The organism is Nitrospira calida (assembly GCF_976986435.1).
This window is the reverse complement of the sequence record NZ_OZ335950.1, coordinates 281,724-338,762: the sequence shown is the minus strand read 5'-3', so window position 1 is coordinate 338,762 and position 57,039 is coordinate 281,724. Positions and strand designations below refer to the sequence as shown.

56 protein-coding genes, 2 tRNA genes and 1 pseudogene (2 of these 59 running past the window's edge) are annotated in these 57,039 nt (G+C 59.4%); 15 read left to right on the top strand and 44 right to left on the bottom strand.

Features of this window, described 5'->3' with window-relative positions:
• From ruvA to ACWHTU_RS01695, 13 genes are all read right to left on the bottom strand, one after another.
• On the bottom strand, nt 1-602 hold the 5' portion of the coding sequence (ruvA, locus tag ACWHTU_RS01755; RefSeq protein ID WP_447861201.1) for a Holliday junction branch migration protein RuvA. 7 nt of this gene lie to the left of the window's left edge; the window shows 602 of its 609 coding nt (coding positions 1-602); the start codon lies at nt 600-602; its stop codon lies beyond the left edge, outside the window.
• 104 nt (nt 603-706) lie between these two features.
• Entirely contained in the window at nt 707-1,459 is a 753-nt protein-coding gene (locus ACWHTU_RS01750; protein WP_447861200.1) for a YebC/PmpR family DNA-binding transcriptional regulator, read from the bottom strand.
• Between the two features lie 135 nt (nt 1,460-1,594).
• On the bottom strand, nt 1,595-1,903 hold the full coding sequence (locus tag ACWHTU_RS01745) for a DUF5683 domain-containing protein (protein ID WP_447861199.1): 309 nt from the start codon (nt 1,901-1,903) through the stop codon (nt 1,595-1,597).
• 30 nt (nt 1,904-1,933) lie between these two features.
• The gene (locus ACWHTU_RS01740) at nt 1,934-2,740 is read right to left on the bottom strand and encodes a hypothetical protein (RefSeq protein ID WP_447861198.1); all 807 of its coding nucleotides are present in this window, start codon (nt 2,738-2,740) and stop codon (nt 1,934-1,936) included.
• Between the two features lie 11 nt (nt 2,741-2,751).
• Nucleotides 2,752-3,471, bottom strand: a complete 720-nt coding sequence (locus ACWHTU_RS01735) for a PCP reductase family protein (RefSeq protein ID WP_447861197.1) — start codon at nt 3,469-3,471, stop codon at nt 2,752-2,754.
• Between the two features lie 136 nt (nt 3,472-3,607).
• Nucleotides 3,608-4,534 carry an Mrp/NBP35 family ATP-binding protein gene (locus tag ACWHTU_RS01730; protein WP_447861196.1) on the bottom strand — a complete coding sequence of 309 codons (927 nt, stop codon included), beginning with the start codon at nt 4,532-4,534 and terminating at the stop codon, nt 3,608-3,610.
• 186 nt (nt 4,535-4,720) lie between these two features.
• Nucleotides 4,721-6,580: a GTP-binding protein gene (locus ACWHTU_RS01725; protein ID WP_447861195.1), complete on the bottom strand. Its 1,860-nt coding sequence runs from the start codon at nt 6,578-6,580 to the stop codon at nt 4,721-4,723.
• A gap of 122 nt (nt 6,581-6,702) precedes the next feature.
• A complete protein-coding gene (gene cysD, locus ACWHTU_RS01720; RefSeq protein WP_447861194.1) occupies nt 6,703-7,500 on the bottom strand; it encodes a sulfate adenylyltransferase subunit CysD in 798 nt (265 codons plus the stop codon).
• Between the two features lie 20 nt (nt 7,501-7,520).
• A complete protein-coding gene (trpD, locus tag ACWHTU_RS01715) occupies nt 7,521-8,561 on the bottom strand; it encodes an anthranilate phosphoribosyltransferase (protein WP_447861193.1) in 1,041 nt (346 codons plus the stop codon).
• 30 nt (nt 8,562-8,591) lie between these two features.
• The gene (locus ACWHTU_RS01710; protein WP_447861192.1) at nt 8,592-9,014 is read right to left on the bottom strand and encodes a DsrE family protein; all 423 of its coding nucleotides are present in this window, start codon (nt 9,012-9,014) and stop codon (nt 8,592-8,594) included.
• Nucleotides 9,015-9,129: 115 nt separating this feature from the next.
• Nucleotides 9,130-9,852, bottom strand: coding sequence for a phosphoadenylyl-sulfate reductase (locus ACWHTU_RS01705; RefSeq protein WP_447861191.1), 723 nt, complete (start codon nt 9,850-9,852; stop codon nt 9,130-9,132).
• A 35-nt stretch (nt 9,853-9,887) separates the two neighbouring features.
• Entirely contained in the window at nt 9,888-12,389 is a 2,502-nt protein-coding gene (locus ACWHTU_RS01700) for a sulfurtransferase TusA family protein (protein WP_447861190.1), read from the bottom strand.
• Between the two features lie 76 nt (nt 12,390-12,465).
• Nucleotides 12,466-12,915: an RrF2 family transcriptional regulator gene (locus ACWHTU_RS01695; RefSeq protein ID WP_447861189.1), complete on the bottom strand. Its 450-nt coding sequence runs from the start codon at nt 12,913-12,915 to the stop codon at nt 12,466-12,468.
• Between the two features lie 1,005 nt (nt 12,916-13,920).
• Here ACWHTU_RS01695 and ACWHTU_RS01690 point away from each other — a divergent pair.
• The 7 genes and pseudogenes from ACWHTU_RS01690 to rplT all read left to right on the top strand — a co-directional run.
• A pseudogene (locus ACWHTU_RS01690) lies at nt 13,921-14,085 on the top strand (helix-turn-helix domain-containing protein); the annotation flags it as partial.
• 99 nt (nt 14,086-14,184) lie between these two features.
• The gene (locus ACWHTU_RS01685; protein ID WP_447861188.1) at nt 14,185-14,457 is read left to right on the top strand and encodes an HU family DNA-binding protein; all 273 of its coding nucleotides are present in this window, start codon (nt 14,185-14,187) and stop codon (nt 14,455-14,457) included.
• 134 nt (nt 14,458-14,591) lie between these two features.
• A tRNA-Val gene (locus tag ACWHTU_RS01680) sits at nt 14,592-14,666 on the top strand.
• Between the two features lie 65 nt (nt 14,667-14,731).
• A complete protein-coding gene (gene thrS / locus ACWHTU_RS01675; RefSeq protein ID WP_447861187.1) occupies nt 14,732-16,672 on the top strand; it encodes a threonine--tRNA ligase in 1,941 nt (646 codons plus the stop codon).
• Nucleotides 16,620-17,198 (top strand): translation initiation factor IF-3, encoded by a 579-nt coding sequence (gene infC / locus ACWHTU_RS01670; RefSeq protein WP_447863294.1) that lies wholly within the window; start codon nt 16,620-16,622, stop codon nt 17,196-17,198. Before thrS ends, infC begins: the two co-directional genes overlap by 53 nt.
• A gap of 121 nt (nt 17,199-17,319) precedes the next feature.
• The gene (rpmI, locus tag ACWHTU_RS01665; protein WP_447861186.1) at nt 17,320-17,523 is read left to right on the top strand and encodes a 50S ribosomal protein L35; all 204 of its coding nucleotides are present in this window, start codon (nt 17,320-17,322) and stop codon (nt 17,521-17,523) included.
• Between the two features lie 50 nt (nt 17,524-17,573).
• The gene (gene rplT, locus ACWHTU_RS01660) at nt 17,574-17,942 is read left to right on the top strand and encodes a 50S ribosomal protein L20 (protein ID WP_447861185.1); all 369 of its coding nucleotides are present in this window, start codon (nt 17,574-17,576) and stop codon (nt 17,940-17,942) included.
• Nucleotides 17,943-18,017: 75 nt separating this feature from the next.
• On the opposite strand, the gene pheT is transcribed toward rplT, so the two are convergent.
• From pheT to ACWHTU_RS01625, 7 genes are all read right to left on the bottom strand, one after another.
• The gene (gene pheT / locus ACWHTU_RS01655; protein WP_447861184.1) at nt 18,018-19,739 is read right to left on the bottom strand and encodes a phenylalanine--tRNA ligase subunit beta; all 1,722 of its coding nucleotides are present in this window, start codon (nt 19,737-19,739) and stop codon (nt 18,018-18,020) included.
• 80 nt (nt 19,740-19,819) lie between these two features.
• Nucleotides 19,820-21,385, bottom strand: a complete 1,566-nt coding sequence (gene pheS, locus ACWHTU_RS01650; protein WP_447861183.1) for a phenylalanine--tRNA ligase subunit alpha — start codon at nt 21,383-21,385, stop codon at nt 19,820-19,822.
• A 10-nt stretch (nt 21,386-21,395) separates the two neighbouring features.
• Nucleotides 21,396-22,106: a ribulose-phosphate 3-epimerase gene (gene rpe, locus ACWHTU_RS01645; RefSeq protein WP_447861182.1), complete on the bottom strand. Its 711-nt coding sequence runs from the start codon at nt 22,104-22,106 to the stop codon at nt 21,396-21,398.
• On the bottom strand, nt 22,106-23,557 hold the full coding sequence (gene rsmB, locus ACWHTU_RS01640) for a 16S rRNA (cytosine(967)-C(5))-methyltransferase RsmB (protein ID WP_447863293.1): 1,452 nt from the start codon (nt 23,555-23,557) through the stop codon (nt 22,106-22,108). Before rsmB ends, rpe begins: the two co-directional genes overlap by 1 nt.
• A gap of 21 nt (nt 23,558-23,578) precedes the next feature.
• Nucleotides 23,579-24,532: a methionyl-tRNA formyltransferase gene (fmt, locus tag ACWHTU_RS01635; protein WP_447861181.1), complete on the bottom strand. Its 954-nt coding sequence runs from the start codon at nt 24,530-24,532 to the stop codon at nt 23,579-23,581.
• 213 nt (nt 24,533-24,745) lie between these two features.
• Entirely contained in the window at nt 24,746-25,381 is a 636-nt protein-coding gene (locus ACWHTU_RS01630) for a hypothetical protein (protein ID WP_447861180.1), read from the bottom strand.
• Between the two features lie 94 nt (nt 25,382-25,475).
• Nucleotides 25,476-26,003 carry a helix-turn-helix domain-containing protein gene (locus ACWHTU_RS01625; RefSeq protein ID WP_447861179.1) on the bottom strand — a complete coding sequence of 176 codons (528 nt, stop codon included), beginning with the start codon at nt 26,001-26,003 and terminating at the stop codon, nt 25,476-25,478.
• Between the two features lie 156 nt (nt 26,004-26,159).
• Here ACWHTU_RS01625 and ACWHTU_RS01620 point away from each other — a divergent pair.
• The 3 genes from ACWHTU_RS01620 (at nt 26,160) to ACWHTU_RS01610 (ending at nt 28,546) form a co-directional block, all read left to right on the top strand.
• Nucleotides 26,160-26,236, top strand: a tRNA-Met gene (locus ACWHTU_RS01620).
• 534 nt (nt 26,237-26,770) lie between these two features.
• Nucleotides 26,771-27,148 carry a hypothetical protein gene (locus tag ACWHTU_RS01615; RefSeq protein ID WP_447861178.1) on the top strand — a complete coding sequence of 126 codons (378 nt, stop codon included), beginning with the start codon at nt 26,771-26,773 and terminating at the stop codon, nt 27,146-27,148.
• A 468-nt stretch (nt 27,149-27,616) separates the two neighbouring features.
• Nucleotides 27,617-28,546: a diguanylate cyclase domain-containing protein gene (locus tag ACWHTU_RS01610; protein ID WP_447861177.1), complete on the top strand. Its 930-nt coding sequence runs from the start codon at nt 27,617-27,619 to the stop codon at nt 28,544-28,546.
• Nucleotides 28,547-28,590: 44 nt separating this feature from the next.
• Here ACWHTU_RS01610 and ACWHTU_RS01605 read toward each other — a convergent pair whose 3' ends face one another.
• Nucleotides 28,591-29,175: a right-handed parallel beta-helix repeat-containing protein gene (locus ACWHTU_RS01605; RefSeq protein ID WP_447861176.1), complete on the bottom strand. Its 585-nt coding sequence runs from the start codon at nt 29,173-29,175 to the stop codon at nt 28,591-28,593.
• Nucleotides 29,176-29,797: 622 nt separating this feature from the next.
• Between ACWHTU_RS01605 and ybgF the strand changes: the two genes are divergently transcribed.
• On the top strand, nt 29,798-30,298 hold the full coding sequence (ybgF, locus tag ACWHTU_RS01600) for a tol-pal system protein YbgF (RefSeq protein ID WP_447861175.1): 501 nt from the start codon (nt 29,798-29,800) through the stop codon (nt 30,296-30,298).
• A gap of 28 nt (nt 30,299-30,326) precedes the next feature.
• Here ybgF and ACWHTU_RS01595 read toward each other — a convergent pair whose 3' ends face one another.
• Nucleotides 30,327-30,875, bottom strand: coding sequence for a DUF2726 domain-containing protein (locus ACWHTU_RS01595; RefSeq protein ID WP_447861174.1), 549 nt, complete (start codon nt 30,873-30,875; stop codon nt 30,327-30,329).
• A complete protein-coding gene (locus ACWHTU_RS01590) occupies nt 30,842-32,041 on the bottom strand; it encodes an anhydro-N-acetylmuramic acid kinase (RefSeq protein ID WP_447861173.1) in 1,200 nt (399 codons plus the stop codon). Before ACWHTU_RS01590 ends, ACWHTU_RS01595 begins: the two co-directional genes overlap by 34 nt.
• 185 nt (nt 32,042-32,226) lie before the next feature.
• Between ACWHTU_RS01590 and ACWHTU_RS01585 the strand changes: the two genes are divergently transcribed.
• From ACWHTU_RS01585 to ACWHTU_RS01570, 4 genes are all read left to right on the top strand, one after another.
• Nucleotides 32,227-33,207, top strand: coding sequence for a metal ABC transporter substrate-binding protein (locus ACWHTU_RS01585; protein WP_447861172.1), 981 nt, complete (start codon nt 32,227-32,229; stop codon nt 33,205-33,207).
• Nucleotides 33,208-33,295: 88 nt separating this feature from the next.
• Nucleotides 33,296-34,081, top strand: coding sequence for a metal ABC transporter ATP-binding protein (locus ACWHTU_RS01580; RefSeq protein ID WP_447861171.1), 786 nt, complete (start codon nt 33,296-33,298; stop codon nt 34,079-34,081).
• A gap of 66 nt (nt 34,082-34,147) precedes the next feature.
• Nucleotides 34,148-34,984 carry a metal ABC transporter permease gene (locus tag ACWHTU_RS01575; protein WP_447861170.1) on the top strand — a complete coding sequence of 279 codons (837 nt, stop codon included), beginning with the start codon at nt 34,148-34,150 and terminating at the stop codon, nt 34,982-34,984.
• Between the two features lie 104 nt (nt 34,985-35,088).
• Nucleotides 35,089-35,733 (top strand): outer membrane beta-barrel protein, encoded by a 645-nt coding sequence (locus ACWHTU_RS01570; protein ID WP_447861169.1) that lies wholly within the window; start codon nt 35,089-35,091, stop codon nt 35,731-35,733.
• Between the two features lie 59 nt (nt 35,734-35,792).
• Here the strand turns inward: ACWHTU_RS01570 and ACWHTU_RS01565 are convergent, their stop codons facing one another.
• The 21 genes from ACWHTU_RS01565 to yidD form a co-directional block, all read right to left on the bottom strand.
• A complete protein-coding gene (locus tag ACWHTU_RS01565; RefSeq protein WP_447861168.1) occupies nt 35,793-36,218 on the bottom strand; it encodes a GNAT family N-acetyltransferase in 426 nt (141 codons plus the stop codon).
• A gap of 338 nt (nt 36,219-36,556) precedes the next feature.
• The gene (locus ACWHTU_RS01560; RefSeq protein WP_447861167.1) at nt 36,557-36,979 is read right to left on the bottom strand and encodes a hypothetical protein; all 423 of its coding nucleotides are present in this window, start codon (nt 36,977-36,979) and stop codon (nt 36,557-36,559) included.
• Nucleotides 36,980-37,030: 51 nt separating this feature from the next.
• Complete coding sequence (locus ACWHTU_RS01555; RefSeq protein ID WP_447861166.1) at nt 37,031-38,032, bottom strand: RluA family pseudouridine synthase; 1,002 nt, start codon at nt 38,030-38,032, stop codon at nt 37,031-37,033.
• Nucleotides 38,033-38,293: 261 nt separating this feature from the next.
• Nucleotides 38,294-38,905, bottom strand: coding sequence for a J domain-containing protein (locus tag ACWHTU_RS01550; RefSeq protein ID WP_447861165.1), 612 nt, complete (start codon nt 38,903-38,905; stop codon nt 38,294-38,296).
• A gap of 56 nt (nt 38,906-38,961) precedes the next feature.
• The gene (locus tag ACWHTU_RS01545) at nt 38,962-39,423 is read right to left on the bottom strand and encodes an Hsp20/alpha crystallin family protein (RefSeq protein WP_447861164.1); all 462 of its coding nucleotides are present in this window, start codon (nt 39,421-39,423) and stop codon (nt 38,962-38,964) included.
• 214 nt (nt 39,424-39,637) lie between these two features.
• On the bottom strand, nt 39,638-41,545 hold the full coding sequence (locus ACWHTU_RS01540) for an acyl-CoA dehydrogenase family protein (protein WP_447861163.1): 1,908 nt from the start codon (nt 41,543-41,545) through the stop codon (nt 39,638-39,640).
• Nucleotides 41,546-41,717: 172 nt separating this feature from the next.
• Nucleotides 41,718-42,143 (bottom strand): F0F1 ATP synthase subunit epsilon, encoded by a 426-nt coding sequence (locus ACWHTU_RS01535; protein WP_447861162.1) that lies wholly within the window; start codon nt 42,141-42,143, stop codon nt 41,718-41,720.
• 51 nt (nt 42,144-42,194) lie between these two features.
• Nucleotides 42,195-43,646: a F0F1 ATP synthase subunit beta gene (atpD, locus tag ACWHTU_RS01530; RefSeq protein WP_447861161.1), complete on the bottom strand. Its 1,452-nt coding sequence runs from the start codon at nt 43,644-43,646 to the stop codon at nt 42,195-42,197.
• Between the two features lie 24 nt (nt 43,647-43,670).
• The gene (gene atpG, locus ACWHTU_RS01525; RefSeq protein ID WP_447861160.1) at nt 43,671-44,561 is read right to left on the bottom strand and encodes an ATP synthase F1 subunit gamma; all 891 of its coding nucleotides are present in this window, start codon (nt 44,559-44,561) and stop codon (nt 43,671-43,673) included.
• Nucleotides 44,562-44,650: 89 nt separating this feature from the next.
• Nucleotides 44,651-46,177, bottom strand: coding sequence for a F0F1 ATP synthase subunit alpha (gene atpA, locus ACWHTU_RS01520; RefSeq protein WP_447861159.1), 1,527 nt, complete (start codon nt 46,175-46,177; stop codon nt 44,651-44,653).
• Between the two features lie 2 nt (nt 46,178-46,179).
• Nucleotides 46,180-46,719 carry an ATP synthase F1 subunit delta gene (gene atpH, locus ACWHTU_RS01515; RefSeq protein WP_447861158.1) on the bottom strand — a complete coding sequence of 180 codons (540 nt, stop codon included), beginning with the start codon at nt 46,717-46,719 and terminating at the stop codon, nt 46,180-46,182.
• Nucleotides 46,720-46,843: 124 nt separating this feature from the next.
• The gene (mnmA, locus tag ACWHTU_RS01510; RefSeq protein ID WP_447861157.1) at nt 46,844-47,935 is read right to left on the bottom strand and encodes a tRNA 2-thiouridine(34) synthase MnmA; all 1,092 of its coding nucleotides are present in this window, start codon (nt 47,933-47,935) and stop codon (nt 46,844-46,846) included.
• 26 nt (nt 47,936-47,961) lie between these two features.
• Nucleotides 47,962-48,420: a bactofilin family protein gene (locus ACWHTU_RS01505; RefSeq protein ID WP_447861156.1), complete on the bottom strand. Its 459-nt coding sequence runs from the start codon at nt 48,418-48,420 to the stop codon at nt 47,962-47,964.
• 159 nt (nt 48,421-48,579) lie between these two features.
• Nucleotides 48,580-49,077 (bottom strand): bactofilin family protein, encoded by a 498-nt coding sequence (locus tag ACWHTU_RS01500; protein ID WP_447861155.1) that lies wholly within the window; start codon nt 49,075-49,077, stop codon nt 48,580-48,582.
• 162 nt (nt 49,078-49,239) lie between these two features.
• Nucleotides 49,240-50,091, bottom strand: a complete 852-nt coding sequence (locus ACWHTU_RS01495; protein ID WP_447861154.1) for a ParB/RepB/Spo0J family partition protein — start codon at nt 50,089-50,091, stop codon at nt 49,240-49,242.
• Nucleotides 50,069-50,845, bottom strand: coding sequence for a ParA family protein (locus ACWHTU_RS01490; protein ID WP_447861153.1), 777 nt, complete (start codon nt 50,843-50,845; stop codon nt 50,069-50,071). The genes ACWHTU_RS01495 and ACWHTU_RS01490 overlap by 23 nt, the downstream gene beginning before the upstream one ends.
• Before the next feature lie 16 nt (nt 50,846-50,861).
• On the bottom strand, nt 50,862-51,557 hold the full coding sequence (gene rsmG, locus ACWHTU_RS01485) for a 16S rRNA (guanine(527)-N(7))-methyltransferase RsmG (protein WP_447861152.1): 696 nt from the start codon (nt 51,555-51,557) through the stop codon (nt 50,862-50,864).
• 90 nt (nt 51,558-51,647) lie between these two features.
• On the bottom strand, nt 51,648-53,528 hold the full coding sequence (gene mnmG, locus ACWHTU_RS01480; protein WP_447861151.1) for a tRNA uridine-5-carboxymethylaminomethyl(34) synthesis enzyme MnmG: 1,881 nt from the start codon (nt 53,526-53,528) through the stop codon (nt 51,648-51,650).
• A 16-nt stretch (nt 53,529-53,544) separates the two neighbouring features.
• Complete coding sequence (gene mnmE / locus ACWHTU_RS01475) at nt 53,545-54,999, bottom strand: tRNA uridine-5-carboxymethylaminomethyl(34) synthesis GTPase MnmE (RefSeq protein ID WP_447861150.1); 1,455 nt, start codon at nt 54,997-54,999, stop codon at nt 53,545-53,547.
• Nucleotides 55,000-55,021: 22 nt separating this feature from the next.
• Complete coding sequence (gene yidC / locus ACWHTU_RS01470; protein ID WP_447861149.1) at nt 55,022-56,785, bottom strand: membrane protein insertase YidC; 1,764 nt, start codon at nt 56,783-56,785, stop codon at nt 55,022-55,024.
• A 134-nt stretch (nt 56,786-56,919) separates the two neighbouring features.
• Nucleotides 56,920-57,039, bottom strand: the 3' portion of a protein-coding gene (gene yidD / locus ACWHTU_RS01465; protein WP_447861148.1) for a membrane protein insertion efficiency factor YidD. The gene runs 90 nt beyond the window's last position; the window shows 120 of its 210 coding nt (coding positions 91-210); the start codon falls outside the window, past its right edge; its stop codon occupies nt 56,920-56,922.

Here is a 57,039-nt window from a genome sequence, read left to right as displayed (position 1 = left end):
CTTGCCAATTCTCTGAGGGTTTCTCGGATCAAGTCCGTCAGCGGGAGACTGTCGCCGCGGCGACTCCGGACCCGCTTAAGGACCTCCTTCACGTCAGCGGTTCGATACCCCAGGTTGACCAAGGCGGACAAGGCGTCCTCCTGGACCGGATCGACACGACCCGCGATCACATGGACGACCTTGCCCGAGACAGAAGGGAGGCGCTCCACTTTGTCTTTGAGTTCCAACGCGATCCGACCGGCCGACTTTTTCCCGATGCCAGGTACCGTAGCCAGTTTTTCCACATCGCCAGCCTGTACGGCGGAGACGAGATCGGAGACCGTCAATGCGGAAAGAACGCCGAGCGCCAGCTTGGGACCGATTCCGGAAACACCGGTCAGGAGCACGAACGCCTCCTTTTCGACGGCCGTCAGGAATCCAAAAAGCTGAATGGCATCCTCGCGAAGATGCGTATGGATGTGAAGCGAGGTGACGTCATCCAAATTGGGCAGCGCATAATAGGTGCTGAGTGGAACGAACACTTCGTAGCCGACGCCCTGGACATCGAGCGTCACGTGGGTGGGTGCCTTGGACACCAGTCGGCCCGTGAGTGAGGCGATCATCGGATCCTGTGATGTGTCAACGTCGCGGATAACGCGGGAGGCACCAGCCTCGGGTGCCAGACACCAGCCAAAGGAGCTGCGGGGACCCGCAGTCACCTGCGTCCTTAGCCTGCTGCGGCCACTTTCTCCATGACTTCTTCCGATATATCGAAGTTGGCATGAACCTTCTGAACGTCGTCGTGCTCGTCCAGGATTTCCATGAGCTTCAGCATCTGCTCGGCGGACTTCTCCTCAAGCTTGATGTAATTTTGCGGCACGAAGGTGACCTCAGCCAGGGAGGTTTCGATCTTGGCGTCGGCCAAGGCTTTCTTGACTGCCTCGAACTCCTGCGGACCGGTGATGACCTCGAAAGTCTTCTCGCCGACTTTCACATCTTCGGCACCGGCGTCGAGCGCGACGGAGAGCAGCCGGTCCTCGTCCACTTTGTTCTTCTCCACAACCAGAATGCCTTTTTTTTGGAACTGCCAGGCTACCGAGCCGGCTTCGGCCATGGTACCGTGGTTCTTCGTCAATAGGCTGCGGATCTCCGCAACCGTCCGGTTCCGGTTGTCGGAGGTGATCTCGAGCAACAAGGCGGTGCCGCCCGGGCCGTATCCCTCGAGAGTAAACTCTTCGTAGGTCACGCCAGGCAACTCTCCGGTACCCCGTTGGATGGCCTTTTTTATCGTGTCGCCCGGCATGTTCGCATCTTTGGCTTTGGCAATGGCCAGCCGGAGCCGAGGGTTGCCTTCTGGATCCCCCCCCTGCCGCGCGGCGATGGTCAGCTCACGGATCAGTCTAGTGAAAATCTTGCCGCGCTTTGCATCCTGCGCGGCCTTATGCCGTTTGATGGTCGCCCAGTGACTATGGCCGCCCATAAGACCCTCCTCTGGACCGAGAACCCCGACGCGGTCCAGGTACTACATGATTTCCCGTGTGCTTGGAACGAGGTAGAGCTAACACAGACGCAACGAGGGTGTCAACGCTGGAGCCGTGCTTGCCGAATCAATCGGTCAGCGTGTTCGCCTGGCCATCCGCATGGCATCCACAATGCTCCAGAGCGCCAACAACAGCAGAAAAGCGGCCAGGGTCAGGAGCAGGCCGAGGTTTGAGGGAACTTCATCGGCCAGCAGCGACTGTTCGAAGCGCTCCACGTCGATCGCGCTGAGCAGTGCGCCAATGATCAGCAACGCAACGAAGAAAAACGCCGCACCCTTGGCCCATTGACCATTGTACAACTGGCCTAACCCGGGGAACAACGCCGAGAGGAAGGCGGCAATCGCGGGGTTGACGTTCGGCTTCGGCGAACGTTCTGCTTGCATCGCTCGAGCGCGCTCCGCCAGGGGAAAGGATCACTCCGCGTAGAGCAACAACTGCAGTCCGATCAGCAAGACCAAACCGGCCCAGGCCAGTTCCCAGGACAACCGGCCTCCCGTCCGGAGGATATTCCCGCCACGTTGTTGTCCCTGCCAACCGGAGACGAGCTTAGAAGAGCCGGCTGTGATCGCCAGTATTCCCATGACAGTGTGATGAACGGCGATCTTCTGGGCGAATGGATGCGCGCCGTGCTCGTGCCCGAACAGCAACAACCCGCCGATGATCGCCAACGCGGGCAGCGGCACCATCCAGGCCTCATGCGCAAGCCGGCCGAACCGCCGGAGCAGTTCGATCACCCCGACGCCCAACAGCAGCAGACCGTAGGTCTTGTGCTGAACGATTTCCTTGTCATCGCCGAAAAAAGTTTGGGCGAAGCCGAGCGGCCCAACCGGCCAGGCCTCATGGTCGCTCCAGATCAAAAGAAAGCCTCCCGCCGCGGACATCGCCACCGGGAGGAGAAATCTGCTCCAGGTGAACCTGGAGCAGGCCAACGCTTCCCGTAGTTCGCTGAGCCCGATCAGAATCACGAAGACCCCGGCCACGTGGTGATTGAACTCAGAGTAGGCCTTTCCCTCCGGCGAGCCTTCCCATTCCAGCGCGCGTGGTGCCGATGTTCCGCTATGGACATGCTCGTGGCTGTTCTGTTCGACGCGAACACTGCCATGCGACGAATCGCCGTGCCAGGCGGAGGCCAGAGCGGTGAAGACATTGCACCATGAGATGACCAAGAAAAAGGCCCATCCGTACGACCGGATGAGCCCTTTGTCGCACCCCCGTACCACGCGCCTGAGCCTTACATGAACTTCATGAACTTCTCTTTCGCTTCGTCCATGACTTGCGCCGTGATCGTCGAGAGGCCACGCTCTTTCGCCAACCGTTCGATCTCCCGCTTGGCCATCGGGCGAATGAAATCCGGAATGTTCTCCAGTCGCTTTTCGGCTTCCGGAGTCCAGGCAACGCTGCCGGAATCGTTCTTGGAGTCGTCCATCACCTGGAGCGTGATGGTCTTGTATCCGTGCTTTCGCGCATAGGCCTCGACGCTGCTCTGGACCAGCGGACGCACGAACGCCGGGAGCCGCTCTAATTTGCCCTTGGCATCGGGGGACCATGTGAACTCGGAGGTCGCCGAACCGGGTTTTGCCTGACTTCCCGACGATGCGAGCCCCATTTGGGCCACCATCGCCGAAAACGGACACCCGCTTGACTTGGTTTCCGGCTTGCTTTGTCCGGCGGGGTTTGTTGCTGCCCCGACCTGCTGCCCGCCCCGAATCTTCTCGTTAAGATAGGCCGCCATCTGTCCGGCCCCGGCCAGGGCCTCTTCTTTTAGTGTGCTCCGAGTCATCTCAAACGGCTCCGCTGGCGTCGTCCTGCCGCCCAACTTCACACCTAGCGAGCTCACCATCTGCGTTTCGCCGGGATTGGTCACCATGGAAAACTTGGCCCCGCAGGAGGGACATCCGAAGAACACGCCCAGCGAACCCTCCGCTGGCTGTTCCACCTTCTCGAAGGTCATGTAAGTTTCGCAGTTCAAGCAAACGAATTTCATTTTCCACCCCCGAGCGAGGGGCAGGGGACTCGGGGCAAGGGTGACGAAGAAGATCTCTGCTCTTCGTCCTTCTTCCCTACCCGCCTCGCGCCTCTTGCCTCTGTTAGAGCCTTTCCGCCAACACCCTCTTGTACTCAATAAGGGTCACGACGCGTTCCGCAATCTCGCGGTATCGCTGAATCGTTGGATAGTTCTCGTCCAACAACGGCGTCCCCTTATCGAAGGTCGTGGCCAGCGTGCGGTCAAACGGGATCCGGCCGAGAAGCGGGACATCCAGCACCTCGCACATCGCCTCTGTGTCGCCTTCGAAGAGCTCATGTTCGGCTCCGCAGGAGGGACAGCGGTACCGGCCCATGTTTTCCACCATCCCGAGCACTCGGATCCCCATATCGCGTGCGTAGGTGACCGACTTCTGGACGACATCGGACGCGACTTCGGAAGGCGTCGTGACGACGATCGCGCCGGCGAGGTCAGGAATAAACCCGGCCATCACGGGCGGCTTGTCGGCGGCGGCTCCCGGAGGCAGATCGGTCAGGAGATAATCCAATTCACCCCACACGACGTCCGCAAGGAACTCCCGGATGACGTTCATTTCCATCACGCCCAGCCAGACCGGACTCAGATCCATCGGGCCCTTCCACCGGACCGGCGACGCCTCGCCGAGGAAGAAATCCATCGACGCCACCTTGACCCCCAACGGTCCGACGGGAGGGACCGCGCCCTCAGGCGTAAGCGTCAGCGATTGTCCATGCAAGCCGAGCATCCGCGGCACGCACGGACCGTTGAGATCCACATCTAACAGCCCGACCCGGTACCCCAGGCGCGCTAGCGCCAGGGCCAGGTTCACCGTCGTCATGCTCTTGCCAACCCCGCCCTTGCCGCTCATCACGACGATTTTGTGTTTGATGCCGGCCATGCGGGCTCGCACCTGCTCCATCTGTTCGGTGATTTGTTGGACCACCCTTGCATCGTCGGTGTACCGGAGTTTACTCAGGATGGATTTGAGGTCTTTTTCGTGTGCCGCAGGCATAGGTTTATTTCACCGGAACAATGCGACAGAAGACTAACGGTAACACAAGGGTTTTTAGAGAGTCAAACGTCCCACCGCCAGCAAGTCGCTGTAGCGGATAGCAGGAGTAGCCGATGAACAACGAAGCCGATTATCCATCGTGAGTTATTCGCTGCTCGCTATCGGTTGGTCGCTTGGTTTGAGTTCTTAGATCGAATACTGGAACGTCGGCTTGCTGCCGATCGCGTGTGCCAGCACACCCCGGCGCTTGAGTTCTTCGATGATGCGGCGGGCGGCCTCGTCGAAATCCTGGGGGCCGCTGAAGTGCAGGTCGGTGTTCGGCGGGGGCTCTTCCTCCGTCTTGCTCATGTGCACGGCGATCACGGGAGCCGGATGCACCAGGGTCCGAATAGCCTGCACCGCGTCCCGATAGGCAGCCCCAAAGGGATTCGTCGTGGAGACGACGATCAGGCCGGTGTCGATCAGCAACCGCGCGACTTCGCCGTAGCGCCGGGCCATTTCTGTGGTAACGGCTTTGTCCGATTCCACCAGATCAGCGTCCAGACCTCGCCGGAGATTCTCGCCGTCCAGCAGATACGCATGCCGTCCTTCCGCGACCAGGAGCGCCTCCAGTTTGCGAGCGAGAAAGGATTTCCCTGTATGGCGTCCACCGGTCAACAGAACGATAGCCGCGCGATGCCCGTACCGCTGGGCCCGCTCCTCTGCACTTACTTCGCCTTTCACCCAGGCGAAATCGCGCCGGCGGGCTTCTTCCCGCAGAAATTCCTGTTCGTCGTGGACCAACTCGGTGATAATGCCGCCGCCGGAGATGTCGTAGTGATCGACGATCACAAAGCGGCCGGTGGCCTCGAACGATGCAGACAGGTCGAAGGCGATGGGCCACTTGGTCCGCAGGGTCAACTCGGCGACCTGGTTCTTCTCGACGGCGTGGCCGCCCTGCCGTTGATCGAGGTCCTGCGTGTCGATGAGGCGATGGATAGCCACCACCTCGCAGTCCACTTCCCGCGTGGCCAGCCGAAGCTGATACTTCCGCCCGCGTTCGAGCGGCCGCCGTCCCACCCAAAACACGTTGGCTCGAAAGGCGGTGGAGACCAACGGGATATCGTCCTGATGAGACGCGATTTCGCCGCGCTCGATGAAAATCTGCTCGTCCAGCGTGATCCCGATAGACTGCCCGGCCCGCGCTTCGGTCGGCGGCGGCTCGATGTTGAAGGCCTCGATGGTCTTGACGTTGGCGGTCTTGTTGGAGGGGGAAAAAACCAATCGGTCTCCCACCTTCAGCCGGCCGGCGGTGATGCGGCCGGCGATGATCCGGCGGGCGTCGAACTTATAGACGTCCTGCACCGGGAACCGGAGCGGTTGCTCGGCCCGCGCGGTTTCCTTCCTGAAGATGCCCAACGTGTCGAGCACGGTGGGTCCTTGATACCAAGGCATGCGTCCGCTGCGCGCGACGATATTGTCGCCCAGCTTCGCACTCACGGGAATAACCTGCTGCGGGACGACTTTGAACTGTCCAAGATAGTCCAGGTACTCCTTCTCGATCCCGTCGAAGACATCGCGGCGATAGCCGACCAGGTCCATTTTATTGACGACCACAGCAACCTGCCGGACGCCCAACAGTGAAAGCAGGTAACCGTGTTTCTTGGACTGCTCTTTCACTCCTTCGAGGGCGTCGATCAACAGCAAGGCGGCTTCGGCCCGGGCGGCGCCCGTGATCATGTTTTTGAGGAATTCCTTATGGCCCGGGGCATCGAGGATGATGTACTGCCGACCGTTCCAGTTGAAAAACGTGCGGGCTGTGTCGATCGTGATGCCTTGCTCCTGCTCTTCCAGAAATGCGTCGAACAGGAAGGCGTATTCGAATTCCTTGCCCTGCTGACGGCAGATAGCCTGGACTTTTTCCAACTTGCCCTCCGGCAGCGAGCCTGTATCGGCGTAGAGCCGGCCCAGCAAAGTGGACTTGCCGTGGTCCACGTGGCCGACGATGACGATCTGCATGGTCTCGCGGGGCTTGGCGCCGGTCGTCGCTTGCGTCTTGGGTGTCATGGCCTTATGGAAATCCTACTCGCGCCGCCAGCGGGACTCGCCGTTCCCGTTTTCCGCGCTGGCCCCCATTGCTCTTGGATGCAACGGGTGCCCAGCGCGGTCTCGCGCAGCGCCGGTTCGCTTCACATATACCCTTCCTTGCGCAGCAGCTCCATCCCGCGTCCCTCGTCCTGCGCGCGGCCGGCGCGCTCAGCAACCGTTGTGTGCCGCAACTCCTCAATAATGTCGTCGACGGACTTGGCGGTGGATTTGATCGGGAACGTACAGGGTGCGCAGCCCAGACTGCGATACCGGGTTCCGTCACCTCGGTCAAGATAGAGATCGATGAAGGGAATGTTCTCCAGCTTGATGTATTCCCAGATGTTGATCTCGGTCCAATCCAGCAACGGGTGGATGCGGACGTGTGTGCCCGGCGGGAACGAGGTCTTGAACTGGTCCCACAGCTCGGGCGGCTGGTCCCGGAAATCCCAATCGCCGTGCTTGTCGCGCGGTGAGAAATACCGCTCTTTGGCCCGCGTGCTTTCCTCATCGGCGCGCACGCCCAGGATGATGCCGGTATAGCCCTTTTCTTCGATGAGCTGCTTGAGGGCGGTAGTTTTGAGCGCCGTGCAGCACGTGACCCGGCCCATCGTGTGGTTCATGCCGGCGGCCAGGGCTTCTTTGTTTTGGCCGACCACCAGGTTCAGCCGCCATTCGCGGGCCAACCGGTCGCGATACTCGATCATGGCCGGAATTTTGTAGCTGGTGTCTACGTGAATGAGCGGAAACGGCACGTGGCCGAAGAAGGCCTTGCGCACGAGCCATAGCAGTACGGTGGAATCTTTGCCGATGGACCAGAGCATGGCCAGGTTGTCGAAGTGCTTATAGGCCTCACGTAGGATGTACACGCTCTGAGCTTCCAATTGACGGAGATGGTTCACAAGCAGGGTCTCCTTTTTCCTTAGGCATGAATCGGTTCATTCGCCCTGGTCAGATCGGCCAACTTCCGCGCCGCCGCTCCCGAGTCGATGGCCCGCTGGGCCATGGGCAGGCAAAAGGAAATCGACGGGCCCTTGCCGGCCGCGTACAACAACATGGCGGCGTTAAGCGCCACCCAATCGCGCGGTCCACCGCGCACTTCGTTCCGCACGATCCGCGCGAGCAACTCCGCCTCCTTCTCACGCTGCTCGGCCGGGAAACCCGCCATCTCGCGAAAGGAGGCCGGCGGCAGTCCGATGTCCTGCGGCTGCAACGACAAGGGCATGATGCGTTCGTCCCGCAATTCCAACACCCTGGTCGCCGAGGCCAGAGAAAGCTCCGGGTCGCCTTCCACGCCGCGGATCACCAGCGCGCGCCGGGTCCCCAACATGCGGAGCGCTTCGGCCGTCTTTTCGAAGTACGGCGGGTGGGTCAGACCGATGACCTGAGAGGAAGCGCGGGCCGGATTCAGCATGCGGGCGATGGGGTGAAAAAAGTTCCGCAATCCCAATTCCGTCCTGAGTTCGAGGAATCGCGCGACAGGCGGGTGGTAGAGCGCGATATCCAGATAGGCGAACCCTTTCGTGACGAGCTCGTCCGTCGCCTGTGTCGGCGTGAGCTCGGTCGGGACCCCCAGCCCCTTCAAGACCGCGGCTGTCCCGGGCCGTTGCGGAATCCCTTCATGACCGTGCATGAGCACCGCCGCACCTGCGGCGGCCGCCACCACCGCCGCTCCAATGGATGCGTGAAACGTGTCTTGCTTGCCGGCATAGGTCGGGAGATCAACGAGCGCCAAGCCCTCGGGCACAGGCAACGGCGCAACATACTGGCGAGCTGCCGTAACGAAGGAGGCCAGTTCGGTCACGGACTCCGCCTTCATGCGCATGGCGACCAGAAAGGCTCCGACCTGGAGCGGCGTGGCCTGTCCCTCGATCAGGCACTTCATCGCCTGCTTGGCTTCTTCCCAGGTCAAGTCCTTGGAGGTCTTCGGCCCTTTGGCGATCTTGGCGATGAACTGCTGCATACGACCTATGACGTGTCACGCATGATGTGTCTAGAAGGTGAGCACCTGGTCGGCCGTAGCCACTTCTTCTTTCCAAAAGGCATCCGCCGCCTGGACTTCGTCCAGTTCGGGGATCAACTTTTCGACCGTAATTTCGAGCAACTCCAAGGAATCGCGGCACACCGAAAACTTCGCGTCGCCTTTTTCTTTGATCTCGCGCAAAATCGCGGGCAAGTCGTGCTTGCCGCGGGCACGCAGGATTTCCCGCATATGGGCATCGCGGCCTTTGTAGGCTTCAGAGAACACCATGTCTTTGACTTTATCCTGCGTTAGCCGCAAGGCCGCCTCGTCTCGGAAGAACACGCTCACCTGCGTGCCGGCGACGGTGGCGATGCGGGCGAGTTCGCAGGCCTGAAGCAGATTGTTATAGGAACCACGGGTCACAATCACGGCCAGCTTCTTCACGGCGGTCACCCCTCCACCTCATCTCAGATGTCAGCGGGTGTCACTGAGCAAAACAAGGAGGCTAAAGGCGACGAGTTCGCGCGACCTGGTCCAAGCCGCCTCTAGCCTCGTATTCACGACCTGTTTACTTGTGCAAGCCGCACTCGGTCTTGGCGAAATTCCTCCATCGCCCGGCGCGCGGATCTTCCCCCGGTTGGACCGGCGCCGTGCAATGCGTACAGCCGATGCTGGGATAGTTCCGGTCATGAAGCCGGTTGTACGGCACCTCATACAGCTTGATGTATGTCCATATGTCCTCAGCCGTCCATTTCGCCAACGGGTTGATTTTAACGAGCTGGAATTTGCGGTCCCATTCGATCAGCCCGGCGTTCGCCCTGGTCGGCGCCTGGTCGCGTCTGATCCCCGTAATCCAAGCGTCGAAACCTTTCAAAACCCGCCTCAGCGGTTCGACCTTCCGCAGCTCGCAGCAGCGGTCCGGCTGCCGCGCCCAGAGGGCGTCCCCGTACTGCGCCGCTTGTTCAGCCGGCGTAAGGAGCGAGGTGATCCGCAGGACCTGTTCGGGGCGCAAGCTGTATTTCTCGACGATGCGATCCCTGACTTCGTAGGTTTCGGCGAACAAGAATTCGGTGTCGAGATAAAACAGCGGAACCCGCGGATTGATCCGCTGGATCATGTCCACCAGCACGACGTCTTCGGCGCCGAAGCTGCACGCAAGCACGATCTTGGGCATATAGCGCTCGATCGCATAGGCCAGCAGATCCTGCGGCTGCTGCGTCTCGAAGGAATCGTTCAGCCGTTTCAGCTCTTCTTCCAGCGACGCACCGACGGTCTGCACCTCTCGAGGCACCCGGATTTCCCTTTCAATCACGACGCCAGAGCCCCTTACCCCTCGACTTTCTCGACAACGACCCGATAATGAGCAGCGTTCGGCTCCAACGGCTCCTGAGTCAGGATTTTATGGCCGTCGTTCCGGAGGCTCACCGGCACATTCTTGATCGGCTCTCCGGCGTCGAGCCAGACCTCAAGACGCTCGCCAGCCTCCATCATCTCGAGCTTAAGCTTTGTCTTGACATAATTGAGCGGACAGGCCACGCCACGCAAATCGAAGACCGGTACACCGGTTGCCGAACTGTTCACTTGTGCAGGGGCCGGTTCCGCCGGAGTCGCCGGCGACGCGGCGGACTTCGGCGGCTCGACGCCGTCGCCCTTCTCCGCGCCGGCCAATTTCAGGTCCTTGCCCATGTGCTCGGTCGCGGCTCGACAGGCATCGACAAACTCTTTGGCGAACGCGATTTTGGCAAGCGCGAATTCCGCCGTGTTGGCCTTCGTCCCCAAATCGCCGATCCGGGAGGCGAGAGCCCCGTACTCAGGCAGGATGCCCTTACAGACCAACCGTTGCTCAAATTCCGCAAATGTCTCGGCATCGGTCGCCGGATCAACGCCTTCAGTAACCAGCAAGGCTTTGACCGCCGCCAAAACCGCACGATAGGCCTTGTTGACGGAGACCGCGTACTGATGCTTCTCGGCCAACAGCCTGGCCTGATACAGCTCTTGTTCGGCCTCCAACATGCGGTTGTCGATCAACTCAAGGGCTCCCCCGGCGCATTCGCCCGGCCCCAGATCCTCCAACACGAACTCTTCCTCGCTTTCCCAGTCGAAGTAATAGCTCGGATCCTCCTCGAACGAAGGCACGATCGTATAAGGAATTAATTCATCTTTGAGCTTGGCCTTGCCAACACGCGCGATAAAGGCAGGCAGCGTCTCCCCTGGTTCGCGATCGCGTCGATATACGGCGATGAGATGGGAGACGGCCGCCGGGACATTCTTCGCCGGCAGTTTGACGGTCATCTGGCCGATCTTGGCCGCGCCGTTCACTTGCCCGCCGAGGTGGAGCTCGTAGTGGGGGGCTACGTGCTCGCCGATGCGCTTGCCGACTCCATGCAACCCGATCGTGGCAATGTGATGCTGCGCGCAGGAATTGTGGCATCCGCTGATTTTGACGCTGACGCCTTGCAAGTCGTCGGGGATTCGCCCGGGCGGAAAGATTTCCGCCATCGCCCTGGCCAGCCCTTTCGAAGAAGTGATGCCCAGGCCGCAGGTATCTGTCCCGGGACAGGCGACGATGTCTTCCACCGACTCCGCGCCCGGATCGGCCAGCCCATGAGAGGCGAGGTCATCGTAGAACTCGCGCAGCCTCGCCTCGGGCACCCATCGAATAATTACGTTCTGATTGATAGTGGTTCGGATGTTGCCGTTCGAGTAGATCTCGGCCAGGTCAGCCAGGGCGTACATCTGCGCGGTGGTAAGATCTCCCATCGGAAGCTTGATCAACACGGCCACATAGCCCGATTGCTTCTGTTTGACCACATTGGTCCGTCTCCACACCGCGAAAGCGGACCCCTCGTCACTTCCGTTGTCGGAAACGGCGCCGTTGCCGGAACCATTGGCACGGGTCGGCATAATGAGCGGGACCGGGTCGTCCTGGTGCGCCAACAGCATGATCGGTTTGTGGGCGGGACGGCTGTGGCCCATCGCCGTATAGGCTGCTTCCCACCGTCGCTTGAACTCTTCGATGCCCAACTTGTCGATGACAAATTTCAACCTGGCCTTGTGGCGGTTCTTGCGGTTGCCAAGCATGTCGAAGACCTTGATGACCGCCTCAATTGAGGGAATGAGTTCGTCCATAGGGACGAACTCCCGCAACACGTGAGCCAAGCGCGGCGTGGAGCCCAATCCGCCGCCCACCGACATGCGGAAACCAATGCCGCCGTCCTCTTTCTTTACGGCCAGCAGGCCGATGTCGTGGATCGGTGTCAGCGCGCAATCGTGCGGACAGCCGGAAAACGCGATCTTAAATTTGCGCGGCAAGCTCTGGTTCAGCGGATTCCGCAGAAGATGCAGCGCGACGGTTTTGGCGTACGGCGTCACGTCGAAAAGTTCGCCCGGACACACGCCGGCCAAATGGCAGGCGGTGACGTTCCGCACGGTGTTGGCGCAAGCCTCGCGGGTGGTAAGCCCCACTTCCGCGATTTTTCGCATCATAGTCGGCACATCTTCAAGCGAGACAAAATGGAGCTGAATATCCTGCCGGGTCGTGACATGACCGACGCCTGTGGCATACTGGTCGGCGATCTCTCCGATTCGTCTAAGCTGGTTCGCGGTGAGGCCGCCGAACGGAATCTTGATCCGGAACATGTGCACCCCGGGCTGACGTTGGCCGTAAATGCCGTGCTGCAGACGAAACGGCTTGAACAGGTCGCCGGACAGCTCGCCGGCAAGGACTCGGTTGGCTTCGACTTCAAACGCTTCGATCTCTTCCAGAATCTCGGGAGGAATCGATACAGTTTTGACCTCTGGCGACGAAGTCGCTCGGGTTGCATACATGGGGGACCTCTTTTCTTTTTCTCTCCCGGGCTCGGCTGCGAACAGCGAAGCCACGGCAGCCTATCCGTTCATCAACTCAGATGTGGTACATCAGCGCATGCTGCTGTTCGAGCTCACGTTGTCGATCGACCAACTCCTTCACCGTGATGCTGGCCAGCACGCTCAATTCCGCCTGCTTGACGCGGTCCCAGACGGAGGCCAACAACGAGACTTGCCGATGGTCCCGCCGGGAGAGACGGTGGGACGCCTGGCCGCGATGCGGGCCGATCGGGCCGTCCAACGCCTCCAGGATTTCAGCCAACGAAAGCTCCGAGGGCTTCTTGCTCAACATGTATCCGCCCTGGGCTCCCCGGAGACTCGTCACCAGGCCGGCCTTTTTCATCGCGTTCAACACCTGCTCCAGAAAGCGGGCGGGGATGCTTTGCCTCTTGGCGATGGACTTGGCCTGCACCGGCGAATCTCCATTATGCATCGCCAGGTCCAACGCAGCCAGAATGGCATAGGTGGCCTTGAGCGAAACCTGCATTTTTCAGTATTCCGATAGGAATTACTCGATCTGTTTTTATTTTTTACAACTGATACAAAGATGGTGTCAAGTCGGTATCGCTATCCATCCCAAATCTCCGTACCCGAAACCCGTCAATTCGAATGTCCGCACGGCTGTAAGACAGAGGTGTCGCTTGAATACCTCACATGCCGGATACCATCCCTTTGGCTCCAACAATCCACGCCTGAAGCAACTCGATCGCGGGTAGGCGTTGCGCCTCGTCTATCCTTCTTCCTTCTCCTTCTTCCTTCGCATTCCTTTTCTGAGAACCGGGTGCGCGACTCGCAGTCTATCTAACGGTTGTTCGTTGAGTTCAGGCTCCAATTATTGGTGCTCAGAATACGGTCCCGCGGGCTTACCGATCGGGCCGATGAGCGGGGTAACAACAAAGAACATAAGCTACTGAACCCAGCGAACGTGTTTTGCCCATCCCCGCGAAACGTTTAGCAGAGCGGCTATTCGGCCATCATGGCGCATTTTCCCGATTGACATCGTCCCGACTCTGGAGTAATAATCCCGCTCTCTTCTTCTCATCTTCTTTTCTTCGCCGGTGCCTTCATGTCGCTTCGATCGTCGGCCTTGAGCATCCTTCTTCTCAGTGCCGATCACGATATCCACGCCCGGTTCAGGCAAGCCTTCCAGGAGGCGGCGATCACGGCGGCAAAGGACGTGGCCGCGCTGACCAAGGAGGTTGGCAAGCGCCCCTTCGACATCGTGGTGCTGGAAGCCAAGCGAGGCACCTGGGGTGAGCTGACTGAATTGCAACAGGCGATCGATCCGGCCAGGACTCTGGTGGTGGCGGGGTCGCGGCATGCGCTCAAGCGGGCCTCCAAACTGATTCAGACCATGGTCAACGGTTACCCCTCCCCGGATGGTGCCGGTCAAGAGTTGTCGCTTGAGAGCTACATCGAATCGAAAATGGTCGATTTCGTCAGGAGCATGCGGAACGGGTCAGGTCGGAACCTGCACCCCATGCTCATGACGGCGGTGGAACGTCCGTTGATCGCGCTGGCGCTGAAGGAAACGAAAGGCAATCAGATTCAGGCAGCGGAACTCTTGGGCTTGAATCGAAACACCCTGCGCAAGAAGATCATTGACCTCCGCATCCCGGTGAGACGTGGACGGAGGCAACGAGCCCATTCCGTTTAAGCGAGCCGGACCGGTGTGTTTCGTCGCGGTGAAGGGTCCTGGGCAGGGAAGGATCGAGACGCGGTTCCTCATCCCATCTATCAAGCAAGGAGGAATGCGATGACCAAAGAAGAATTGATTGCCAAAATGGCAGCGTCAGCCGGGATCACCAAGGTTGCCGCAGGCAATGCGTTGGCGGCATTCACCGGGGCCGTCACCTCGTCGCTGAAAAAAGGGCAGCGAGTCAGCCTAGTGAACTTCGGAACCTTTACAGTGGCGAAACGCAAAGCGCGCGTGGGACGCAATCCGCGGACAGGGGAAACGCTTAAGATCCCGGCGGCTCGCGTCCCGAAATTTTCGGCGGGCAAGACGCTGCGGGCTGCGGTCAAGTAAGTTTTCGGGCATTGCACAACATCGGTTCGAGTCGACGCAGAAAAGGCGGCCATCGGACTCCGATGGCCGCCTTTTCTGCGTTGGCTTCCTTGACACTCCAGGCCGGGCTATATTAGCATGCCCACTCGGACGTTAGGCGCGTAGCTCAGGGGGAGAGCGCTACCTTGACACGGTAGAGGTCGACGGTTCAAGACCGTCCGCGCCTACCATCCGACGGATGGCATCCGGCCACAAGGTGCGGTCGGGGTGCCTTTCTTGTTTCTGGGGACAGGCCATGACCTCGCGCACGATCTGCGTCACTCTCCAGGACGGTACCAAAAAAGAAGTGCCGGCCGGCTGCACCGTCGGCGAAGCCCTGGTTCGCGCCGGTGTGACCCTAGGATCGGCTATTCTAGCGGCTAAGGTCAATGGCCAGCCAGTCGATTTGGATCGAGTTCTCGTCGAGGATGCGACCATCGAACCCCTCACCTTTGATTCGCCCGAGGGGAGAGAGGTCTATCGTCACAGCAGTACCCATATTATGGCCCAGGCGGTGAAAGAAGTGTTTCCGAGCGCGCAACTGGCGATCGGTCCGGCTATCGAAGACGGCTTCTACTATGACTTCGCGTTCGAGCGCCCGTTCACGCCACAGGACTTGGAAAAGATCGAAGCCCGAGCGCTGGAGATCATCAAGGCCGACCGGCCCTTCAGGCGGATGGAGCTGCCAAAGCAGCAGGCCATTCAGTTCTTCCGCGAACGGGGCGAGCCGTATAAAGCCGAAATGATCGAAGGATTCGAGGACCAAACCGTCTCGCTATACAGCCAAGGCGAGTTCATCGATCTGTGTCGGGGACCGCACCTGCCTTCGACCGGCCGGGTTGGTGCGCTGAAGATCCTCTCCAGCGCTGGAGCCTACTGGCGCGGGGACGAGCGGAATCCGATGCTGCAGCGGATTTACGGTACATCCTTTCCCACGCAAGCGGAGCTCGATGCGTATCTCGCTCGGCTCGAAGAAATCAAACGCCGGGATCACCGCAAGCTGGGGAAGGAGCTTGGCCTGATTACCATCCAGGACGAAATCGGGCCGGGCCTCGTGCTGTGGCACCCCAAGGGCGCGCTGATTCGCCTGTTGATCGAGAACTTCTGGCGTGAACAGCACCTGCGGAACGGATACGAGTTGGTCTATTCACCGCATATCGCGCGGTTGGATCTTTGGCGGACCAGCGGACACGTCGACTACTATCGCGACAACATGTTTGCGCCGATGAAGGTCGAAGGCAGCGAGTATCAGCTCAAACCGATGAACTGTCCGTTCCATATTATGATCTACAAATCCCACCTGCGCAGCTACCGAGACCTTCCGATCCGGTACGGAGAATTGGGCACGGTGTATCGGTACGAGCGAACCGGCGTGCTGCATGGGCTGCTGCGCGTGCGGGGGTTTACGCAGGACGACGCGCACCTGTTCTGTCGTCCAGACCAGATCGAGACGGAGGTCAGCCGAGTCCTGGATTTTACGTTTTTCATCTTGCGGACCTTCGGGTTTTCGGAGTTTGAGGTCTATCTTTCAACCAGACCGGAGAAAGCCGTGGGCTCCGAGGAAAAATGGGCGCAGGCCACCGCCGCGCTGGAAGCAGCGCTCAAAGGACGGGGAGTGGCGTACCGTGTCGATCCGGGAGAAGGGGTGTTTTACGGCCCCAAGATCGATATCAAGATCAAGGACGCTCTCGGCCGATCTTGGCAGTGCTCCACAGTCCAGGTGGACTTCAACAACCCCGAGCGGTTCCAGTTGACCTACACAGGGGAGGACGGCAGGTCTCACCAGCCGATTATGATTCACCGGGCGTTGATGGGCTCCATTGAACGCTTTTTCGGCATTCTAATTGAACACTACGCCGGCGCGTTTCCGGTCTGGCTGGCTCCTGTCCAGGCGATCGTCCTGTCGATTACTGACAAACACCGCGAGTATGCCGTCGGCGTACTCAACCAGGTGAAAGCCGCCGGTTACCGGGCGGAAGCGGATTTGCGAAACGAAAAGGTGGGGTTCAAGATCCGGGAAGCGGAGAAGGCAAAGATTCCGTACATGCTGGTCGTAGGAGATCGGGAAACGCAGAGCGGCACGGTGTCGGTCCGCGGCCGAGCCGGGTCGAACCTCGGGAGCATGAGTGTCGCCGCTGTGCTGGATCTGCTCCGAACCGAGGCAGCTCAGCCCGTGCCGCTCACTACAACAACCTGATAGAGAGAGGTGGCTTATCGTACCTAAGCTTCGCGTCAATAGAGAGATCAGGGTCCGAGAAGTTCGGGTGATCGGACCGGACGGCGAACAATTGGGCATCATGCCCACGCCGGACGCCTTCAGACAGGCTCAAGAAATGGGATACGATCTGGTGGAGGTGGCGCCGACTTCCCAGCCGCCGGTCTGCCGGATCATGGACTACGGCAAGTATAAGTATGAGCTGAGCAAGAAGGAACATCAGAGCCGCCGTCACCAGAAGTCCACCCAGGTCAAAGAGATCAAGCTCAGACCGCGGACCGACAAGCACGACTTAGAGATCAAGATTCGCCAGATCAAGGGCTTCTTGGCCGAAGGCAATAAGACCAAAGTCACCTTGATGTTTCGGGGCCGCGAAATGGCGAACCAAGAGATGGGACGGGCTGTGATGAACACGGTGATCGAACAGTTGGCTGATTCGGGAACCATCGAGTACGCCCCGCGCATGGAAGGTCGCAGTCTTATCATGATCATCGCGCCGAAATCATAGGGACCATGAGGGTGATAGGTGACGCGTTAAGAAGCAGCAGCCATCTGTCTACGCACGGCGCCTCATACACCGCGAACGACTGAGAAAGACGGAGAGGGTGGAGAAAGAGAAAGGACGAATCATGGCCAGACAGAAACTGAAGACGCATTCGGGAGCCAGCAAGCGCTTCAGCCGCAGCGGAACCGGCAAGGTAATGAGGAGAAGATCTGGGCGACGCCATCTGCTCACCGGCAAGGCGCGTGACCGAAAGCGCCGTTTGAAAAGCGTGACGACCCTCGAGGATGCCGCAGCACGCACAGCCAACCGGCTCCTTCCCTATAACTGACGGAAAATTTCACGGAATTCACCTGAGATCGACTGAAAGGAGCACAGACGATGCCGCGCGCGAAAGGCGGACCCAAGACCAGGCAGCGACGAAAAAAGAGACTGAAGTTGGCAAAAGGGCAATACGGTGCCAAAAGCCGCCTTTTCCGCACAGCGACGGAATCGGTGGACAAGGGGCAAGCGTACGCCTATGTCGGCCGAAGAAAACGCAAGCGGGACTTCCGCCGGCTCTGGATCGCACGGATCAGCGCCGCAGCGCGGTTGCAAGGATTGACCTATAGTCGCTTCATGAACGGACTTCGCAAAGCCAACATCCTGCTGGACCGGAAAGTCCTCTCGGACATGGCGATCAAGGATCCTTCCGGATTCGAAAGATTGATCGGGCTGGCCAAGCAGCAGGTGGCAGTGGCAAGCGCCTGAGCGTCGATCCCTGTGTTCGCGTGGGTCGGCGCCAGTCGTAAAGCCGGGCCGAGGCCGACCGACGGCGAGGTGACGTTATTCTTCACTTCCTGCTAGTCGATCCACTTCGAGCTCGAACGCCACCACAGGGACGCCGATCTGCCAACGCTCCAGTACTTCGGGATGGAGTTCCCCGATCAATCCCAATGCCTGCCCTCCCGACATGATCCGACCGGCTCGGCCTTCCAGGAACGACGGATGGGTTACAGACTCCAAGGTATAGGGCCGATCGAGATAGAATAACAGCAGGTCCAGGCAAGAGTGGATTTCGGAGAAGTTCGCTCCGGCGTGGGCAATCAGAGCCCCGAGCACCACCAGCGTGCGTGAACCCGTATCTTCATGTGGATCGGGCACCGCAGTTTCTCCAACTTCGAACAACCGATGTGGGTAGAAGGCACGGCTAGAAGCAGCTTCGACACGGAGGAGCGAGGGCGTGAGCCACTGCCGCAGACAGGAAAAGCTTTGGGACATCACATTTTCCACCTCGACGACCTTGTCCCATTCAGTACCGGCCAGGCGCATGTGCGTGCACAGTTCCTGGCGTGAAGCCATGATGTTCGAGATGATTTCTTGAAACCCCATTCCAATCATGAGGTCCCGCACCTTGTCGGCCCACTGCTCCAATCGGGACAGGCTTCCCACCGTAAACTGTGAAGGCATCACCGGCACAAACGCGTCATAGCCCAGGCTGATCGCGACGTCTTCGACCGCGTCGACAGCATGCATGAGATCGTTCCGATAGGGAGGCAGCTTCACCGAGACCTTGTCGCGCGTGGTTGTGATCGTATAGCCGTACGCGCGCAGGGCCCTGCCGATCCTCTGCGCGCCCAGCGGCTGCCCGAGCGCTGCCTCGATCGCTTCCACGCGAATCGTTTGAACTCTCCCGAGATCTTTGGGTGTCGTGACGGTCTTGCCCAGGGGCGTCTTGTACGGATACGTCACCTCGATTGGGCTGATCGCGGCACCGCGATCGGCCAAATTGACGGCGAGAATATTCAGCGTCAACACCACCATCGGCAGATCGGTTCCCGTCACCTCCACGAACAGCTCGCGGTCGCCGACCTGAACTTCGCCGATCTCCCGGCTGTTGATGATCGGCGGGAAAGACAATACTTGCCCTGCGGCGTCCCGGAGCAACGGGACCCGATCGTGGCCAGCCAGAATCGACCCGTATTCCAATCCCTTGGGATGGACGACCAGGATCTCTCCGAGGGTCATCTTGGAGTCCAGCCCCAACGGAGTGAAGCTTGCGTCCTCCGGTTTCACAAGTTCATACGTGACGGGAAAGACAATGCGAGGAAGCCGATAGAGACCGATCGAGACCGTCCGCCGCTTGCGCCCGAAAATCTCGGCGAGTTTTTCCTGGGTTTGGATCAATTGCGCCAGGCCTTCGCCGGTGACCTCATAGCCGCTGGCCGTGCAGGCCGCGACATAGGGACGAACCGACTCCAGACCAGGCGAGACGACGAGGCGACGCTTAGGCTGCCGGGTCGGAGAGAAGCACGGATAAGCCGGTGCACGACCCTGGAGCTTGATTCTGATCTGACGGGCAATTCCTTCGCAACACCACAGATCTGGCCTGTTGCTGTCCTGGAGTTCGATCCGCAGCTCGCCCGTCTCGATGTTCTGGCCCTTCAACTCGCCCTTGACCAACGGAAGCCAGGCTTCCAGCTGTTCCGTCGTGATGCAGCGGCGGGATCGAGCCGGCCCGGCGATCAACTGCTCGAGGTCTTGGCGGTTGACGGAAATGGTGGGCATGCTCTTGTACGATGGTTTGTTTGGCGGTTTTGGTTTGTTTGGGAATCAGAATGAACCAAACAAACCGGACGAACCGTTCTTTAAAACTTTCCGCGCGTCATCCTAATCAGTTCCAAATCCGCGGTGAACAGATCGCGGATGTCGTGGATGCCCAGCGCGACCATGGCCATGCGGTCGAGACCCAGACCCCAGGCGATCACCGGCACCGTGACACCCAAGGGCAGGGTGACTTCCGGCCGAAAGAGGCCGGCACCGCCCAGTTCCATCCACCCCAAACGCGGGTGCCGGACATGCAGTTCGACCGACGGCTCGGTGAAAGGGAAGTAGGCCGGAAGAAATTTGCTTTCCTTCGCCTGGGCCACTTCCCGCGCAAAGAGATCGAGCAGGCCGAGCAAGGTCCGGAAATTGATGTCTTCGCCTAACACAATCCCCTCGATCTGGAAAAAGTCAGTGGCGTGGGTCGCATCGACCGCATCGTACCGAAAACAGCGGGCGATCGAAAAATATTTGCCTGGTATGGAGGGATCGGATGCCAGCGTTCTGGCGGAAACGGCGGTTCCCTGGCTCCGGAGAACCAGCCGCAACGTGCGCCGCGTGTCGAACCGATACCCCCATCCAGTCGATCCGGTCTTGCCGCCGGCTTCGTGGATCGCCGCCACCCGAGCTCGAAGCTTCAGCTCCCGCGGATCGTCCGAACGGGCATGGGTTGGTTCTTTGACAAAATAGACGTCGTGGATATCCCGAGCCGGATGGAACTGTGGCATGAACAGGGCGTCCATGTTCCAAAATTCGGTCTCGACCAAAGGGCCGCGCATCTCCCGAAACCCCATGCTGACGAGTTTGTGTTTGACCAGATCGAGGAATTCCCGGTATGGGTGCCGTTTGCCGGCGGCAATCCGAGGAGGCCGCAGGGTAATGGTATATTTTCTAAACCGCTTGGTGCGCCAAGTCCCATCTTTCAGCAGCTCGGGTGTCAATTGCGAAACCTCCTCCATCGCGCCCTGCTGTATGGTCAGTCCGGCGGCTTGCTCACCCGTTGGAGTCAAACGATAGGATCGGGTCACGCGCTCGTCGATCCGGAATGGCTCGCGGGCATTGCCGCGCCTCACGGCATGCTGTCGGATGACCTGGCGCAGGGCTTCCGGAAATGTATCGAGTTCACGGGAGGTCCCGCGGAGTTGTTGGAGTAATGCCCGCAACGCTTCCGCCGTCGGGCTGGCCCGACCGGTGGCCTCGATGCACCCGCCCTGGACGATCAACACGGCGCCCTCCTTTTTCAGGCAGCCGATCGCGCCGCTGATCTCGCTCGGCTCCAACCCCTCCCGGGATTGAATATCCTGAATCGTCAGCCGCCTGCCGGTCGCAGCGGCTTCGCGGGCAGCCGACAGGATGCGCTCGATTGGGGCATTGTGCTCCAGGTAGTGCTCACCGATTTTGGTGAGTGACACCACCGGCGTGACCGTTTCCGCCTCGACGGCGATCAGGCCCTTGGTTAGCAGCCATTCGACGGCCATACTTAACTGTGACGTGTCAAGTCCGGTCGCCTGAGCGATCTGTTCGATCCGCAGGACCGACCCCTGCCCGAACGCCATAAGAACCTTGATTTCAAGTGGATGCAGGCTGTCGATGAGAGAAGAGATATTCACCCGGCCTCGCTTACCGATGCACTGACATAGTCTGCGGATTTCGAGGGAGAGACGCGGATTGCCCAGCAGCGCGCAACGCGGCGATGACCGCTCCGTAGTCGTCGGCGGAGAAGATGGCCGACCCGGACACGAGAATATCCGCACCAGCCTGAATGATCGGCCCCGCATTGTCCGGTTTCACCCCGCCGTCGACTTCCAGCACCGCCGGGCTTTTCATGCGCTCGATAAGCCGCCGGGCTTGTGTGATCTTTTGCAGCGACGAAGGGATGAACCGCTGCCCGCCAAATCCGGGATTCACCGACATGATCAGCACCAGATCGGTGTCGCGCACGATCTCTTCCACAAAGCTGATCGGGGTCGCCGGATTCAAGGAAACGCCGGCTTTAACGCCGCGTTCCTTGATTGATTCAACGGTGCGATGCAGATGCGGACAGGTTTCAACATGGACGGTCAAGTAGTCGGCGCCCGCGGCGGCGAATTCCGCAATGAACGCATCCGGATTGGTCATCATCAAATGGACATCCAGCGGGAGTTTGGTCACTTTCCGCAGCGCTTCCACAATAGGAGGCCCCACCGTCAAATTGGGGACGAAGTGTCCGTCCATTACGTCGATGTGAAGCAGATCAGCGCCCCCTTGCTCGACACGCGCAATTTCATCGGCCAGCCGGGCGAAGTCTGCGGAAAGAATGGACGGGGCGATGCGGATCGGTGGACGATTCATCAGGCGACTCTCCGCAGACGGGCGGCAAAGAAGACATCCATGGCTTGCTCGTTGAGCATTGTGAAGAGATCTCCTCGGCTGGTCAACAACGGGAGACCGGTTGGGGGCAGCCACGGTCCCACGCTTTCACGTCGAAACTCGGCGTGGGCTTGGCAGAAGGACTCGATGACCTGTTCGTTTTCCTCCGTCTCGGTCGAACACGTACTATAGACTAACACCCCGCCGGGCCGCAAGAGAGCGCTGACCGCTTCCAGAAGTTCGCGCTGCAACCTTTGGTGTCGTTCCAGCCTTGCGGCCTGTTTCCGCCATTTCGCTTCCGGATGGCGCCGCAGGACACCGAGCCCGCTGCACGGGACATCCAGCAAGATCCGGTCAAACGGCGCGTTGAACGGTAGCGTCCGGATGTTTCTTCCGCGTTCCCGCCTTTCAGCCATCATGGCGAGTTGTCTGGCATCTGCCACGACCGATCGGACAATTGAGACACCCAAACGCCGGCAATTGTCTTCTACTTTTCGGATCCGCTGCGGACTCCGGTCCACGGCGATGATTTCGCCTCGATTCTGCATCAGGGCGGCCAGATGGGTGGTTTTTCCTCCAGGCGCGGCGCAGGCATCGAGCACACGCTCACCTGGTTGCGGGTCGAGCAACAACGGAATCAATTGGCCAGCCTCATCCTCGACATAAAACGCTCCGGTACGGAATCCCGGCAGCTCCGTGACCGAGCCACACTTGTCGAGCACGATTCCTACGGGACTGACGGCGGTCGCACGGGCGTCAATCCCGGCGCGAGCGAACCACTCGATCAGGGCCTCCCGACTTATGCGCAGGGTATTGACGCGGATGGTGAGCGGGGGGATCTCACTCACGGTGCGGCACAGCCGTTCGGCTTGGCTCGGGCCGAACCGCTCCAGCCAGCGCCGTACCAACCACTCCGGACAGGAATACCGGACGGCTAGCGCGGCGACCGGGTGGGTCGCCGCGTCGGGCCAGGCGGGCTGCGCGGTGCGGAGCAGGGTTCGCAGGACGGCGTTGACGAATCCACTCCAATCGCGGCCGAGCCGGGCGCGGAACAGCTTGACGATCTGTACGGATTCGTGGACCGCCGCGGAATCGGGGATGGTATCCAGATAGAGCAGTTGATAGGCGCCGAGGCGCAGCGCCGTCTTCACGACGGCGGGGAGTCGCTCGATCGGACGATCCATGACCTGAGTCAGACGCCAATCGATCATGCCTCGTCGGCGGAGCACGCCATACGTGAGCTCGGTGGCCAATGCCCGTTCGCGGGAGTCCTGACGGATATGTCGAAGCGCAGCGCCCAGCGCTTCGTCCGCTGGAATCTGCTTCAGCTCCGTCTCGATGAGCGCACGGAGTGCAGTTGATCTGGCGTCCAACCGGGAGCCAGAATAGGCGAGCAGCGACGAGCGGTGGCCGAGGTCGGGGTTCGCCTTCATGTTCACTGTATCACAGTCCTCTCAACGTCCGACTTTCGGACCCGCTCCCAGCACCTGTCCTGGCGAAAGACGGTGGCCGGCGAGGAATTCGGCTGCGGTCATGCGCCGGCTATTGGCCGGTTGAATTTCCGTAATAGAAAGGAGTCCATTTCCCGTCGCTACCAGAATGGCGTCCTTGGCGAGTCCTATGACCGTACCGGGAAGGGCCTTATCGATCGGTCCATCCGTAGGGGCGGCTTTCCAAATCTTCCACAGAGTGTCGCCGGCAAAGGTATAGGCCCCTGGCCAGGGAGCCAGGCCGCGGACGCGATTGGCAATCTCGACGGCGGGGCGGGACCAGTCAATTAATCCGTCTTCTTTTTTCAGCGGCGGCGCCATCGTGGCTTGAGCATGATCCTGCGGGCTGGGCACCAAGGTTCCGGCTTTCAATCGACACAACGTGTCAACCAAAAGCCTGGCGCCGACTTGGGCCAGCTTGGCGGAGAGAGTGCCGGCTGTGTCGTCGGGTTCAATGGGCACGGTTTCTTGCAAGAGGATCGCGCCGGTATCCATACCTTCGTCCATCAACATCGTCGTGATACCAGTCTCTCGCTCGCCGTTGATAATGGCCCAGTGGATCGGTCCGGCACCTCGATATTTCGGCAACAATGACGCGTGGACGTTGATGCAGCCCTTCGGGGGGAGACTGAGAATCGCCGACGGTAGGATCCTGCCGAAAGCGGCCACAACGATCACATCCGGTTGCCATTCCTTCAGCGCCTGAAGGAATGCCGGATCTTTCATTTTGAGCGGTTGGAGGACCGGCAGGCCTTCACGCTGGCACACCAGTTTGACGGGCGACGGCGCGAGCGCCTGGCCCCGGCCCTTAGGACGATCGGGTTGAGTCACGACGCCGACAACGGTCTCCTCGGACTTGAGCAGCGCCTCCAGCGATGGAACGGCGAAATCCGGCGTGCCCATGAACACGATGCGCATGGCGACGCTTTAACACGGCGGTCGGGTGAAATCAACCCGGCTTGGCCGTGCACGGGCCTTGCTGTCCGTAGCAAGTCAAGATGTCCGGTTTTTGTAGCAAGTGACATGTCCGGTTTTGCTTCTGACTCGGCCGCCTCTCTCGGCCAAGTCTTCCCGGGATCTGCCCGGTGCCGGGGAGGGGGAACTGGCGGGGGAGTCCCCCCGAGCTCCGGGTCACCCCCTCCTGTGGATATCGCGTCCTCGAGCCACTGTGTGCGTCGCCTCTACGTCGTGCCACGTGGGCATGTCTTCAGGCGGCCTGGCTCCCGGCGGGGACGACGCCGGTGAGCAGGCGCCCGACGGCATCGTAGCGCCCCAAGATGTGCGGGCCATAGCCGAGGCTGAGTGTGCCATCCAGATGCTCGTAGACCGTGACCGGCATTTGGCGAAGCTGTAGCGCCAGGTGGTCTTTGGGATTTGCAGGTGTCGCTTGTCGAACTGCACACAGTTATCGTTCCCCACCACGCGCTCATGCTGCAGCGCGCAGATGCGGTCGAGGTGGCCTCCGGTATAGGGGACAAAGGCCGTGCCCTCGCCGGCGATGGGCACCGTCCAGGTCCGGTTGTGGAACGGCAGCCAGGTGTCGCGCAGGAACCGATTGGCGGCCTCCACCGTGGTGATCCCGGCCAGGCGCAGCTCCTGCGGCAGCCGACCTTGCCAGGGTTCCCACAGCCGTTCCATGCGGCCCCGGGCCTGCGGCGAATGCGCGGGGATCAGCTCGATACCGAGCTGCGCGAGGGCCCGTCCGATCTGGGTGGGCGCCGTGACCTGCTGGGGCCGATGGGGGCTCTGGCCCGTCCGCGTCGTCACGAAGTGGCTGGCCTGGTCCACGTAGAGGGCGCAGAAGATGCCCAGCTGTTCGAGGACCGCCTTTGAGGGCGGTCAGCATGGTGGCTGTGCTTTCCTAGGAGACGAAGTGCGCATAGTAGACCGAGCTCGTCGCATCATCCAGCACCGCAATCAGATCCTGCGTCCCGTCCCGCCCCGGAATCCAGGCATGGGTACTGGCATCCGTGCGCAGCAGCATCCCGGGCAGGTGCCGCCGCGGCCGGGCCTTGGGCACGAGCCCCGCGGTCTGCAAGGCCGTTTTCACCCATGTATAGGAGAGGTCATGCCCGTGCTCGGTCTGCAACTTCTCATGGAAATGGCGGACGTGGCAGTCAAAATACCGTTCCCGATACAGCGTCAGCACCTGCCGCACGGTCTCCACCGGCACCCGCTGGGGCGAGGGCCGCTGGCGGCGCCGATCAAACAACCCGTCATACCCATTGCGTTCATAGCGCTGCTTCCAGCACCGCATCTGCCGGTCCGAGATCCCCAGAATCTCCGCCGCCTCGTACCACTTGAGTCGTCCGTCCATCGCCCACAAGATCACTTCCTGCACCTTCATCGCCCGCTCTCCCGCAGCAGCCGGGTACATCCCGTCGGTCATCCGTCTGGCTCCTCCTCCGTTGAGAAAAAGCCGCAGGATACCCGGTCTACTGCTCAAGCGGACATATCACTTGCTACGAGAGGCGGACATTTCAGATGCTACCGACATGCACGGGCCTTGCCTTGACTTCACAAGGACCGCTTGTTAGTATCCGCGCGCGGGGTGGAGCAGTCTGGTAGCTCGTTGGGCTCATAACCCAAAGGTCGAAGGTTCAAATCCTTCCCCCGCAACCAAACCTCATTCCAAATTTCTTCGCCCTGCCGGCGCTGCCGACAGGGCTTTTTGTTGTTGTTCCACACAGGCACACAACTGCGAAAGCATGCAACATCCGCTGAACGGCCCTTCCCTGGTGATGATCCGAGTTCGCAGGCAGGATCTCCCGTCCAAATGGATGCCGGACACGCGAGTCAGTTCCGAGTCTGTTTAAAAAATGGGAGAGTCCACAGGATACAGGGATCGCCGCGGCGTCTCGGGAAAGAAAATTAGAAACCATACAAAGACCTGTTGACTTCACTGTTCTAGGCACGATATCTAGTGGGTAGTCGGCAATCCCACGCGTCTGATGCAGTCCATGTCGAGAACTGCTCTTCAGTCTCCATTCCCAATTTTCAAGAAAGGAGGTGGCAGTGCGGGTGGTCAAGAAGGGGGTGCGTTCACATCCGGCGCCATGGGAGGCCGACTATGTGGATTTCAGACGGCCGGTGTTCAGGGCGAAGGCGTAACGAATTCTATCGCGGCTCACTAACTTTGGGGGAGAGGTGACAACCATGGAAGACCTGGTCATTGAGGAAGAAGGCACGTCATCCGCACTCAAAATTACGCTTGGAGACTTTCTGATTTTCATCAACTGGATGAACCAGACGGAAAAGGCGTTGGAGCGCGGAGAGACACTCCCGCCGATGCCGGAACTGGATTCTGGAAAAGTAAAAGGCTGGATTCAACTGGTGCAACGTCTCGAGGACCGGTTCCGGCGGAGCGAAGAGAAAAAACTGGCGCTGGAGGCCAACGTCATCGCGCAAGAAGCGCAACTCGGGCAGTTGCTCGCGCACTTGCATGCCAACATCGCCTCGCTGTACGAAAACCTTGGACAAGCGGAAAAGGCCCAAGAAGTCCGGAGGAGAGCGGAGGCGCTGCACTGCAGTTAAGCCCGGGGCCAACGCACTTCGTGCGTCTCCCGGCAGCCGGGATCTGCCTGGCGCGCCTTTATCGCCCGGTCAGGTTTCTGCCGGGAGTGCGCACGCGTTGTTTTAGTGAGATTGAGCGCTCCGGGGGAATCGCCAGAGTGGGGCGCTTCGTTCCATCATCTGATCTCGAAGGTGTAGAGAGAGGGCCTGGGGCGCTCTCGTACTTTCCTTGCTTTCTTCTCTCTCCGGCTGCTGCGTCACTCCTCAGCAAGTGCGCTTTCCAGTCAGCCGCCCCGATCACCTCTTCGCGCAGTCGGGCGGCGGAATCAATTTGCCAATTTGTTTGGTAGCAGAGAGGCTCGCAGTATACTGATTGCCGTATCGATAACGAATGATGTATAACCGCTAGCCACCGCAGTGAAGGCTCCGGCGACCGTCGCGGAAGACGGGGTATCTCACGGCAGGTCAGTGCTTCCGAGAGGGTGAGGTATGGTCAGGGTGCTCCTGATCGAAGACAACCCGGTCGACACCCAACTCACTCAGGATATTCTTGCAGAATGGGCCACCAAACAATTTGAACTGACGTGCGTCGAGACCCTCGGCGAGGGACTGGCGCGTTTGGCGCGCGACCGATTCGACGCGGTCCTGCTCGATCTCTCCCTTCCGGATGCGCAGGGGCTCAACACCGTGACTCAGGTGCTGGCGACCAGCCCCGGCATTCCGATCGTTGTGCTCACCGGCTATGACGATCAGGAACTCGCGCTTCAAGCCGTCCAGCAAGGTGCTCAGGATTACCTTGTCAAGGGTCAGGCGCAGGCCGATTTGCTGTCGCGGGCGATCCGTTATGCCATCGAGCGGAAACGAACAGAGGACCGGCTGACCTATCTCGCGCAATATGATCAGTTGACCGGCTTGGTCAATCGCACGCTCTTCCGAGACCGGCTTCTCCTGGCTCTGGCCCGGAGCAAGCGTAAACAGCAACCGTTGGGGTTGATGTTGTTGGACCTGGATCGATTCAAGGCCGTGAACGACACGTGTGGCCATGACGTGGGCGACCAATTGCTGAAAGCCGTCGCCGATCGGTTCAGGAGTTGCGTGCGCCAGGTGGACACGGTTGCCCGGATGGGCGGAGACGAATTCGCCATGATTCTGGAAGGGGTCTCCGGCCGGCAGGATATTGTGACGGTCGCCCAGCGCATTGTGGAGGCTATCCGCAAGCCGTTTTTCATCGACGGATGGCCTCAGTCCGTCGGCGTCAGTATTGGAATCACTGTCTATCCTCAGGATGACCAGAGCGTTGACGAACTGCTCAAGCACGCGGACGCCGCCATGTACCGCGCGAAGCAACGGGGCGGTAATGCCTTCCAGTTTCACCCGATCGACGAGAACCGTCCCTTTACCCTCTCCTCTTCTTCCTAAAAACCGGCGACTGAAAGCCTGATGACGCGGGCGTTGAAACCGGTCTACCGACCGATCTCGGCCAGGGGCATATCGGTCACGAAGAACGCACCGCGCGGGTTGGGCTCCAGCACATTGGAAGCGAGCAGGTGATCACCAGCCGGGGTCGGCCGGCACCCCGGCGTCATTACCAATCCCCAATGCTGATTGTCCCAACAGGTATTGTCCAGAACGAGGGCTGCAGCATAATGGAACAACAGCACGCCGCTCAGCATGTTATCCCGGCAGAGGTTGCGGACAAAGTCGGGACGGGTGCCTGGATCCCGCACCGCTAGACCGAAATGATGATTATCGAAACACCGATTATCTGCCACGCGAGGGCAGGCTCCGGCGAACACGAACACTCCGGATTCGCGGTTCCGGCAGACTTCATTGTCGAGAAAGGCCGGCTGGCAGCTGGGGCCGTAGATGACCACGCCCGAAAGGATACCCTCCGTCGCCCGGTAATGGGTGATCGTGCAGGACGAGTCGAGAATGTTCATCGCCGCATGCTGATCACTGCCAACATAACGGAACGTGATTCCGCTGATCCGGCCCCATGGGACGCACTGGAGATACAGCGGTCCCCCGCGCCGGCTGAAGATGAACACCAGGTCGCGCCCTGCGCCGATCAGCCATACGGGGCGGTCGGCAATGAAGAGCTTGTCCTCTTAGATGCCTGGACGGACGAAGACTTGATCCTGGGTGCGGCCGCCTTGAGAGCCTCAACTAGGTCTCTTATAAGCATGGGGATCCCGTGCATCGATGATGAGCGTTCTGCCGCCGGCAGAATTCGGAGGAGGTTCGTGCAGCACAAGCCCTTCCGTGTCCGATGAAGGCTGCCCGTGCTCCTGGCAGTTCGGCTGCGTCGGTTCCAAGGCTTCATCCTGCCCAAAGATCCCAAAATCTTCTTTTCCGCCGGCTCGACTACCGACGGGATGATCAGACATTATTTCGGCCACTTCTGATGAAGCTAAGCGCGGGCGTATACCGGCGTGAGTCGCCGACGGATTCAGGAGACACAGCCGTACAATTCTGTCGAGCGGCGTCAGAAAAGGCCGGATCCTTTTTTCCTGTGGCCTTCCATACCAATGGCTGCCGCCGCCTTTTTACCCTGTTTTGGGCCCGCTTGACATCGGCGACGCTAGATTTCGGTCAACCCCGATGGGCACGCGGCTTGCCTCCGTGAAACGGTGCCCGAGGGACCGGCCAACTGTCGGTGGGGTAGCAGTCATGATGACGAAAACATCGGTCCGCTGGATGATGCTGATGGCAATATTGGCGGCGGGGACGCCGATCGATCACCCACTGCAGGCCGCCCTGGCACAAACGCAGGATGCGTCTCGTCGCTTCTATGATCGCGTAATGGAAGAATTCCGCCGCAAAGACTATGAAGCAGCGCTAGCGGGATTCCAGTTGTTTCTGGAACTGCATGGGCAATCGGCTTTGGCAGCCAATGCCTATTTTTGGATCGGGGAGTGTCAATTTCGGTTGGGTCGATACAAGGAGGCCCTCGCGTCTTTTTACCACGTGATGTCGTGCTACCCGCTGAGTTCGAAGCTGGCGTCGGCTGCCTGGCGAATCGGCCAGGCCTATGCCAAGCTTGGTGACCACGAGAAGGCGAGGATGATGTACGAGCGCGTGGTGAACGATTACCCCGATAGCGTTGAAGCGGAACCAGCGCGCAAAGCCCTCGAGACACTTGCGGCCAAGGACGGTGTCTTGCAGGAATGATTCCTCAGGCCGTGGCTCGCCGCCCGCCTCAGCTTTCTGGCGGGTCCAGCCCCAGCAGATTCGACAAGGCGGGCACGGTATAGGCTCCCTGCGTTTTGAGCCGGATGAACGCGATGCCGGCGGCTTGCAGTACCTGCTCAACCAATCGATCCCGGTCCCGCCGCTGCGGCGACGACAACGGCTCATCAAGCTTGACGACTTTTACTGCCATCCTCGTCCCCGGGTGAACCAACACAAAATCCAGCCGCTTAAGCGCGAGCTTGCCCAATATCGCGGAGCGGGTTTTTCGATCCTCGCTCGCGATCTCGACCAAAGACCACAGCGGCACTTGAGCGAAGACCAGAAACCGATCCTGGACCGCCAAGCGGATCAGGTTGTACAGGAATGCTTCCGCCTCGGTGAGGAGCGGCTGCGCTGTGAACGACACGCCCGGCGGAATGGTGAAGGCGGCGACCTGGACACGGCCGGTCCGACGGACAACCCAGACCAAAGCGAGCGCGATCACAGCGCCCACACCGATGAGAATAGCCTCCACGCGCGGGATCATCGTCGCGGAAATTTGCCCCAGCGTCGACACACGTCGATCATCCAGTGTGGGTTGGCTGGAACGATCGTGCCGAGCAGCACCGGATGGGTCGCGCCGGTGACGGCCGGAAGGTTGGCGCACTCGCCAGCCATCGTCTGATAGGCCAAAAGGGCGAAGGCGACCGCCTCAAACGCCCTGCTATCCCAACCCAGATCGTGAAACGTCTTCACCGGAATCGGATCGAACACCGACGTCAAATACCTCATCAGCGTTCGATTGCGCACGCCTCCGCCGCCAACGACGACCTCATCCACCGCCCCGCGCAGCCACCGCCGCGCGTCGCCGACAGCTTGCGCGGTCCACATCGCGCAGGTGGCGAGCAAGTCGGCAGGCGAGAGTTGCCGCACCCGCTGCACGGTCAGGAGCCTGGCCACGACCGGCTCGCCGAACTCTTCGCGACCGGTCGACTTGGGCGGCCGTCGTTGGAGAAAAGGATGGGCCAGCAGTTCGTTCAGCAGCCGTCGGTCTACGCGGCCTCTGGCCGCAAGCCTCCCGCCATAGTCCATCATCGATCGTCCCCTGGTCAGCCGCTGAACGAGGCCGTCCAACACCATATTGCCCGGGCCGGTGTCGAACGCACGGACCGCGTTCAGAGGCCCTCCCCGCGGGAGGTACGTGATGTTGCTGATCCCGCCGAGATTGACGATCAGTCGGGACCGGCGCGCATGTCGAAGCAGCACATAGTGGGCGTAGGGCGTCAGGGGGGCACCTTCGCCGCCGGCGGCCAGATCACGCGACCGAAAATCAGCGACGGTCGTCACGCCGGTCCGTTCCGCGATGACGGCCGGAGCTGCGATTTGCAACGTGGACCGCACCTCGCCGATCCCGCGTTCCCAGACTCCTTTGGGCAGATGGTGAACGGTCTGGCCGTGGGATCCGATCAAGTGAACGTCGCCCGGTCGGAGGCCGGCTTGCCGGACGACACCGAGCGCCGCCTCAGCGAACAGCTCGCCCAGCAGAGCATTCAGATGGCAGATCTCCGCGACAGTGCCGGACGTCGACGCCTCCACGATCCGACGCTGCAGCAATGGCGGATAGGGATGCGGTCGAAAGGCGAGCGGCTTCACGCGCAGGGCGTGACCTCGGCCATGAATGCTGACCAGCGCGGCGTCCACTCCGTCGCCGGATGTGCCGGACATCAAGCCGATAACGTTCATCCTCGAGCCTCGGCCACACGCCTCATCAATCGCGCACCATCCGGAATAGAGCGTGGGAGGAGTGATCGTCCAGGATCTTGCCTTCGGGTAATGATTAGCGAATGACGATTGGCCGTTCGAGCGAACACGGGCGGTACGCTAATCGAAGTTGCCCCGCCGGTCAAGCGAGAGATCGCTCGTCTTCCATGATCGCGTTGACTTTCGCGGTCCCCGGTGCTACGGTCCCGCCCATGTTTTTCCGGCCTGTTCCGCTTGCGGCGTGGACGATCGCGGCGTTCGGCGCCTATTTCTCCGGCGTGTTAACGCTCCCGGTCGCATTTGCCGCGGCGCCAGTCGATGTCGTCGTCACGATTCCGGTCCTCAAGGACCTGACCGAACACGTCGGCGGTCCCCATGTGCGCGTGGTGTCGTTGTTGTCGGGCTACGAAAACGAACACACCTACTCCCCCAAGCCCAGCGATCTCATAGCGGTTCGCAAAGCCCAGATCCTGTTCGAGGTGGGATTGGGGTTGGAAGTCTGGGTCTCGTCGCTGGTGAAGAACGCGGGCAATCCGAACCTGTTGGTCGTGACCACGTCGCGGGGGATCGGGTTGATCCGCGATCATCAGCCGCACGATGAAGCGGCGAAGACTGGACAGAACGCCTCTCCGGTTGGGAATCCCCACGTATGGCTGGACCCGGAAAACGCCTCGATCATGCTGCGGCATGTGACCGAAGCCTTGAGCACGGTCGATCCGGAACATGCAGCCGAGTATCGGCAGAATCAGGCCACCTACTTGCGCAGGCTTGATGCGCTGCGGGCCGAACTATTGGAACGCCTTCGGCGCGTTCCTGACCGCCGGGTCGTGGTCCACCATCCGGCGTGGCCGTATTTTGCCAGACGGTTCGGTATTCAGGTCGTCGGCACGATCCTCAATCAGCCTGGAACCGAGCCCTCGGCCCACCATCTCCAGAGCCTCATTGACCAAATTAAGAAGGAGCGCATCAAGGTCATCGTCTCGGAGGCGCAGTTGAATCCTAAGATTCCCGAGGTCCTGGCCAGGGAAACCGGGGCGCGTGTCGTCGTCTTGACAACTCTCCCCGGCGCCATCGCGGGCACGGAGACCTACCTCGACATGCTTCGTTATAATGTGCTCCAATTGGCCAGTGCGCTGGAGAGGCCATAGCGTAAGCGCACGGAGTGTCCCCGAGCGACCGAGACCACAAGGGATCCGGGACATCGGATATGGTCTGACGCACAGGTCGTGTGACGTCGTGGGTACCGACCGCCTTATCATCCGCTTCGATCACGCCACATTCGGGTTCCCCGGGGTGATCGCCCTCCAGGACATTTCTCTGGACATCGCGGAGGGCGAATTCGTCGGGGTGATCGGCCCGAATGGATCGGGAAAAACCACGCTCTGCCGGGCCGTCTTGGGGCTCCTGCGTCCCCTGGAAGGCCGTCTGCAAATTTTCGATTGCGCCTGCGAGGAACTGCGTTGTCACCATCGGGCCCGCATCGGCTATCTCCCACAGAAGGGAATGATCGACCGGAACTTTCCGGTCACGGTGCTGGAAGCGGTGATGATGGGCCGGTATGGCGCGTTGGGGCTCTTCAAGCGACCCTCCCGACGAGACCGGGAAATCGCTCTGGAAGCCCTTGCGCACGTGGGGATGGAACAGCATCGCGACACGGCTCTGGGACACTTGTCTGGCGGGCAGCAACAACGGGTCTTCATCGCGCGGGCCCTGGCTCAACAGCCGAGGGTCCTCTTACTCGATGAGCCGACTACCGGGCTGGACATTACAACCCAACACAACGTCGTGGAATTGGTGCAGCAGCTCCATCGGGAGCTCAGATTGACGGTTCTGCTCATCACGCATGACATTAACATGATCCGCTCGCGGGTGGACCGGCTCGTGCTGCTCAAAACCCGTCTGTTCGCCGCTGGCCCGCCGCAGGATGTGCTGAAGCCGGACATCCTTCGCCAGGTGTACGGCAAAGACCTGGTCATCACCGACCGCGATATGGTGATTGTCGAAGACTACCATCATCATTAGCGATCAGCGGTCAGTCTTCAAAGAAAGCCGATAGTCGACGGCTGAGAACTGACCGCTCACCGTCATATGCTCGAGATGCTCACCTATGACTTCATGCAACGTTCGCTGCTGGCGGCGGCGTTGGTGGGGGTGCTGTGCTCCGCCATCGGCGTGTTTGTCGTCTTGCGCGGGTTGGCCTTCGCCGGGGCGGGGACGGCGCACGCCGCCTTCGCCGGCGTGGCACTGGCCTATCTGAAGGGTTGGCCGCCGCTGGTGCTGGCAATCATGTTCGGCCTGGCGACAGTCTGGATCACCGGCCTTATCGAAGAAAAGGGCCGGATGAAGCTGGATGTCTCGATCGGAATCTTGTACACAACCACGATGGCCCTGGCCATTTTGTTCATAGGCCTGATGAAGGCCTATAACCCAGAGGTTTATGGCTATCTCTTCGGCAGCGTGCTCTCCGTGACACCGGACGAGTTGCAGGTGATCTCGGGGCTAAGCCTGTTGGTACTGGGAACGATTTTCCTGTTTTCGAAGGAACTGTACTTTATCGCGTTCGACCAGGACATGGCGGAAGCCTCGGGGGTGCCAGCCAGGCGGATATTCTTTCTGTTGTTGACGCTGGTCGCGCTGACGGTGGTCGTGTCGCTCAAGACGGTCGGCGCCGTCCTGGTGTTCGCGATGATCCTCATTCCAGCATCGACCGCCTATCAGCTCACGCACAGCCTGACACATCTGACGCTCTACGCGGTCGTGATCGGCGTTCTGTCCGCAGTGGGTGGCGTTGTGCTGTCGTTCCTGTGGGATGTGCCGTCCGGACCGGCGATCGTGCTGTTGGCGACGGCGGTGTTTTTTCTGGCTGTCCTCTTTTCTCCCAAGCGGCTCCGCCGGGTCCACGCGGCATCGTCGTCGCGGCGGTGACTGTGCCGTCGCAGGAAGAGGAGGTTGCCTTGATCCTCGACGCCCCCTCCGCTACAGTGCACGCTACACTGTCTTCCCGATTTCACTGAACCAGGAGAACGTATATGGGTGCAACACGGGCGGTTCAACGGTGGTGCGGGCTGTTCTGCCTCTGCGTCCTCGTCGGCGTCACCTCGCCTTTCGCGACCGAAGCGCAGGGGTCGTGGAAATGGACGGACGGTGGGACGGAGCCGGGAACGTTCATGTTCGGATTCCGTGCGGGGTTTTCCGTGCTGACTCAAGAACTGAGGGCCAACACGGACACCGATGTGGGCTCGGTCGTCAACCTGCAAGGGATGTACAGCCTGAACAAGTGGTTATTGGCCGGCCTGACCCTTGAGTGGGAACGACGCGCGGTGGATTTTGAAAGACCGTCGGGTGCCTTCGGCCATCTGGACACCGTCTCGGTCATACCGACGGTCGAACTCCGGCCGACACGATATGGGCCGATCGCTCCGTATGTCTCGATGGGATTCGGCGTCAATGTCAATTCGTTTGGCGAAGACGTCGTCACCCGCGTGTCACCGAGCAATACGTTTGCATGGCGACTGGCTTGGGGCGGGGATTACTTTGTGACGTCAAAAATCGCACTCAACACCGAAATGGCTTACAAACGGAACGACGGCCACGTGACCATCGATGGAAGACGGTCTGGCGATTGGAACGCTTCGTCCTTCAATTTCCTATTCGGAATCCGCGCCCTCTTCTGAAGTATCGTGATCCTCAGCTCCGCATGCTCTACGGCGAGCCGCAGCCCTGCATGCGGCTGTTATTCCAATCTCGCGTGGCAGGTTCTGGCCCAAACCATGCCGGTCTGCTCTTTGGAGCTGAAACCCAGTTTTTCATAGAAGCTCTGTTTGTCCCGGGTGCACAGCCAGAACAGCTCGACGCGTTTAAGGTCCGGATGGTGCAAAATCCGTTGCATAATCTTGGTTCCGATGTCCTGCCCCTGATACTCTTTGTCCACGATGATGTCCCAGATCGAGGCGCGATACACGTAATCGGTCAGCACGCGTCCGAACCCGACCAACCGCGGACCGTCCCAGGCCGACACGACGAGATCGGTGTGCGCCAGCATGATGCGGACGTCGTCGGCCGTCCGCCCGTTGGCCCAGGGAGCTTGCCGATAGAGGTTGACGAGCTGGTCGGGGTCGATATCTTTCCGGTCGGAAAACGTGATCAGAGGCTTGAGCATCGTCAACGGCTTGTATTAGATTGTTGCCCGTTTCACGAGGTCGATTTCAGCAGATGTCCAAAGGGTCATGACGTATGGGTACGCAGGTTCGTTCGTGTCCCAAGTGCTTTCGGCTCATGTGGATTAAAGAAGAGCAGTTTGAATACCTCGACGAAAGAACCTTTCGGGTGAAATGCCCCCACTGCCAGCAGATGGTCCGCTTCACGTTCGTCACGCACGGAGCGACAGCCTCCGGACCCAAAATGGGTCATTGACCGCCGTCACGATTCAGAATTCCAAAAGAATTCTGAATTAACGGTGCTCCGGAGTTCGTCATTCCACATTTCGTCATGGCCCGTTCATAAGCCGCGTCCCGCTCCCTCCAGCTCAGGTTTGCCGCCCGGTAGAATCTTGTGCAATGCCGCCCGATATTCGCCCATCCGCTTCTCATCGCCAGGACTGGCCAGAATTTCCTTATCCCGCTGCATTTGCTCCAGATGATCCAGCACAGCCAGCAGGGGCTGGATCGAACTGAGCAATTTGCCCCCCTCAAAGGCTTCCAGTGATTCGATAAACAGATCGTTCAGCCGTTTGTAGATCGAGGTACCGCTTTGAGCGCGAAACCGATACACCGTTTTCTCGAAGGCCTCGATCGCTTCCTCCTTCGGTTTGATACCGCCGGGGACGACTGACATTGGCACGACCACGGGTAACTTGGCCGCATAGGCTTTGAGCTGGGAGACAAGGCTGCCGACCGTATCGAGGACATCGCTGGTTTCCACCGCGGCACTCCTTGGGAGGCAGCAGTCTGATACGCTCGCTGCCGCAATCTGTCAAGTTTCCGTTGTCGGTCGCACATGCTGCGGCGATCGGGCGACCTGCCACAGCGCCTGCTGGACAGCCTCCATGTCGGGCGGCCATAGAACCGAGAATTCCTGATAAACGCCGGTCCCGGGATGGCTGAACCCCAACGTGCGCGCGTGCAACATCACACGCGGAATGGCCAAGTCGTCCGACAACATCCGGACCTTCCGCCCGCCGTAGGTCTGATCTCCCAGCACCGGATGGCCGATCGAGGCCAGATGGACCCGGATCTGGTGCGTACGGCCGGTACGGGGGACAAGGCTGAGGTGCGCGGCAATATGGCCGAATCGGTCAACCACGCGATACTCCGTGGCCGACGGCTTGGGCCGCGTGGTGCGGGATGAGAATTTCTTCCGCTCTTTCTCATCCCGCCCGATCGCCAGCTCGATGAGCCCGTGGGACTTCTTCGGAACGCCCCACACCAACGCCTCATAGACCCGTACGATCGTGTGATGTTTGAACTGCCCCGCCAGGCTGCGATGTGCCTGGTCGGTCTTGGCGATGACCATGACGCCGGAGGTCTCCTTGTCCAAGCGGTGCACAAGCCCTGGCCGCTCTTTCCCGCCGATCGTGGAGATCGAGCCGCCTTGGGTTTCGAAATGATGCAGCAACGCGTTGACGAGCGTACCGCTCCAGTGACCGGGTGCAGGATGAACGACTAACCCTGCCGGTTTATTGAGCACCAGAAGGTCGTCATCCTCATGAAGGATCGCAAGGGGAATGGGCTCTGGGTGCAAGGCCAGCGGTTCCGGACGAGGAATCTCCAGCGCGATCGTGTCGCCGGGCTTGATTTTGTGGCTGGGCTTGACCACCCGGCCATTGATGCGGATGCGACCGTCTTCGATCAATCGCTGAAGAGCGGACCGAGAGAGAGCCGGGTCGCGGTTAGCGAGAAAGCGATCCAGGCGTTTCGGGGCTTCTCCGGCCGTGACGACGAGTTCGGTGGTTGTCAACGGGATCGCGGACGTCATGTTCTCGACCTGCGGCCGATCGGATCAGTATCCCACTTTGCCAGATAGACGGTTCGGATACAAGTTCCCAGAGCCGCTATGCCGGGCACCTTTTGCACTACCACTCCTTCTCTCGAACAACACAAAGACAAGCCGACGGCACAATCCATTGCAAAGCGTTCAATCCGGGATTCGGTGGAATGACGCAAGAAGCAGGATACGAGAAGAGGAAAGAACAGAAGCCCTCAGAGGGGACGCAGATTCTCACTGGCACCGGAAGGCTTACCACGCTCGACCAAACCCTCGGAACCACCTTTTGATCAGGTCGTCAAACTCGGCCTGCAACCACTCCGTTCTCGCGCATGAGGGACACGGAACATCGGACCGCAGTCTCGCCGCTCCACAAAAGAAACACTCCGCCCATACGGCCGGCCGAGACTGGACCAGGCACGCTCCCGGCCCGAGCCTTCGCAAAAAGTCCTCGAGCATCAATGTCTCGAAGAGGCTCCAGGGCGAATGCAACTTCACTTCAGGATGACCGGAAGAGAAGCGTTCAGGGTATGGCGGTCGTGTGAGCGGTTCAGGCTCAGACCATGACACACGAGACCGTTGGCGAGGCATTCGGCCTATCACAGGGTTCAGTGTTTCAGGCCAGGTTGAGACCTGTTCCCGGCGGCGCCGAAGGTCGGCATCATATTTCCGGCGTTTGTCGGGATTGGAGAGGACTTCGTAAGCTTCCTGAATCTGCTGAAACTTCCTGGTTCCCTGATCGCCGACGTGGTCCGGATGGTGGCGCTTGGCCAAGCGACGGAACGCCTCCTGCACCTCGTGCGGCTCAGCCGTACGAGACACCCCGAGGATCGCGTAGTAATCCTTCTCTTCCGAGGGATCCATCCGGATTGGCCTCGCTCGGACTCCGACGATGATCAACGACCGGGCGTCGATCTTGGCTATTCGACCTTGACTTCGATCGACCTGGGCTTGGCTTTCTCCGTCTTCGGCAGATGCACGGTCAATATACCGTTCCTGTAGTTCGCTTTCACCCTGGTTTCATCCACGGAGTCCGGCACCGAGAAGCTCCGGAGAAAACTGCCTGACGCCCGCTCAAGGCGGTGAATGCGCGTTCCTTTCCCTTCCTTCATCGGTTCCCGTCGCCCGGAAATCGCCAAGACCCCGCCTTCTACAGACAGCTTCACGTCCTCCTTTTCTAGCCCGGGAAGCTCGGCAAGGATCTGAAATTCCGTGTCGGTCTCCACCACGTCTACCGCCGGAGCCCAGTCGGCCCGCGCCATCGTTTCCTGGCTACCAACCCGGGTGCCAGCACTTCCGCCCACCAGACGGTTGAGGCGGTCGGCCATATCTTCCAACTCGCGGAAAGTGTCCCGGACAAGCAAACTGCGCATCAGGTCCATAGGGCAGCCTCCTCTCGTTAAGGGTAGTTGAAGCCCTCCCAGCACTTGCCGCTATCTGGAGTGAAACGGGGAAATTGATTGCTAGCTAATAACTGAGAGGGTCTTCGTCAAGGGGAGGACAGACCAGCTTTTACGGCGCGAGGATGAGGGCACTTTTGTTCCACAACCCACAAGCCATGGCCGGAGCAGGCCGCCTCGATGCGGTTCTGGCACCTCACTCTCTTCGGCGCAGCACATAGTCCGCAAGCCCTCGTCGGATAATCCCGTCGGAAAGCCAGGCGTACGCACCTCGCAACGCGTGTTGACCGATGGCCGACAAGCGATGATCCGTATTCCACAGGAGCTCGCGGAGATGTTGTTCGATGCGGAGCTTGGCCTGGCGATAGAATTCGTCCGCCAATTCCCAGGACTCCGTCCGCCCATTCTTGTAGTCCTGATTTCGCGCATAGAGAGCCGTGGCGGCGATCACGAACAGATCTTCTCCCACTGCTTCAATGCGATTCTGTCGGCCTTGATCGTCACGGAGCCGTTCCTGATAGCGGATCATCGCGAAAAAAATCCTCCGTGCCAGGCGCCTGCTCGCACGCTCTACATAGCGGAGTTTCGGACGGACGCGAGGATGCTGGCACTCTGGGCGGGCGGGCAATGCGGCGGGCTTCCAGAGCCGCAAATACCAGGGAACATAGAATCGCAAGAGCTTCACAAGTTCGACGAGCCGCCGAACTCCGGAGCCCGAGCCTTCAATATATTGCCGCGCCCGGTCGAGATGAAGGGTTAACCCTTCTCGGGCCACAAAAGGCCGCAGAATATCGGTCGCGCCTTCACCGATCCGGGACATCTCAATGTCGCGGACGAGTTGTTCGATGGGGAACGCCGGCTCCCCGCGAACTCGTTTGGAATCGGCCGTCTCATACCCCATTCCGCCGAAGAGGATCTGGGCGTCCTTTAGGAAGCGGATGGTCTCTTCGGACGCGAACATTTTTGCGATGGCGGCCTCGATACGCACGTCATAGGTGTGTTGATCCGCTAGATGCCAAGCGAGGAGGGAAAGGGCTTCCAAGGCGTAAAGTTGCACGGCCATGCGGCCGATCCGCATGCGCTGGGTTTCCCGCTCGCTCAGAGGCTTCCCGAAAGTCAGGCGGGAGTTCGCTCGGTCGAGGGTCGGCTGCCAGACTTGTTTCGCCATTCCCAGGCAGAGTGCCGGGATGCTGATCGCCCGGCCGATATTGAGGATCGACAGCGCGTAACGGAGACCCCGGCCGACTTCCCCGATGACGTTTTCGACCGGAATCGCGACATCGGTGAAGGTCATATGGGCGTTTTCGATGCCGCGGCAACCTTCGAATTGACAGCGCTGCCGGATGACGATCCCCGGCGTGGTCATATCCAAGATAAAGGCGGTGTGCACCAGATCCTCCGCGCCTTTCCCCTCCGGAACCGGCAGCCATCCGGACCTTCCGTCGCGGGTGATGCGCTTCGCCGGGACGCGCGCGATAAGCGTGACATAGCGGGCAATGGGCCCGTTTGTACACCACAGCTTTTCCCCGTTGACGAGAAAGTGGCTGCCCGCCGCATTGAGCACTGCTTCGGTCTTGATATTGGCTGCATCCGAGCCGGTAATCGGCTCGGTCAAGGCAAAGGCGGAGATGGCTTCCCGGGCCACGCGCGGCAGATAGGTGCGTTTCTGGTCCTCGTTGCCGAACAGCAGGATTGGCATGGCAATGCCGATCGATTGCGGCACGGCAACGGTGAGCGCGAGGATGTTGCTCCAACTGGCCATCAGGGTGAGCACCCGCCCATAGTTCTTGTACGAGAATCCGAGGCCGCCGTACTGCTTGGGGATCTTCATCCCGAACGCCCCCAACGCGAAAAGTCCTTGCAGCACCGATTCCGGAATCTTGGCGGTCCGCTCGATTTCATCGGGGTCGACCTGGCTGATGAGAAAGTCCTCGATGGTCCGGCAATACGATTCCCCAACCTCCCGCTCTTCAGCGGGCTCTTCCGGCGGGAGCAGGAGATCGAACCGCGGCCTTCCCTCGAACAATCCCGCCATGAAGCTCGACCCGGTGAACCGTTCGCGGGCTTCTTCGATCCGCTCGAGCCCCTGAAACAGTTTTGTCATGCATCACCTCATGAGTGAGATGCCGTCCCCATGTGTTCAGTGTACTGCGCAACAGCGGCGAAGGCCAGGGGAAGGAGATTCCCGCGCGGGCCGGAGTCGAGACAAATGGAGCGCCCGGCCATCGCAAAGCGGAGGCGCTTCGTCTCGCGATGATTCTGGACCGCGGAAAATCCTACGAAGAGAGACCTGCGCGGCGGGCGCGCTCGGCGAGCTTTTTGCGGAGGCGGGCTTTTTCAAGGCTGATTTGGGCTTCTTTGAGTTCCGAGGGGAGACCGCCCATCTGGAGACGCTGCTCGGCTTTTTCAACCGCGGCTTGCGCCCGCTCCACGTCGATGTCTTCGGCTTTTTCCGCGACCTCGGCGAGGATGGTGACCTTCCCGGGGGTAACTTCAGCGAAGCCCCACAACACGGACATATAGCTGGTCACATCCCCGATTCGGTACCGCAGTTCGCCAATTTTCAGCGTAGACAGAAAATGACAGTGCCCGGGCAGGACGCCGAATTCTCCCTCACTGCCGGGAGCAATGACTTCGTCCACTTCCTGGCTGACCAGGAATTTTTCCGGCGTGACGACTTCCAAGAGCAGTTTGCCAGCCATGCTTCTCGTGTGGGTCAGGAAGGGAGGCGAGAGGGACGCACGTCTCACGCCTTACGGTCTCTTATAGCCCAGCTTCTCCGCCTTCGCAATGACATCCTCGATCGTACCCACCATGTAGAACGCCTGTTCGGGGAGATCGTCATATTTGCCATCGAGAATCTCTTTGAAGCCCCGCACCGTATCCTTGAGCTTGACGTATTTGCCCGGCGTACCGGTAAACGCCTCAGCCACATGAAACGGTTGCGACAGGAAGCGCTGAATCTTGCGCGCCCGCGCCACGACCAACTTATCATCTTCGGAGAGTTCGTCCATTCCGAGAATCGCGATGATGTCTTGCAGATCCTTGTATCGCTGCAGAACGGATTGAACGCCCCGTGCCACCTGATAATGTTCTTCCCCCACCACCTGCGGGTCCAGGATGCGGGAGGTTGAATCCAGCGGATCGACGGCCGGATAGATGCCAAGCTCCGCGAGCTGGCGCGACAGCACCGTGGTGGCATCCAGGTGCGCAAAGGCCGTGGCCGGTGCCGGGTCGGTGAGGTCGTCGGCCGGTACATAAATCGCCTGGACCGAGGTAATGGAACCCTTTTTGGTCGACGTGATCCGTTCCTGGAGAGCACCCATCTCGGTGGCCAAGTTCGGCTGATAGCCCACGGCCGAGGGCATCCGGCCCAGCAAAGCCGACACTTCTGATCCAGCCTGGGTGAACCGGAAGATGTTGTCGATGAAGAGCAAGACGTCCTGATGTTCTTCGTCACGGAAATACTCGGCCACAGTCAATCCGGTGAGGCCGACCCGGAGACGCGCGCCGGGCGGCTCATTCATCTGGCCATACACCAGGGCTGCCTTCGACTTGGTATAGTCGTCGGGGTCGATGACTTTAGACTCCTGCATTTCATGCCACAGATCGTTGCCCTCGCGCGTCCGTTCGCCCACGCCCGCAAAGACCGAGAACCCACCATGGTGGAGCGCGATGTTGTTGATGAGCTCCATGATGATGACCGTTTTGCCGACGCCGGCGCCGCCGAACAGGCCGACTTTCCCGCCTTTGCTGTATGGTTCCAGCAGGTCGATCACCTTGATGCCGGTCTCCAGCACTTCGGTCTTGGTTTCCTGTTCCACCAGTGGCGGCGCCGGCCGGTGAATCGGGTAGAATTTTTTCGCCTTAATCGGCCCTCTCTCGTCAACCGGCTCACCCAACACGTTCATCAGACGGCCCAGCGTTTCGCGACCGACAGGGACCGAGATGGGCGCGCCGGTGTCCTTGACCGGCATGCCACGGACCAGGCCGTCCGTGCTCGACATGGCGATGGCCCGCACGCGGTTCTCTCCTAGGTGCTGGGCGACCTCCAGCGTGAGGCGAATGGCCGGCCTTCCCGCGCGCTTGTCTTCGTCCACCTCAATCCGCAGCGCGTTGTAGATGTTGGGCAATTGTCCAGGAGGAAACTCTGCATCGACGACCGGCCCGATGACCTGAACCACTCTCCCCATCGCAGTGCTCATAAGACTCCTCTTGTCGCCAATGACTCATTTCAAGGCTTCCGCTCCGCCGACGATGTCCATCAATTCTTTCGTGATCGCGGCCTGCCGCGTCTTGTTATAGTACAGCGTAATTTTCTTGATCAACTCGCCCGCATTGCGGGTCGCACCGTCCATGGCTGCCATGCGCGCTCCCTGTTCCGCAGCGGACGACTCCAGCAGAATACGATAGGCCTGGATGTGAAAATGTTTCGGCAGCAGCGCGGCTAGAAGCTCGTCTTCGTCCGGCTCGTACAAGTATGCGCCCCTTGTTCCCTCGGCGGGCTCTCCGGCTCCGTCCACTTGCCCAAATTCCACAACGGCGTCAACCGGAAAGAGTTTTTCCACCACAACGCGTTGCTGGATCGCGGACTTGAATTCGTTGTAGATCACGTAGAGTTCGTCAAATATGTCTTTCTGGAACTGGTCAATGAGATCTTGGGCGATGTCGATCCCGTGTTCATAAGTCAGGCGATCGAAAATGCCCGTCCACTCCTGGCGAATCGGCCACGCGCGACGGCGGAAGAAATCGCGGGCCTTCCGACCAACGACGCTCAGGGTGACCCTGGCACCTCGCGACTCCATTTCCCGAATGAATTCCACAGCCTTTCTAAGGATGTTGGCGTTGAATGCACCGCATAATCCCCGGTCGCTCGTAACGATCAACACCTCGATGCGTGTTCCACTGCGTTTCTGAAGCAACGGATGGGAAGCCCGATTGACGCGTCGGCTCAAGTTGCCCAGCACCTCCCGCATCTTGTGCGCGTAGGGGCGTGCGCTCAAGATGCGATCTTGTGCTCGCTTGAGCTTCGCCGCAGCCACCATCTTCATGGCCTTGGTGATCTTTTGCGTGTTTTTGACCGCCGCGATCTTACGGCGAAGCGATTGCAAGCTCGGCATTGTTCAAGAAAGTACGACGGGGCGTACGGTGATCCGGCGAGTTCGCCAGGGTCCGGGGGGACGCAGTGCTCGCGTTACCGCATGCCCGATCACGCTTCTGCCTTCTGCCCGTATCCCATCTTCTGTTTGAACATGGTGATGATCTGCTTGAGCTGCGCACTGAACGCATCATCGATCTTGCTCTTGGCAACGATATCTTTCTTCACTTCGGGATGATGCTGTGCGACGTAATGGAGCAGGTCCTCTTCGAATTGTCGGATCTTGTCCACCGGAATATCGTCCAGGAAGCCGTTCACCCCCGCGAAGATCGAAATGACCTGGTCGGCCACCGGCATGGGCCGATATTGCCCCTGTTTTAGCAGTTCCACCATGCGCGCGCCGCGCGCCAGTTGCGCCTGTGTGGCTTTGTCGAGTTCGCTCCCGAACTGCGCGAAGGCCGCCATTTCTCGGTACTGCGCAAGGTCCAACCGCAGCGTACCGGCCACCTGCTTCATGGTCTTGATCTGCGCCGAGCCTCCGACCCGGGAAACCGACAGGCCGACGTTGATTGCGGGCCGGATGCCGGAATAAAACAGATCGCTGGCGAGGTAGATTTGGCCGTCGGTGATCGAAATGACGTTCGTGGGGATATATGCTGACACGTCGCCGGCCTGCGTTTCGATGATCGGCAACGCCGTGAGGCTTCCACCGCCCAGTTTGTCGTTCAGTTTGGCGGCGCGTTCCAACAGGCGGGAGTGGAGATAGAACACGTCGCCGGGATACGCTTCTCGACCAGGCGGACGGCGGAGCAGGAGCGACAGTTGGCGGTAGGCGACAGCATGCTTGGAGAGGTCGTCGTAAACGATGAGCGCATGCATGCCATTGTCTCGGAAATACTCGCCCATCGCGACGCCAGCGTACGGGGCCAGGAATTGGAGGGAGGCCGGTTCGCTGGCAGTCGCCGAAACCACCAGGCTGTAGTCCATGGCGCGGTGCTCTTCAAGCGTTTTGACGACCCGCGCCACCGTCGAGCGTTTCTGCCCGACGGCGACGTAGATACAGAAGACACCCTGCCCTTTTTGGTTGATGATGGTATCAACGGCGATGGCGGTCTTGCCGGTCTGTCGGTCGCCGATGATGAGCTCGCGTTGTCCGCGTCCGATCGGAATCATGGCGTCGATAGCCTTGATCCCAGTTTGCAACGGTTCGCGGACCGACTGGCGCGTCACGACGCCGGGAGCGACCACTTCAATACGACGGGTTGCGGTCGCCTTGATGGGGCCTTTCCCATCCACAGGCTGACCGATCGCGTTGACCACCCGCCCGATCAACGCCTCGCCGACAGGAACTTCGGCGATGCGACCCGTGCGCTTGACAAGGTCCCCTTCCTTGATCCCGGTATCGTCCCCCATCAACACGGCGCCGACATTATCTTCTTCCAGGTTCAGGGCGATGCCGTACAGGCCGCCGGGGAATTCCAACATCTCCCCCGCCATCGCGCCGTCGAGACCGTAGACTTTGGCGATGCCGTCGCCCACTTGAATGACGGAACCGGTCTCGTTCACGTCGATGTGCTTGTCGAAGCCTTTGATTTTTTCCTTGAGGATCGTTGTGATTTCTTCGGCCTTGATCTGCATGGCTACTCCTTCGTCAAAAACCCCCGCATCGCGGTCAACCGTCCACGGAGAGTGCCGTCGACGACCGTGCTACCGATTTGGATGCGAAGGCCGGCGAGTTGGGCGGAGTTTGACGCAAACGTAATGTCCACGTCACGCTTAAGAATGTCCCGCAACCGAGCGCGGAGACGGTCCTGCTCAGCCTCATCCAAGGGGGAGGCCGACCAAATAAAAACCTGCTGTCTCCCTTTCCGTTCGTCGACTAATCGAGCGAACGCCTCCGCGATGTCCGGTAGGAGACCGACGCGGTTGTGTTTGACCAGTTGGGCGAGAAACCGTTCTCCGGTCGGAGAACACCCCAATCGACGACCGAGTTCAACCAACACGGATACCTTCTCATCGGATCCGAAAGCCGGCGACGCCATCGCGTGGCGGAGAGGCTGAGAGGCGACGACCGCCCGGCCCAGTTCGACAAGCGCAGCTTGGGTTGATTCCAGGTGAGCTTCGTCGAGCAGTTCAAACAGCGCCTTGGCGTAGCGGCGCGCGACCGCGGTCTTACTCACCGTGTGATCCCGTTGAAATAAAGGATGCGCAAGAGAATAGTTCGTGCGGGTGGGCACGAAAAGACGGCGCAGCGTAGCACTCGCCGGGTTGACGTGTCAAGGCGGGACGGTGCGGTCAGTATGATCAGCGGCCCTGCTCCGGTTGAATGATGCCGCCGCCGACAACGCGATCCCCTCGGTAGAACACAGCGGATTGTCCGGGACTCAGCGCGCGCTGCGGCACATGAAACCGAATGCGCAACCTGCCTTCGCCGCACGGCTGAACGGTGGCTCGCGTCGGCGGTGTTGCATACCTCACCTTCACGTCGACATCCGTCTCCTCGTGCAACAAGGAGGAATCGAACAGATTGAGATCGGCCACCTGGCACTCCGACCGGAGCAGGCTGTCCTCAGGTCCCAGAACGACCGCGCCTGTGGCTGCTTCGACCCGCTGCACATAGAGGCGCCGCCCTGCGGCGAGCCCCAACCCTCGGCGCTGGCCCGGCGTGTAAAAGGCGATGCCGTCATGGTGTCCGAGAATGCGTCCGTCCAGATCGAGGAACGGCCCCGGATGCCGGGCCTGTGGGGCTTCCTTCGCGAGAAAGGCCCGGTAATCTCCCTCGCTTACAAAACAGATTTCTTGGCTTTCTTTCAACTCATCTGCAGGAAGCCCCAGCGATTCAGCCGCTGTCCAGACCTCCGACTTGGACATCGTCCCAAGCGGAAAGAGCAACCTGGGCAGCCATGCCGACTGGATCCGGTAGAGGAAATAACTCTGATCCTTGCGGATATCCGTCGCTCGGTGGAGAAAATGACGGCTGCCTTCAGCGACGAGGCGGGCGTAATGACCGGTTGCAATAAAGTTGGCTTCCCGTTCTTCGGCAAGTTGATAGAGCAACCGCAATTTCACTCGCTCGTTGCATCGCACGCAGGGGTTGGGAGTCGTTCCTGAGAGGTACCCCGACACAAAGTCGTCGATCACGTCGGCTCGGAAACCGGCCCGCGCGTCGATCACTTCATGGGAAATGCCGAGCTTCTTAGCAACATACCGAGCGATACCGACCTTGCAGCATCCGCGCTCCTGCCATCGCCGGGACACGGCAACCGTCTCATCTTCTGGTTCCCAGACCTGCAGGGTAATACCAGCGACGTCGAATCCCTGCTTGACGAGCAGCGAAGCCGCAACGGAGCTATCCACTCCGCCGCTCATGCCGAGAAGCACCTGAGGGCGTGCCATAGTCTTACACGAAAACGGTGTCGGATCTAGAGGTCCTGGGTGCGGACTTTGCCCCGGTGGGCGACGATGTTGTGGACGTTCGTGTCGCGGACTGCCTGGACCGGGGACTGATCTTCAATCCATTTGTGGGCACCCATATCACACATTCCGTGAAAATGCGAGCCCTCTTCCATTGAAACCACCGGAGTGCGCACATCCCCGATGAGAATCCCCGGCTTGAGGATCTGGACTTTTTCTGCCGCCGTGACGGTTCCGTTGATTTTGCCGCTGGTCACCAGGACTCCGGCGGAGACGATGCCTTTGATCACGGCGTGCTCGCCGACGATCAGTGTCCCGGTCGTATGGATCTCTCCTTCCAAGCGGCCGTCAATGCGCACCGTGCCGTCGAAATTGACGACTCCCTTGAAGTCAACCCCTTTGCCCAAGAACGTAAAATTCTCGTCGTCGTCAGCAGTTCGATGCTTTCTCTCACCAAGCGCCCACATGCGATCCTCCTCGGCTACACTTCCCACCCGGCCTCGTTAGGCAGCCGTCACGTGGGACACATCTTTCCCGTTGGCTCCGAACCGTGTTCCTGTTCCGACTGTCCAAGTCCCATCTTGTCGTGAACAACTCCATCGGGACACAACAAGGCGGCTATCCGGTCATCCGCTGCGGAGGGCTTTCGCCGTGGACCCGAGAGAATGAACCGTGGTCTCACGCGGAACTTCCCGAATCGCCGGTTGAGTCATTTCGAGGGTACCGTTGAAAAGCACGCCTTCCTCCATCGCCAGCAAAGGTGTTTTGACGCTGCCGTTGACGACAGCCGGTGCGCGCAACTTCACTTTCTCCTTGGCCACGATGTCGCCGGTGATTTTGCCCTTGCAGACAACGGTCCCGGCACTGACCTTTGCAGTGATGACGGCCTCCTCTCCGACGAGCAAGGTCCCTTCGGTATGGATTTCGCCTTCCAGGTATCCATCAATACGGACCGTGCCGCTATATGAAATCGTTCCCTTGAACTCGACTCCCTTTCCGACAAAGGCGATAATCTCTTCCCCGCCTTCAGCATGCGAACCGGCGGCATTCCCGTTCCCTTCGGAAAGTTCGGTCCCTTCCTCGGTTGGGGGTCGCTTGGGTTCGGACTTTTCTTGCCTCCACATGAGGTCGCCTCCTCTCTGTTATATTTTGTAGCCGAAGGGTTACAGCCCAGTGGATGTTATATGCTGGATCGACCGATTGAGCAAAGCATTTCTTCCTTTTCGCACCCGGCGACACCAGCGGCGACAGGCGGACGACGAACCGTCGTTTATCTCACAAGGACGTCAGCTTAAGAGAGTTTCCAAAAGCCCTTCCAGCTCTGCCGCAGAAAAGAAATGAATGATAATCCTTCCCCCTCGACGGCCTTGTACAACATTCACCCGAGTTCCGAATCGCTTTTGAAGCCGCTGTTCGATATCAGAGGTCAGTGGCTGAATCCGTGACCGTTGCGACCGTCGTCTGCCTTGAGTTTGCGACACGACGATCTCTTCGACTTCTCTGACAGAAAGCCGATGATCGACGATGCGACGAGCAAGTTGAACCTGAGCGTCGGGATTCTCTACGCCCAAGAGCGCCTTCGCATGACCCGTCGAAAGCTGGCCTGACTCTATCAGACGTTGGACCTCGGGAGGCAGATTCAGTAGCCGTAGAACATTGGCGACTGAGGAACGCTCCTTTCCGACCCGCTGCGCCAGCATGTCTTGCGTGAAACCGAATTCATTGAGCATCCGGTGATAGGCCCTGGCTGTTTCCATCGGGTTCAAATCATTTCTTTGGAGATTTTCCACCAGGGCTAAGACCATGGCCTCTTGATCGCCGCAATTTCTCACTACCGCTGAAATTTTTTGCAGGCCTGCCTGCTTGGCTGCTCGTAAACGACGCTCTCCTGCGATCAATTCGTACACCCCATCGCCTTTGCGTCTCACCATGATTGGTTGAAGAAGACCGTTTTTTCTAATAGATTCAGCAAGTTGAGAAATTTCTTCGTCATTAAAATGCTGCCGCGGCTGGAAGCGGTTGGGGATGATGGAATCAACTCCCAGTTCCTGGGTTTCCCCTCGATCTACAGTCAGAGTCCTGTTGTCAATACTGGGGAGCAATGCGTCCAACCCCTTACCCAAGGCTTTTTTCTCCATGGCCGAGAAACTCCTTTGCTAGAGAGACATAAGCCTGAGCCCCAGCCGAGGCGACGTTATACAACAGCACGGGTCGGCCGTAACTGGGAGCTTCCGCCAACGTAACGTTGCGAGGAATAACGGTTTGATACACTTTTTCTTTGAAATGGCCTCGTACTTCCTCCGCAACTTGTCGAGACAAGGTATTCCTAGAGTCGTACATAGTGAGGAGGATGCCCTCGATTTCGAGTCCAGGATTGAGAGCATGCCTTACCCGTTCGACATTGGCCATAAGCCGACCTAATCCTTCCATCGCGTAGTACTCACATTGAACGGGTACAAGCAGCGAAGAGGCTGCCGCAAGCGCGTTGATTGTCAACAATCCAAGAGCGGGAGGGCAATCCAGAAACACCAACTCATAAAGGGAGTGGATACCGAGCAGAACATTTTTTAAGACATGTTCTCGGTTTTCTTTCGAAACGAGTTCAACCTCCGCACCGGCCAAATCAGCCTGTGCTGGCAGGATCGAAAGACCTTGGATCGCCGTGGCTTCAATAGTCTCGATCGGGGAATAATGTTCAATGAGACAATGATACAGGCTCCTTGAGAGTTTTCGAGGGTCCAGGCCGATCCCGCTCGTCGCGTTAGCCTGTGGATCCACATCGACTAACAAAACAGAATGACCGGCTATTGCACAAGCGGCGGCAAGATTGATTGAAGTGGTGGTCTTGCCAACCCCCCCTTTTTGATTCGCTATGGCAACGACTTTGGCCAATGCACCAGGACCGAGATCAATTTTTATTGTTGTTCCACGTGGAACAAAGGGAATGGGACATCAAAATACGTAAGAACCGTTTACCCATGCCATAGGGAAGAGAATAGAGAATTTCCTGATCAATCATCAATCCGGTCTCTTGTAAGGCTTGATCGTCAATGACCTGCATCTTGGATTGGTAGACAATCAGGCGTCCATTGGGACTGAGCAATTGGACAATGAACCGAAAGTGGGGTTCCGGCCTTAAGGCACGGACCGTGATATGGGTAAAAGATTGATTCCTGTGAACAGCAAAATCTTCAAGGGGCTCTGAAGTAACCACGGTGCTCTGGAGTTGAAGCACGCCGATCACCTGCCGAAGAAACGCCGCTTTCTTGTGATTAGACTCCAGCAGCACCAGTTTGATATCAGGTCTCAAAATCTTGAGTGGCACCCCGGGGAACCCGGCTCCACTACCTATATCCAGCAGCGAAACTTCTCCTCTATCGGAACAAATTGCTTTCAACCCGGCTAACGAATCAAGAATATGCTTCACAACGATTTCATGCGGGTCCGTGCTTCCTGTAAGATTGACTTTCCGATTCCAAACGAGGAGTTCCCTGAGATAACAAAGCAACCGAGAGACGTGATGTTCGGAAAGGATTACACCGAGCTGCTCGGCACTGGACAATAGAAAATGACGAAGTGATCGGATTTGTTCCACGTGGAACATGTACGCGAAATCTTCTCTTAAGGTCAAGGAGTTTTTAAGCTGAAATGTGGCTCAAAGGAGAGAGGTCGGACATTTTCGCAGGTTCTTTTGTTAAAGAGATCCAGCGCGTGCGGAACGACTCTCTCGTTCCAAGGCGATCAACAATAGTGAAATGGCTGCTGGTGTGATCCCCGAAATGCGGGAAGCTTGACCGACAGTGGAAGGCCGCACGCGCTTGAGCTTTTCCAGCACTTCCCGTGAAAATCCCTTCACACTTTCGTAATCGAAAGATCGGGGAATGCGACGCTCTTCGAACTTTTTGAATTTCTCCACTTGCTGAAGCTGACGCTTGATATAGCCTTCATATTTGATTTCCAATTCCACGGCTTCAGCTATCTCGTTATCGAGAACACCTTCGCTACCGAAGATCTCCTGGAGATCAGCATACGACATCTCCTGCCTCCGCAGAACCTGAGCAAGCGTATGGTTCGAGGACACATCACCGAGATGGTACTTGGCCAATCGCTCCCGCACTACGTCGGTTAGTTTCACATGAGTGGTATTTAGTCGAGCGACCTCGCGCTGAATCGCTTCACGCTTGGCTTGGAGTCTGGCGTACACTTGCTCGGAGATCAAGCCAAGACGATGGCCGATTTCCATTAACCGCAAATCGGCATTGTCGTGACGAAGGAGCAAGCGGAATTCAGCCCGCGAGGTGAACATGCGATAGGGCTCATGAGCGTCTTTGGTGATGAGATCATCGATCAAGACCCCGATGTAGGCCTGCGATCGGTCCAAGATCAGCGGTGGCTCGCCTCGCAATTTGAGCACGGCGTTAATGCCGGCCATAATGCCTTGCGCCGCCGCTTCCTCGTAACCTGAGGTTCCATTGATCTGACCGGCATGATACAACCCGGCGACGATCTTGGTCTCGAGAGTCGGATGGAGTTGGCGCGGCGGAAAGTAGTCGTATTCGATGGCATACCCGGGTTTAAGCATTTTCGCCCGCTCGAGCCCGGGAATTGTGCGCAGCATGGCGGTCTGGACATCGACCGGAAGACTGGTTGAAATGCCGTTCGGGTAGTATTCCTTGGTATCCAATCCTTCTGGTTCGACAAAGACTTGGTGCCGCTCTTTCTCGGCAAAACGAACGACTTTGTCTTCGATCGAGGGACAGTAACGGGGCCCGATCGACTCGATCACGCCGCTGTAGAGCGGCGAGCGATCCAGGTTGTCGCGAATAAGCTGATGCGTCTCCTCGTTCGTGTAAGTGAGATGGCAGGGCACTTGCGGCAAGGAGACCCGCTCGGTTCGATAGGAAAACGGTGGAGGAGGGTCGTCGCCGGGCTGCACGGCCATCGCGGCAAAATTGATCGTGTCGCGATCCAGCCGCGGAGGCGTGCCGGTTTTCAGCCGGCCGACCTCGAATCCCAGATCCCGCATGCAGTCCGAGAGATGCTCCGCTGAAGCTTCTCCGGCACGGCCGGCCGGGAAATGGCTGAGACCGACATGGATAAGTCCCTTAAGAAATGTACCTGAAGTCAAAATGACCGCCCGCGCCGCGATCCGCTCTCCATCTCCCGTCACGACGCCGCAAATGGCGCCGCCACTGGTCAAGAGACGATCCACCGTGCCCTGAGCGATGTCCAATCCCGCCTGTGTGCGGAGCGTCTCCTGCATGGCTTGCCGATAAAGCTTTTTATCGCATTGCGCCCGCAAAGCCCGCACAGCCGGTCCCTTGCTGGTGTTGAGGCGGCGGAATTGGATCCCCGCTCGGTCGGTGTTGCGAGCCATCTCTCCCCCCAACGCATCGATTTCCTTGACCAGATGGCCCTTGGCGATTCCTCCGATCGCCGGATTGCAGGACATCTGCGCAATACGGTCTACCTCCATGGTCAGCAGCAGTGTCCGCGCGCCCATGCGAGCCGCGGCCAGCGCGGCCTCGCAGCCGGCATGGCCCCCGCCAACCACGACGACATCGTAGACTCTCATGGCGACTCCCACCGCATTATTTTCCGATGCAGAACTCGGAGAAGATACGCTCGAGGATCTCGTCGGTCGTGACGGCTCCGGTAATTTCACCCAGCGCATCCGCCGCCGCTCGCAGATCCAACGCGACGAACTCGTCTGAAAGCGCCTTGGTGACGGAATCGACTGCGTGGACAAGCGCCTCACGAGTGCGGACCAGAGCCGACTGGTGACGCAGGTTGGTGACGACCACGCCCTCTCCAGCTTCCAGATCCGGGCGGACCAGCAAGCCGCGGAGCCGCTCCCGCAACTCGTTCAGGCCGGCGCCGGTTTTTGCCGACACGCTCACAATCGGTGCATCGAATGCGCGTCCCTCCCCAACGGCCGGGTCGGTCAGATCGACGGAACAGGGCAAGTCGTTCTTGTTCAACACTACCACCGAGGGTTTGCCCCGGATCTCCTGCAACACCGCGTAATCTTCCGCGCTCAGGGATTGGGATCCGTCGATGACGGCGAGAATGACATCCGCGCGCTCGATCGCCGAACGGGTTCGTCGGATGCCCTCTTGTTCGACCGGGTCGAGCGTGTCTCGAAGACCGGCCGTATCGAGCAGACGAACCGGCACCCCCTTGACGTTGAGGATTTCTTCCAACACATCGCGGGTAGTGCCCGGGATCGAGGTCACAATCGCTCGATCAGTCCGAAGCAGCGCATTCATCAAACTGGACTTCCCCACGTTGGGACGGCCGATGATGGCCACCTTGGCGCCTTCCCGCAGGATCCGGCCTTCACGTCCGGTTTCCAACAAATAGGAAAGCCGATCGATGGTCTGCCGCAGCGTCACGAGGAGTTCATCCCGTTGCACGAAGGCGATCTCTTCTTCGGCAAAGTCGATGGCGGCTTCCACGTGGGCGAGCAACCGAATCAGCGACTCCCGGATCGCTTCGATTTCCGACGACAAACCGCCACGCAACTGATCCTGCGCCAGCTTCAGGCCAGCGGCGGTCTTCGCCCTGATCGTATCTAACACCGCTTCGGCTTGTGCCAGATCCAACCGCCCATTCAAAAAAGCCCGTTTGGTGAATTCGCCCGGCTCCGCCAATCTCGCTCCCGACGCCACGAGGGCCTCGCACAGGGTCTGCAACACCAGAAGTCCGCCGTGACAGTGAAATTCTACGACATCTTCCGCCGTGAAAGAGCGCGGGCGACGCATGACAACAACCAATCCTTCATCGATGATTGACAGATCTCCGCCGCTGCGCGCGGCATGCGCCGGGAGACGATCTGCACCGCCAGCGACTCGGCGAGGGAACAGGATATCGGCGTAATACAGGGTATGGCTTTTGACCGACTGAAGGGAACGCCCCGATCGTAAACGGACCACCTGTGAGGCGATTCCGATGGCCCGGGCGCCGCTGACACGGACGATCCCAATGCCTCCCTCACCGACTGGCGTGGCAATCGCGCAAATCGTGTCTTCGAGCGCGCCACCCATAGACGGGTTATTCTCACCCCAGCTAGTGTTCGGCATCGGCCTGCTGGACGGGCTGTCCTTTCTTTCGCTTCCCAGGAGTCGACGGCGATTCGGACTCTCCCGCCTCCCACTCCAAAGGCGCGTCTCCAACCGCGACAACGGGCCTCCGTAAAAAATAGCGCTCGGTGATGACCTGCTGGGCAATGGTCAGCACGTTGTTTGTAAGCCAGTAAAGCACCAGGCCGGCCGGAAACGTGATGAACAGAAACGTCATAAAGACCGGGAGCAGCAACATGATCTTCGCCTGGGTCGGATCCATCGTTGTGGGCGTGATCTTCTGCTGGATCACCATGGTGACGCCCATGACCAACGGCAGCACATAGTAAGGATCTTGGGCCGAGAGGTCGGTGATCCAGAAGATAAAAGGCGCCTGGCGGAGATCGATCGTCATGTACAGGATGTTGAAAAGCGCGACGAACACCGGCATTTGAAGCAGCATCGGTAGGCAGCCACCGACAGGGTTGACCTTGTGGTCGCGATACAATTTGATCAGCTCTCGGTTCAGCCGATCGCGATCATCCTTGTATTTCGCCTGCAGGGCCGCCACCTTGGGTTGGATCACCTGCATCTGCTTCATCGACTTATAACTCTTGAATTGAAGCGGGACGAACAACAGCTTGATGCCGACCGTCAGCAGAATGATCGTCACGCCGTAATTGTGGGTGTAATCGTACAAGAACCGGAGCACATAGAAGAGCGGTTTGGCCACTGCCTTAACAAAGCTCCAGCTTCCGTAAATGAACCAGCCGAAATCGATCGTCTCCTCTAACCCGACATTCAATGCCTTGAGGGTGTCGTATTCCTTGGGCCCGGCGTAGAGTTGCATCCCGATGCCGGACCCGGGAATCGGCTGGACGATCCGAATGCCAGCCGATACCAGCTTGTCTCCCTCTTTTTTGATCACCGCCGCCGTGGCCTGAACAGGTAGCAAGACGCTCAGAAAATATTTGTCTTGCAACGCCACCCAGCGAACCGTGCCCTTGCGTTCTTCTTCCGTCTCCGGAAGATTCTTTTGGACCTTGTCGTCGACGAATGACGCCGGACCGATGAGCCCGATGAATCCCTCCCCCCACTCGACGATGCCGAAGTTTGTGCCGAGGCCGATGTCGAGAGGGCCGGTCAGGCCCTCGGTCCTGATCACCACATCGACCAGATAGCTCTGATAACGGAAGGTCAGTTGCTTCTCGACCGATATGCCGGACCGCGTGTCACGATACCGGAAGGTGACATGGCCCACGGGATGGGCAGGATCGAGGGTCGCGACGTCTTGCTCGACCTGATAGAGCGAGTCGTTGATCGCCTGGCTCAGGGTGTCATCCGGCGTGATGAGGTGGAGGGGCCGTTTGCCGTTTTCATGGACCAGTTGTACCGGTCGATGGCCCGCGTCCGGGCCCATCGTGTACCGCTTCAACTCCCAACTCTTCAGCGTTCCGCCGCGGTTTGTCAGCACCGCGCGAAACAGGTCGTTTTCCACCGCTACCATCTGTTCTTCGGACGGAGAACTCGCTCCCCGATCTCGATCGCGAGAAAGGAGTTCGGCGACGGTCGGTCCAGCAGGGTTCGCTCCCTGGACTGCAACCTTCTCCGAGGTCGCGGAGGACGGCGCGCCGGACGAGGCCTTCTTATCAGCCTCTTGGCTTCGCTCGGTCTGGGGGGAAGGAAGCAGTCCGAGTTCTTTGAGGAGGTAGTCGTAGCCGATAATGACGGCTAGAGAGATGATCAGGAAGAGAATGATTCGTTTTTCCATCGGCCGGCTGGGCTTCCTGTCCTACAGATATCTGGCACTCACCGCGTACACAACCTATGCCTGGTTTGTCTGTAAACGGAGAGGACATGAACCCTGGTCGCGTCTTTCCCACAAGGCGCTCGCGCCCTGGTCACTCACTTCACCGGATCGTATCCACCGGGATGCAACGGATGACATTTGGCCAGCCGAAGGCAGGTCAACCCGAGTCCTCGCCAGAATCCATATCGTGCGATAGACTCGGCCGCATATTCCGA

Excerpts from the sequence above, each read along its gene's own strand:
- ACWHTU_RS01745 (WP_447861199.1), bottom strand. The coding sequence starts at position 1,903 with ATGCAAGCAGAACGTTCGCCGAAGCCGAACGTCAACCCCGCGATTGCC.
- mnmG (WP_447861151.1), bottom strand. The coding sequence starts at position 53,528 with ATGAGAGTCTACGATGTCGTCGTGGTTGGCGGGGGCCATGCCGGCTGC.
- ACWHTU_RS01545 (WP_447861164.1), bottom strand. The coding sequence starts at position 39,423 with ATGGACCTGATGCGCAGTTTGCTTGTCCGGGACACTTTCCGCGAGTTG.
- ACWHTU_RS01570 (WP_447861169.1), top strand. The coding sequence starts at position 35,089 with ATGGGTGCAACACGGGCGGTTCAACGGTGGTGCGGGCTGTTCTGCCTC.
- thrS (WP_447861187.1), top strand. The coding sequence starts at position 14,732 with ATGACCTCGCGCACGATCTGCGTCACTCTCCAGGACGGTACCAAAAAA.
- ACWHTU_RS01725 (WP_447861195.1), bottom strand. The coding sequence starts at position 6,580 with ATGACACCCAAGACGCAAGCGACGACCGGCGCCAAGCCCCGCGAGACC.
- ACWHTU_RS01700 (WP_447861190.1), bottom strand. The coding sequence starts at position 12,389 with ATGTATGCAACCCGAGCGACTTCGTCGCCAGAGGTCAAAACTGTATCG.
- ACWHTU_RS01590 (WP_447861173.1), bottom strand. The coding sequence starts at position 32,041 with ATGAACGTTATCGGCTTGATGTCCGGCACATCCGGCGACGGAGTGGAC.
- ACWHTU_RS01625 (WP_447861179.1), bottom strand. The coding sequence starts at position 26,003 with ATGACCGACGGGATGTACCCGGCTGCTGCGGGAGAGCGGGCGATGAAG.
- atpD (WP_447861161.1), bottom strand. The coding sequence starts at position 43,646 with ATGAGCACTGCGATGGGGAGAGTGGTTCAGGTCATCGGGCCGGTCGTC.
- ACWHTU_RS01685 (WP_447861188.1), top strand. The coding sequence starts at position 14,185 with ATGACCAAAGAAGAATTGATTGCCAAAATGGCAGCGTCAGCCGGGATC.
- ACWHTU_RS01610 (WP_447861177.1), top strand. The coding sequence starts at position 27,617 with ATGGTCAGGGTGCTCCTGATCGAAGACAACCCGGTCGACACCCAACTC.
- rplT (WP_447861185.1), top strand. The coding sequence starts at position 17,574 with ATGCCGCGCGCGAAAGGCGGACCCAAGACCAGGCAGCGACGAAAAAAG.
- ACWHTU_RS01500 (WP_447861155.1), bottom strand. The coding sequence starts at position 49,077 with ATGTGGAGGCAAGAAAAGTCCGAACCCAAGCGACCCCCAACCGAGGAA.
- rsmG (WP_447861152.1), bottom strand. The coding sequence starts at position 51,557 with ATGTTCCACGTGGAACAAATCCGATCACTTCGTCATTTTCTATTGTCC.
- pheT (WP_447861184.1), bottom strand. The coding sequence starts at position 19,739 with ATGCCCACCATTTCCGTCAACCGCCAAGACCTCGAGCAGTTGATCGCC.
- ybgF (WP_447861175.1), top strand. The coding sequence starts at position 29,798 with ATGATGACGAAAACATCGGTCCGCTGGATGATGCTGATGGCAATATTG.
- ACWHTU_RS01575 (WP_447861170.1), top strand. The coding sequence starts at position 34,148 with ATGCTCGAGATGCTCACCTATGACTTCATGCAACGTTCGCTGCTGGCG.
- atpA (WP_447861159.1), bottom strand. The coding sequence starts at position 46,177 with ATGCAGATCAAGGCCGAAGAAATCACAACGATCCTCAAGGAAAAAATC.
- rpe (WP_447861182.1), bottom strand. The coding sequence starts at position 22,106 with ATGAATCGTCCACCGATCCGCATCGCCCCGTCCATTCTTTCCGCAGAC.
- mnmE (WP_447861150.1), bottom strand. The coding sequence starts at position 54,999 with ATGGGTGGCGCGCTCGAAGACACGATTTGCGCGATTGCCACGCCAGTC.
- ACWHTU_RS01565 (WP_447861168.1), bottom strand. The coding sequence starts at position 36,218 with ATGCTCAAGCCTCTGATCACGTTTTCCGACCGGAAAGATATCGACCCC.
- yidC (WP_447861149.1), bottom strand. The coding sequence starts at position 56,785 with ATGGAAAAACGAATCATTCTCTTCCTGATCATCTCTCTAGCCGTCATT.
- ACWHTU_RS01555 (WP_447861166.1), bottom strand. The coding sequence starts at position 38,032 with ATGACGTCCGCGATCCCGTTGACAACCACCGAACTCGTCGTCACGGCC.
- rsmB (WP_447863293.1), bottom strand. The coding sequence starts at position 23,557 with ATGAAGGCGAACCCCGACCTCGGCCACCGCTCGTCGCTGCTCGCCTAT.
- ACWHTU_RS01730 (WP_447861196.1), bottom strand. The coding sequence starts at position 4,534 with ATGCCTGCGGCACACGAAAAAGACCTCAAATCCATCCTGAGTAAACTC.
- ACWHTU_RS01550 (WP_447861165.1), bottom strand. The coding sequence starts at position 38,905 with ATGGATCCCTCGGAAGAGAAGGATTACTACGCGATCCTCGGGGTGTCT.
- atpG (WP_447861160.1), bottom strand. The coding sequence starts at position 44,561 with ATGCCGAGCTTGCAATCGCTTCGCCGTAAGATCGCGGCGGTCAAAAAC.
- ACWHTU_RS01535 (WP_447861162.1), bottom strand. The coding sequence starts at position 42,143 with ATGGCTGGCAAACTGCTCTTGGAAGTCGTCACGCCGGAAAAATTCCTG.
- mnmA (WP_447861157.1), bottom strand. The coding sequence starts at position 47,935 with ATGGCACGCCCTCAGGTGCTTCTCGGCATGAGCGGCGGAGTGGATAGC.
- rpmI (WP_447861186.1), top strand. The coding sequence starts at position 17,320 with ATGGCCAGACAGAAACTGAAGACGCATTCGGGAGCCAGCAAGCGCTTC.
- ACWHTU_RS01695 (WP_447861189.1), bottom strand. The coding sequence starts at position 12,915 with ATGCAGGTTTCGCTCAAGGCCACCTATGCCATTCTGGCTGCGTTGGAC.
- fmt (WP_447861181.1), bottom strand. The coding sequence starts at position 24,532 with ATGCGCATCGTGTTCATGGGCACGCCGGATTTCGCCGTTCCATCGCTG.
- ACWHTU_RS01750 (WP_447861200.1), bottom strand. The coding sequence starts at position 1,459 with ATGGGCGGCCATAGTCACTGGGCGACCATCAAACGGCATAAGGCCGCG.
- trpD (WP_447861193.1), bottom strand. The coding sequence starts at position 8,561 with ATGCAGCAGTTCATCGCCAAGATCGCCAAAGGGCCGAAGACCTCCAAG.
- ACWHTU_RS01540 (WP_447861163.1), bottom strand. The coding sequence starts at position 41,545 with ATGACAAAACTGTTTCAGGGGCTCGAGCGGATCGAAGAAGCCCGCGAA.
- ACWHTU_RS01615 (WP_447861178.1), top strand. The coding sequence starts at position 26,771 with ATGGAAGACCTGGTCATTGAGGAAGAAGGCACGTCATCCGCACTCAAA.
- ACWHTU_RS01495 (WP_447861154.1), bottom strand. The coding sequence starts at position 50,091 with ATGGAGAAAAAAGCCTTGGGTAAGGGGTTGGACGCATTGCTCCCCAGT.
- ACWHTU_RS01505 (WP_447861156.1), bottom strand. The coding sequence starts at position 48,420 with ATGTGGGCGCTTGGTGAGAGAAAGCATCGAACTGCTGACGACGACGAG.
- ACWHTU_RS01585 (WP_447861172.1), top strand. The coding sequence starts at position 32,227 with ATGATCGCGTTGACTTTCGCGGTCCCCGGTGCTACGGTCCCGCCCATG.
- ACWHTU_RS01735 (WP_447861197.1), bottom strand. The coding sequence starts at position 3,471 with ATGACCTTCGAGAAGGTGGAACAGCCAGCGGAGGGTTCGCTGGGCGTG.